We start from the raw sequence: 57,671 nt of genomic DNA on the forward strand, positions 1-57,671 counted from the left end.
ACCCTCGCTACCGACCAGAATTTCATTCCGATTACAGATGACAATGGCCACTTCATCGGTATCATAAGACGTAGGGATATCATTAAATATTGTGCAAGTGTGATTTGGGATCGAAACAACACGAATTCGAAATGAAAAGAAGCTGATCTGATTAAATTCAGGTCAGCTTTTTAACATGCAAAATCTGTGATTGAAACAGTTGAAACCTTCTTTAGATCCAGGAAGTCGGCCCCTACTTTAAGAAGTGGACGGTGTGGTTCATCATATGGGATGAACGTAATCGTCCCCCTCTCACCATTATTCAAAACCACATTCCTTCCGACGTATTGTTTCATAAGGTATCCTACAAAACTTTTAACAACAGCTGTGTTCAGCTTACCGGCTTTGGCATCCTGGACAAGCTGTTCAATGGCGATGAATGAAGACCGCCCTTTCTGATAAGCTCGCTCCGTACAGATAGCGTCATAAATGTCCGCAACGGCTAATATCTGAGCCAGATAAGGAATGTTTTTTTCTGTCCTGCCATCAGGATAACCTGAGCCATCCAATCGTTCATGATGTGTCAAAGCTCCAATCGAAATCATGAGATCAAGTCCTTCTACACCTCTCAGGATCTCAAAACCATATTTCGTATGTAATTTGATGGTTTTATATTCCCCATCGGTAAGTCGACCTGGCTTTTTCAGAATCTCATTCGGAATTTTCATTTTCCCGATATCATGGAGAAGCCCCATCTTTCCAAGAAGAAAGACCTGGTCAGAGGGTAACTTCAGGATTTTACCAATCAAACCGGCAATCAAGCCAACATTCAAACTATGCCTGAAAGTCGTTTCATCGTAATCCTTGACCTCATAAATCAACGTCACCGCATGATCTTCATTATTCATGACTTCTTCCAACACGGTAGAAAATTGTTGGAATACGGATTCTGCATTCGTATCTAACCGAGAGAGAATCCCTTTAAAGAACCCTTTGATATGATCAATCGTTTGTTCGTAAGCTTCCTGAATATATGGAGCCTCAGTTTCTTCTAGTTCCATAGGAGATATCGCTGCTTTTTCCAATTGAATAGGTTGTTGATTCAACAGCTCCCCCTCAAAAAGCCAATCGTATTTATCCAGCATATCAATGTGTCCTTGCTTCAAAGGCGTCCCCTCCTTTAAAAGGAGCACGCCCTTCCGCGTGTATATGTTCGACATGAGACGTATACCCGATACTAATCCACTTCGATCCATTAGACAATCCCCCGTGTCCAAATTCTAAATTTGACGGATCCTTATGTTAGTAAAATTATGGCTGAAATAGTTTCTATCAATATTTTTAAATGGAAAACTTGTCTTTATTATACAGGTATTTACATTCTTCTGCTATTGAATTTTTACGATGTTCGTTTTGTTTTTATCCTTTGAAGATAGGGTATTTTAAAAGATATCGTCTCTTTAGATGGAGGAATAGTTGATGAAACGTACCAGACAATTTTTCTTTACACTAATCCTGATTTTTTGTTCTGGAATTATCCTATCAAAAGAACAACCATTTGACATGAAGGTGACGGCCGGAATCGTTTATGGCGTCATCATTTTTTCCGTTATATATGCATTGATGCTTGAAAATCGATCTCCATATAAAACATTGCTTTGGATGTATGTCATTCTTTTCATCCCGATTCTAGGTTACATCTCCTTCATCTACTCAGGGCAATTAGAGGTTAAAGGACACTTATTTAAACAGAAGCGGCTTGATAACTTCAAACAATCCTTGGAAATGCAGCATAAGCATAAGTCATCTGAAAAATGGACCCATTTAAGTGAAACAGAACGGGAATTTTCTAAACTGATTTCTTCTTTAAGCGGACAGACCATCAGCTTCTACTCCCATACAGAGGTCCTTCGAAATGGAGAGGAGAAGTTCCCGCTTCTGTTGAAGGAGCTTGAACAGGCAAAGCATTTCATCCATATACAGTATTATATCTTCAGATCAGATGAGACAGGTCAAGCGATCATCGATGTCCTGTGTGAAAAAGCGAAGCAAGGTGTGGAGGTCCGCTTCATCTATGATGGAATCGGCAGTATTTCACTTTCGGACAAGGATATTAAGCGTATGAAGGAAGCTGGTGTACAAGCTTATAATTTCCTTCCGATACGAAAAGGATTTTTCAATCAAAAATTCAACTTCCGCAATCATAGGAAAATTGTAGTCATAGATGGGAAAATCGGATTTGTCGGCGGTTTGAATGTCGGTGATGAATACCTTGGGAAAGATGAACGCTTCGGATATTGGCGGGATACTCACCTGATCCTGCAAGGAGAGGCGTTACGGGATCTCCATCGCGTTTTCCTTCTTGATTGGAGTTACGTTCATGGTGAGTCCCTGTTTGAAGAACGTTACTTAAAGGTAGAGCCATTTGACGAAGGGGGAGGGATTCAGGTCGTTCCTAGCGGGCCTGATACGTCTCAAGGAATCATGAGTTATTTGTATTTCAGTATGATCACATCCGCCAAGAAATCGGTATGGATCACGACACCCTACTTCATCCCGAGTAAAGAAATCCGAACCGCACTGCTGATTGCTGCAGTAAAGGGCATCGATGTAAGATTGATCGTGCCTGAAAAAAGTGATGGCTTCCTGACCCAGTATGCGACACGTTCTTATTTCGGAGAGTTATTGAGAAATGGCGTCAAAGTTTACATGTATCAAAAAGGTTTCCATCATCAGAAGACCATCATTGTAGATGGAAATTATGCCACCTTAGGAACAGCGAATGTCGACTTACGGAGTTTCCATTTGAATTTTGAAGTCAATGTCTTCATGTTCAGGACACCTACAATCCAAACATTGATTCAACATTATGAGGAAGACTTGAAAGAAAGCGTTCAAGTCGATCTTGAAGATCATCAACGCAGAGGGTTGACCTTACGTACGAAGGAATCCTTCTGCCGCTTGTTTTCCCCGGTATTATAGATGAGGGATCATGGTAAAAAGGCTTAGTGTAAACTACAGGAAATGCATAATGAATGAAATAATCCTTTCAATCCGCACATACTAAAAAAAATTGTAGTTGAGGATGTGTTGGAATGATTGGATGGATCTTCCCAGTCGGTTTCTGGTTTGCCGGAACTTTAGTGGCCGCGAGTCCAGGAATCTTATTCAGGATTTTTGAAAAGGAAAAAGAACACTTAAGAAAGGAAGCTTCAGATACAAGGTTTCGTGATCATATGGCTTCCATCTTCTTCAGTGTAGAAGAAAAGATTTTAAGTTCGATTCCTTGGTGGAGCTTCACATTGATGTGCTCCATACTGGCCATTCTTCTATTCACTTTCGGCTTCATTGCCTTAACCTTTGTTTTAGCTGGTTGAATCCTCTAACGATTGGAGGAAGGCATCAATGTTCACATGCCACCGGCCGCTCAACTCTGATCGTTCTAATCTGAGAAGGGATTTATATTTCATCCGCCCTTCTCTTTTGCTTTCAATGACGGTCACAGGGTACTCCACGACTTGTAAGGAGAAGGGTTGTTCACGATAAGTGGACTGTTTACGGAACATAATGAAAAATCTGTCCAACTCTTTACCCTTATCTATATTGTTGATTGTTCTGTTGATGATTGACAAGTCTTCTTGGTTTACCGCTTGGATAAAAACATGCAACAGCTCTTCACTTGAAGCATCCTGGATATAATCATCGAGCATCCCAGCAGCCTTCATGATCATGAGTTGATGTGAAGGATCTTGTTTACTAGAGCGATGAGTCGTACTTCCAGGCAAGTGGATGCAGAAATGGCCGGGGAAGTTGTTCGCCAACGCACCTGCACCGTGTGGCATGCCATGCATGGAAGCCGGTATGAGGTGGGCTCCTTTTCGAATGAAGATCGCTCTTCTCTTCCAGCTCCACTTTCCGTCATAAATTTCTTTCATGATTGCTGTGTCAATTTTGGAAAGGGGTTGGACGTCCGCATGTTTTGCTCCTGCTCTTCTTTGGACTTTGAAATATAAGCCCGTTTCAAAATCAACCACTTCAAACTTGCTCCATCTCGGAATGATTTCATTCGCTTCCTCCCAGGTCATCCATTGAATATGCTCGGGTACCTGTGTTCCATCATCGAAAATGGTCGGGAGATTTTCCACTTTGACTCCTCCCCTGGCATTTGCCTGCTGTTCGTCCCCTATTCCATATATCGATACAAGCATACCCAGTACAATAAGTAGCTTTCGTTTCATCTGCATGTCTCCGTTCACAAAAGATTCTTCTCCTTATATTGTTGCTATGCGGAATAAGTGTATGTGAGGTAAATTTGTACCAAGCTGGTTTCATTTTCTAGTATCGTTTAGGTCCACTTTAAGGGAAAGATAGGACCAAGGAGGGTGGAAAACCGATGAATGAAAACAAGAGAAAGCAACAGATTGAAATCGAGCATCCACGTATCCGAGAGATTGACGAACGTACCGTACACCCTGGAGTGGAAATTGAAAGGGAGCAAGAATTCTTGCAGAATACGTACGATGAATACGAAGTCAATCAAGCCCAGGGCTAAAAAAAGAGGGTGACAACAGCGTCACCCTCTTTTGTGCTTTATTTAAGAAGCTTTTTCATGATTTTCAATCCGTTTTTATAGGAAGGATATCGAAACTTGATATCAAAACGGTTCGTTTGTTTCACGATACTTTTCTTATGGGAAAAGGCATCGAAGCTTGCTTTCCCATGGTAACTTCCTGTTCCACTTTGACCAACGCCCCCGAAAGGTAGATAAGGCGATGCGACGTGAATGAGGGTATCGTTGATGCATCCTCCTCCAAAGGACAAGGAATCAATAATGTGGTCCTGTTGTCTTTTTGATTCTGAGAATAAGTAGAGAGCTAACGGTTTGGGATGCTTCCGTACATTGTTGACAACTTCATCAATGTGCTCAAAAGAGAGAACGGGAAGGATTGGACCGAAAATCTCTTCTTCCATGATCGGATCCTTCCAATCAATATCATCGAGCACTGTCGGTTCAATCTGTAATAATGATCGATCTGAATCACCACCGATAATTGTCCGACCGTTATTCAAATATTTTTTCAACCGATTAAAATGATTTTCGTTTACAATCTGTGCCATATCCTCATTTTCAAGAGGCTCAACACCATACATTTCCGTAATGGATTCTGCGATTTTCTTAAGAAGCTCTTTTTTTACATTTTGTTGAACATATAGATAATCCGGTGCAATACATGTCTGTCCAGAATTTGTGAATTTCCCCCACGCAATCCGTTTTGCCGCAAGCTGAAGATCGGCAGTCTCGTCTACGATTGCCGGGCTCTTTCCACCAAGCTCTAACGTGACAGGGATCAGATGTTTCGACGCAGCTTCCATCACAATCTTCCCGACATTCACACTTCCCGTGAAAAAGATCTTATCGAAAGCTTGCTGGAGTAATTCCTGGCTGACTTCAACACCACCCTGTATAACAGCTACATACTTCTCTTCATAGATTTCCTGTATGATGTCCGCTATCACTCCGGATACTGAAGGTGTGAGTTCAGATGGTTTGAGCACTGCACAATTCCCGGCGGCAATCGCTCCAATCAGCGGGGATAACTGGAGTGAGAAGGGATAATTCCATGGTGCTATGATTAAACTGACTCCGTAAGGTTCGGAGTAAAGGTAACTTTTTGTTCCCAAGTGGGTCAGTGGTGTTTTCACCCTTTCAGGCCTCATCCATTTCTCCAAATGCTTCATCGCAAAATTGATTTCTTTATATAGGATTCCAATTTCAGTGGAATAAGCTTCAAACTCAGACTTATTAAGGTCTTGCTTCAGAGCTTGAATAATCTCGCGTTCATGGTTTTTTATCGCTGTTTTCAGTTTCTGAAGTTGTTCTCGTCGGAAGGATGCAGGCTTCGTTTCCCCAGAGTAATAGTACAACCTTTGATTTTCCACGATTTCATGTATTGTAGGCATAACAACGAACTCCTCTGTCAATTGGTTCAAACTCTTAAACATAATGTATCCTAGATCTTTTGTTCAGTCAATTCTTAAGGTAACCGTTCAAGCATTTTGGTATGATAGAGGCAGGTAGTTTGTCGAAAGGAGGATTTCAGTGCACCCATTATTAAAGAAAATGAATTATAAAAACCAGCCTGAAATTTGGATTATTAAAGCACCTGAAGAATTCGAGCCAATCATGAAGGAAATGGCTGAAGAGGTTACCATTATGGAAGACATGAAGGCAGGGAATAAGATCAACTTTATTCTGGTCTTCTCGTATGAAAAAGCAGATGTAGACCCATTCGTTCAAGAAATGCTTCCTCAGCTGGAGGAAGAGGCGATTGTATGGTTTGCCTACCCGAAAAAATCCTCAAAGCGGTATCAATCGGATTTGACCCGTGATAACGGTTGGCAGCCTTTAGGTGATGCTGGGTTTGAAGCGGTTCGCCAGGTGGCAATCAATGACGATTGGTCTGCACTCCGGTTCAGACATGTGGATCATATCAAAACGTTAAGCCGAGAAAAGAAACGGGCGATGAGTGTGGAAGGTAAAAACCGGTCATCGTAAAGTGAACCGCATGAAAACGAGCTGGCCCAATAGGGTCAGCTCCTTTTTCACGCAGGTGGTTTTTAGGGGAACTATTTCTCCGTTTTGACCAGCTCTTGCGAATCCTTTTCTCCTCTGGTTGGAACCCCTTCACGAGTCCGGGTGATTTCACGCGTTAGATCATCCACACTTGAGCGGATGTTCCCTTTTCCTGAGAAGTTTTCTATGAGCTCCTTCACATCAAGTCCTGATGATGCCTTCAACGATTCTTGAAGAGTAGACATCAAGTTCGTTGCATATCCGGTCACTTTATTCGCCCCTCCGGCTGCTCCGCTTCCTGTGTCAACGACTGTAATCTTATCAATATTTGAGAGAGGACTTGCTACTTCTTTCGCATACGAAGGAAGCATGTTGATGATCATATCGAGGATCGCAGCCTGACCATATTGTTCAAATGCTTCTGCAATCTTTTGTTTCGCTTCTGCTTCTGCTAAACCTTTCAGACGAATGACCTCAGCAGCCGATTCCCCTTGAGCTCGTTCTGCATCCGCTTTCGCAATACCGTCGATCCGTACTTTTTCAGCTTCAGCTCTCGCCATCGATTCCACACGGTACTGTTCAGCATCTGCTGAAGCAATCTGTTTTCGCTTTTCGGCCTCTGCCGATTGCTCCACTGCATAACGGTCCGCATCCGCTTTCTTCTTGACTTCGGAATCGTATTGTTTCTCACGACGGGCAATTTCCTTCTCTTCAAGTTCAATCTGCTTTTGTCGCTCGATAATTTTGATCTGCATTTGTTGCTCTGTAACTTCCTGCATGGCACGTGCTTCTTCCAAGTGGTATGCCTGATCTGCTTTAGCTCTCGCATGATCCTGCTCTTGACGATATTCAGCAATCTTCAATTTGTTGATTTTCTCTGCTTCTGCAACTTCCGTGGCACGTTCCAACTCGGACTTCTTCGCTTCTTTATCCGCCTCAGCACGCTTGATCCGGGTTTCTTTTTCAGCCTCAGCAGTCGCAATGTCGGCATCCCGCTTTACTTGGGCGATCCGCGGTTTACCGAGTGATTCCAAGTATCCGTTCTTATCGCGAACATCTTTGATCGTGAAGGAAACTATGCACAGTCCCATTTTCGCAAGGTCTTGAGTAGCGACTCGTTGAACTTCCTGGGAGAACTTTTCACGGTTTTTATAAATCTCCTCAACCGTCATCGAGCCTAATATCGAACGAAGATGACCTTCCAACACTTCTCTCGCTTCGTTTTCACGGTCTTCTTTCGTTTTACCTAGAAATTGTTCTGCAGCCGTGGCAATCTCCCCAATCGATCCACCAATCTTAATGATCGCCGTGCCGTCCGCCATGACGGGTACGCCCTGTTCTGTGTACACCTCAGGCGTCTGGACATCGATTTTGCTTGAGAGAAGACTTAGTGACTCAGCTTGTTGGAAGACTGGCAGTACAAATGTACCCCCGCCTCGAACAATTTTAATGCGGTTTCCTGACTCGTCAATATTGACGTTTTTTGCGCCTAAATAACTTCCTGTTACGATGAGTGCTTCATCTGGTCCAGCTGTACGGTATTTGGATACAAAAACACCGATCAGCGCCAGAAGTAAAATACCGATAATTCCACCAACAATTAAAATGATGTTCATGAGAACCTCCTATTAAATTAACGTTTTTTCATTACATGTGAATCGAAGCACCTTCATAAGGGGCTACATGGAGGACCCCATTGTCAATGTCGATTACAAGGATTTCGGTCCCTTCTTTTATTAACGTGTTATCCAGGCTTTTGGCGGCCTTCGCAATGTTTCCGCCGTTTCCTGAGATAAGTACCTCGCCATAACCATCAACTGGGATGGTTATGATGACTTTACCGATCCGGCCTTGTAAATCCTCAACAGCATAGGTATTTGACTCTTCAGCTGAGGACAATGGAACAAGCACGAATATATTCAGTAACGTGACAAGCACCAAAGCTGTTACAGTCGAACCGGCCAATATTAAAAGACTGTTGAGTGATGTCAATTTCTCCATAACAAAACCTGTACCGCTTAATAGGGTTATAAAGGAGAGGACAAGGGTAGGATTGAATAACGAATCAGACAGTACTTCAAAGATCCCTTCTAAAATATCGCTTAACAGGATGTATAGGAATGTTAGAATTCCTCCGATGATGAGACCATAGAGATAAAGCGTTTCCATGGTATTTCCGAACAGTTCCATTCAATCCCCTACTTGTTTGTGACGTTTGCTTTGTTAGCAAGTTTCTTTTTTAGGAGATTCAACTCTTCATCGAGTTTTGTTTTTTGAGTCATTTGCTTCAGCTCATCATCCAATGAACGGCTTTCTGCATTTAGATCTTCACTTGTTTCCGCTTCCGCTTCATAACGGAGGACCTTTTCCTCCATCCGTTTGAATCCTTGTTTTGATCCTTCACTATTGTGGATTGACATGGATCGGTTGATATTCGCTCTTGCTTTCGCTGATTGTGCACGTGATTTTAGAGAAGCTTTCTTCATTTCCATATCACGGTATTCGGCTTTCATTTCAGTCAGCTTCCCCTTCAAATCAGCTGCTGTTTTAGACGCTTCAACATAAAGATGCTGAAGCTGCTCCGCTTCTTGCTGCAAACGGAGCTTATCCTCCAATGCTCGTTTCGCAAGATCCTCGTTCCCATCCTGCAGGGATTGCAATGCTTGCTCCTCTCTTTTCTTAACCATGTTCTCTGCTTCTTCCCACTTCAGTTTCTGAAGCTTTTCTTCCGCCATCATCTTGGCAGTCGCTTTTTCAGCCTCATGAATGTCAGATCCCATCTCGCGTAAATATTGATCAACCATGTTAATTGGATCCTCAGCCTTATCAATCAGGCTGTTCAGCTCTGAATGAACAACTGTCTTTACTCTTTTGAAAAGCTCGAACAAATCCATCCCCTCCATTTTTTCATTGAATACGACTGATTTTAATTTCATTCTTTATAACGGATAAAAATGTAAAAAGTTTCATATTTTTTCAAAATATTTCATAATAAATCAAGTTGGTAGTAAAAACAAAAAAACTGCCGAAAATTTCTCGACAGCCTTGCATCCCTATGTTTATGACGTTGTGCCAACCTCTAGGATTTTCATTTTTAAATCAACTTTAATTGGCATTTCGGGATACTGCTCTTCCTTCCATTTTTTAAAATCTAGATTACGGACTCGATTATCGATGATACTGCCGAGCCCGAGAGGATCAATTTTATGTTCTTGGAATTTCTTTATCATTTCTTCGGCTTCTTTTTCATTGTATTTTTCAATCGTCTTTTCCATCTTCTTTATTACAGGTGGAGTAAGCTCCAAGGCGAGTGTAGGCGCATCATTGATGATACCTGTCATCGTAATTTTTATCGTGAAAGCTGGGTTGTCTTTGTCCCCATTGAAGATATATTTTACATTCGATCCGATACTCTCTACGACAATATAACGTTTCTCAAATTCAATTTCTTGGGTTGCCTCTTTAAAGTTTTCCTTCAATAACGTAAAGGTGTAGCTTTTCTCATAAGGCGCTTTATAGACGAATTTTCCATCATTAAAAAATGCGATTCCATCCAAGGCCAATTCATCCCGGTCGTTCAACTTTAAATAAGGGAGGTAGCCGTCCATGCCTTTTCCAAAATGGGTATATAAAAATTCATGTAAGTTTGTTCTTGGAAAATTTGTGGCCGCATTCTGTTCAATGAGACCCGAAATGAATTTTCCAGTTGTTTCATTTTTTGAAATCCCTGCATCTAAAATCTCTTTCGTATTACCCTCCGTGATGGCAAGATAAATATTTCGTCCTATTCGAGGATCTCTTGCCATACTATCGATCACTGAACCGATGCCTTTTTCAGCTAATTCTGCACTGTAAAGGGCGACTTTTAGTGTTCCAATCGTAATCGGCCTTGCTGCTTTCGACTGTAATTTCGTATGAATTTGTTTGGTCGAATGTGCGGTTGACGTCAATGTTTCTTCCTCAACACCTTTTCCCTGCTCCATCCTTGAAAAATGTGGAACAACAACAGTCCCTCTGATCTCGTCATCCTTCGCAACATCATAGCCGACAATTTGAATTAAGGACACGTCTTCGATACTGTCTCGTGGCAAACATCCTGTAACAAGTGACACTGCAAACATCGACATGAGTAACGGTGAAAATTTCTTTCGATTCAACTTTTTCCCCTCACTTTATTAACAATGGTTTGAATAACCAGAAGAAATGGCAGGTATGCAGAGGTGAAATAAAATCCTACCTCCCCAAGAATGGAATTCAAGAAATCAATTTGCGTTCGATCCTGGACTACTCCACAGGTAATGACAATAATCAACATATATCCCCATAAAACGTAGGTCTGGCGGATGTGAAACGTCCTTTTAAACGTTCGAGTAGCGCTCCAGAGACTCACACAAATATTCGGAATGATGACGAAGACGTAGATGGCGATTCCTATATATTCAAATCGTGAGATGAAGGGGAATTCGACGATCTTCCAAAGTGTAATCGTAGACCAAATGACCTGTTTGAGCTGTCCTTCACTGTAATAAATGAAAGAAGTGATTGCAGTGCCCAGGTAAATGAATATGGCGAACATGATTCCGAATTGAGCCCATTTAATGGATTCTGCCGGCCTCTTGATGAAAGGATAATAGATAATGAGCAGTTCAAAGCCGATATAGCTGAGAGACATGGTTTTCGCAGCCTTCAGTAAGTCCATGATGGAAGCATCCACTACCGGAAATACGTTTTGAACATGAGAATATTGCAGAGGATAGAACTTTAGTAATATTAATGGGATTCCGAGAACCACACTAAAGAAGCAAATTCCCGTTACTGTACGTAACCCGCCCGTTACAAAGTAGCTGGCCAGGAGAACAAACAGTGCAGAAAAGACCCACACGTTCAATTGTGGGAACATCCATAGTTGAATTAACTCAGTGAAGGTACGTAATACGGTTATACATAGCACCAAAAAATACAAGCTGACTAAAAAGCTCAAAAAACGTCCAATAATCCCTCCAAAAAGGGATTGATGAATCGCGACGATATCTCCTCCACCATTTTTCAACAGTTGATAAATGATCCAAACCAAAAAATGAACCCATACTCCTCCAAGCAATATTGAGATCCATGAATCATATCCAGCATCCTTTACAATATATCGCTCAAAACCGAGTACACCGATACCAATTATCATGGTATGAACTAAGAAGAAGGCCATCTGAGGCGGAACCTTCAGATGATCAGGTACGGATTGCTGTAGGCTGATTTTATTCATCAATATCCCTCTTCTCATTCATTCGATCCGAGTTGTAACGTTGAGGAACACCTGGGCGAGTCTGTAAAGGTCTGACGTTTTGTTTATTAAAAGGTAATCGGAAAAGGGCATCCTTCATATCACTGATTCGCATTGGGTAAATAGGTGCTAAGAATGGTCTTCCTAGAGACTGAAGTCGCAGCAGGTGTCCAATCAATACACAGACCATCATCGTGACCCCAATTAAACCAAACCATTGAGCCGCCAATAAAAAAGGAAAACGGATCAATCGAACAGTATTCGCAATTTGATAGATAGGTGTCGTAAAGGAAGCCAAAGCAGCCAGCGCTACGATAATCAAGAGTACGTTGCTCGTCAGCCCTGCTTCTACTGCTGCTGTTCCAATAACAATACCTCCAACGATACCGATTGTTTGTCCAACTTTCGTTGGTAGCCGGGCTCCTGCTTCCCTCAACAATTCAATCGCAAGTTCTAGAATGATCACTTCCAATACCGGTGGAAATGGAATATCAGCTCGGGAAGTGATGATCGTCGCCATCAAATCTTCAGGGATCATATCATGATGATACGTCAAAATCGCTACGTAAAGCGGTGTAGCGATGATGGAGAAGGCGACGGAAAATAATCTTAATAAACGTATTAGCGATGCCAAATGCCATGTTGTAAAGTAATCATCGGCTGATGAAAAGAATTCGATAAGGGTTGTCGGACACGTCAAAGCATGAGGTGATCCGTCAACGACGATGGCGATTTTCCCTTCTGCTAATGACTCAACGACCCGGTCAGGTCGTTCCGTATCCACGAATTGGGGAAATGGAGAATTCGAATTATCCGATAACATTTGAGAAATATAAGTACTATCGATAATTTCATCAAATTCAATGTCGCCAAGCCGCTGGCGAACCGTGTTGATGTTGTCGTCATCGGCGATACCGTCGATATATAAAACGCATACTCTTGATTTTGTGAGTTTTCCAACGACTATTTCATCGACTGTCAGTTCAGGAATGGGTAAGCGTTGACGAATTAAATTCAAGTTCGTATCAAGGGATTCTACAAAAGCTTCCTTCGGCCCCACTACACTGAATTCAACTTCAGGAATGCTGACTTTCCGAGTCTCAGTCGTATCGGCAGGTATGAACAAGACTTGTTCGTCTTCTTCTTCCATTTGGATCATGACATGCCCTCGTAATAAGCTTTGTTGAATCATGTCTTGATCTTCTGTGATAAAAAGGTTTTGAACTGTTATATGATCCTTAATCTCCTTGAGCGAGGTCAAGGAGCGATTTTTTATGTCATTGAGAATATTTTCAGAAAGTATTTTAGGTTCAACTAATGTTTTTATATAAGAAATGACACACTCAGTTTGTCCAGTATGATGATACTGCACAAAATCCTTGGATTTTTTGAAGGTAGAAAGAAGATCCGTAATGGATTGACGTTCTTCTTCTTTATTGGATTCTTCTCTTACTCTTCTCCGCTTATTCAACCATTTTGACCTCATTACAATATCCTCTCACGATTAGTGAAATGCTCTATACGTACCATTTTTAACTACCGAATGATAATGTATACCACATGTTTACAGGAAAGTGGACATGGAAAAAATAGTTCGAGGAGGTGTCTGGAACATGATTTGGCTTATGTTGAGCCCTTATGTTTTAATCGTTGTGTTTTTTGCATTCGTCTATTTTTTATTGGATTTTTTCGCTATGCTGTCTTTGTCCATCTATTTGATATGGATCATCCTTCTACCATTGGTCGTTTTTGTGGTAGACGAAAAGAATCGGGTAAAAGAGGAACAAGAAAGTGAGGAGCGAAAGAAAGTTTGAAGAGAATAAAAAAACAGCACTTCTATCAAGTGCTGTGTTCATTCGTTTTCAAATTGGCTCGGAAGGGCAATTCTAAATTTAGTACCAACATTCACCATGCTTTCAACCTCGATGGTGCCTTTATGATTTTGAATGATCTTGTAGCTCATCATGAGACCTAGGCCAGTACCTTTTTCCTTCGTAGTATAGAATGGTTCCCCCAGTCGGTCTAGAAGGTCAGGAGGTATACCGCACCCTTCATCCTCAATCTCAATTCGAATTGTCGACGCCTCTCCTTTGGTCATGCGGATATACAAGTTACCGCCACTTTCCATAGACTCAATCCCATTTTTAATGAAATTGATGAATACTTGTTTCATTTGATTTTTCTCGCATAAAATAGGGGGAAGATCTTCTTCAATATCAAGGTGGATCCTGATATTTTTCATACTGGCCTGACTATCTAGCAAAATAAGGGTTTTCTTCATGATTTCCCGGATATCTTCCTTTGTCATTTGGATCGCTTGAGGCTTTGAAAGCACCATGAATTCAGAAATGATGGTTTCAATTCGTTGAAATTCACTTAAAATGACATCGAAATAATCACGATTTGTCGAGTCTTCCTTTAAAAGTTGGATAAATCCCTTGATTGCTGTCATCGGGTTCCTGATTTCATGTCCGATTCCTGCGGCAAGCTCACCGACCACCTGTAAGGTTTCTGATTTCCTTAGTGATTCCTCGAGCTTTTTCCTTTCCGTCACATCTCTTAAAATTGTGAGATGCATGTTCGGCAGGATATTGGCTCTGGTTACATTTTCAACGAATCTACGGGTGCCGTCTTTACGTGTAATTTCAGTTTCGCTTTTTACAACGCCGTCTTCATTTAACTTTTTAAAGAATTGAGGGATTTTTTCTTGTACCTTTTTATCGAAAAGAGTAATGTGTTTTCGTTGTTTTAGTTCATCAAAAGTGAGGCCGAAAAGCTCAAGGGCTGCAGGATTCGCCTCCAAAAGGCCTTTATCATTGAATAAAATGATCGCATCATGGGCTTCATTAAAAATTGTCGCGAATTTACTTTGACTGGACGCCACTTCTCCTTGCATTTCTTTCAACTCTGTTATATCAATTGCTGTTCCTACAACCTCGAGGGTTTGACCAAATTGTTGGAACGGAGTAAGAATGACAAAATAACTGAAATTCTTGAATGTCAATTCATAATTGACGGAGTCACCTCTATAGGCGCGTTCATATTTCTCTCTCAAGTATGCCGTCGTTTCTTCATCAAACAAATCCTCAAGTGTTTTGCCGATGATGAAATCAGATTTAAAATTAGTGTGTTGGAGAGGCTTCCCATTCATATAGGTGAACCGGAATTTTCCATCCGCTTCACGGATGAACTTGAAATGGATACAATTCACAAGATCAAATACCTGTTTTACGTGTCTTAGCTCGTTCTCCAATTTGAAGTTTTCAACACTGAGCTTTTTTAAGCTTTTTAACCCTTTTTCCAGTTCTGATATTCTATAGTCAATCTTATCCAATGCAACCCCGCCTTATGTCTTAAGATACATAGAATAGCCACACCTAATCAAATGGGTTCGAAATGTGTAATATAAATATTTCTTTAAATCAACACCAAATTCCTTTTTATGAACACCCTAATTTATTTGAAAACACGCAAAACAACAAAGAAGATGAAACCAACAACCATTCATTATATAATAGGTGTCAGGCACCTTCGGAGAAGCGTTGGGAGAGTAGGCGCAAGAATTGGTGTCAGACACCAATCGAAACTGCTTGTGAGAGTAAGCGCAGTGATTGGTGTCTGACACTGATTGAGATGCTCTGGGAGAGTAAGCGCCATTTTCAGTGCCTGACACTGTCTAATCTATAAAGGATGATGTATTATGAAGCGTATTCTATTAACAGGTGGGGGGTCTACTGGGCACGTTGCTGTAAACCTTGCCTTGATTCCGCACTTGAAGCGTAACAATTGGGAGGTCCATTATATTGGATCCCATAATGGTATAGAACGAGAATTGATTGAACCGATCACTGGTGTGACCTATTATCCGATTTCCACAGGAAAACTACGCCGGTATTTTGATTTGAACAACTTCAAGGATCCTTTCCGGGTTGTAAAAGGTGTCACTCAAGCCTATCGCATCCTTCGGAAAGTAAAGCCGAATATCGTTTTTTCAAAAGGCGGCTTTGTATCGGTTCCGGTTATTCTTGCTGCGAGAATGAACAGGACCCCTGTCATTTCGCATGAGTCAGACATGAGTCCTGGTCTTGCCAACAAAATTTCGATGCCTTTTGCTTCCAAGGTATGTGTCACATTCCCTGAGACATTGAAGCATTTACCTGAAGATAAAGGGATCCTCCTTGGTTCAATTGTGAGAGAAGAGCTGCATCAAGGCTCAAAAAGAAAAGGTCTTCATCTCTGTGATTTCACAGAATCAAAGCCTGTCATTCTCGTAATGGGAGGTAGCCAGGGGGCTAAAAAAATAAATGAAACCATTCGCAGTCTTGTTCCAACATTGACGAAAAACTATCAGATCGTCCATCTTTGTGGGAAAGGGAAAGTTGATGAAACGATAAATGTTCATGGATATAAACAATTTGAATATGTGAAGGATGAATTGCCGGATATCCTAGCGATGACAGACCTTGTCGTAACACGAGCTGGTTCAAATTCCATATACGAGTTTCTTGATTTGGAAATTCCGATGATTTTGATCCCTCTCCCTCTCAGCCAGAGCCGAGGCGACCAGATACAGAATGCGGAATCATTTGAAAAACAAGGGTTTGCAGAAGTGCTTCAGGAAGAAGAACTGACTGAGGAATCATTACAATCCTACATTCATAAAACATTCGAGAATCGTGCCCAGTATCAGCGTAATATGCAACGCAGCGAGCAAAGCAATCCTTTGGAAAAGCTTTATGGGTTACTAGAAGAATACAGTAGGAAGTAGTACGATAAAAAAGAGGGTGTACCAACATTTGTTTTGGTCACCCTCTTCTTGTTTATCTTCTTATTTTTTCTGACTTTTCCTCTTTTTACGATTAAAGTACCAGCCGATGAAAAAGACAGCCACAAGTCCTAATCCAACGTAAATGACGGTTGAATAAAGGCTTACATACTGAATGATATCCTTCCAATTCTCCCCTAAAGCAGCGCCGATACTGATCAATAAAATATTCCAAAGGAGCGTCCCTAACGTGGTGAAAACGATGAAAAGGACGAAGCCCATATTTGCCATACCCGCTGGAATTGAAATGACACTTCTCAAAAAGGGCATCATCCGCCCAAAGAAAACCGTCCATTTCCCATAACGATCAAACCAAGCATCAGCACGATAAATATCTTTTTTCTTAATCCGTAATATGTGTCCCCAACGATCCACGATCTTCTCTAGGTTCTCAACATCCAACAGCAATCCCACACCGTAAAGGACAATGGCACCGAAAACCGCTCCACCAGTCGATGCCAGAACGACCCCAAATATGTTCAGATCGGTCGATGTCGTAATAAATCCACTGAAGGGCAGGACGACCTCAGAAGGGATAGGTGGAAAGAGATTTTCTAACGCCATGACGAGGAAAATTCCGAAATAACCATATTGCTCAATGAAATCCGTATACCAGCTCTCCATCTCAGGCTCCTTTATCTCATCTAACTTCTCTCTATATAATCCCCTTCTATCGTGCTCGCAAAACAGGAAATGGAAGTGATCATTTTCAAAGTGCCTGACACCATTTTCAACCCTATGCTGCCGTAAGGAGAAGAAAAAGTGTCAGACACCATAGGTGTCTGACACTTCCCTGGAATTATTCCTTTACTAATGTGAAGGTGATGTTCTTTGTATTCTTTCCTATTGCGCCTCCGTCGTTTTTGAAGATATCGGTTTTGTTCTGTTCAGAAGGTTCAATATGGAGATCGAATCGGTTTTCACCGTTGTCCAGCTTAACCTCATGGCTCCATGTCATATCATCATTGATCGTTACACGCTCACCATTGATCGTAAGGACACCTTGCTTGATGGCATTCCCTTTCAATGTGACCACATCGCCAGAAACGGATTGTCCGTTCGCATGGGAGGTAATCACAACAGGCTGATCGATCCAACGGAGTATCTTGTCTTCTACAACCATCTTGTTGTTACCCTCGTTTTCAACAACTACCTTTAAGTCTGTGCCGATTGCACCGTACCCATAATAACTGACATCATCATCGGTCGGATCATCCGGGGTATGATCGGCGAGACCTTCCTGATCCCACGAATTACCTTTTACATACTTATACGTCAACACTTCTCCCACTTGCATTTCGACTGTATATTCCCAATCAGGTGTAACTGCTCCATTACGGCTCATTTCCCATGCATTTGTATTCCAGCCGTTCAAGCTGTTTGGCATATTCAGCTTTGCATCCAGAGGGGTGTAGTCTGGTGCACTGACCTTGAACGTCACTTCCACCATGACAATATCTGGGGTCACTGACACCGCATTGGAGTCCACTTTGTTCCCGTATTGGTCATAAACACGTACGATATATTTGTATGTCTTACCATTTTCCACACTTAAATCCTTATATTGCGTTTCGCCTGCATCCCAAAGCATATCGATGACTTGTCCATCACGGACGATTGTAATCATGTAGGGATCTTTCGGATTCTTCAAACTCCAGTTCAGGTTCACTTGACCTGATTCTTGGGCTGGTTCTTCTAACGAAACGGCCTCAACCGGAAGTGTCTCATCTTTAGCCTTGTGTACCGTCAAATCCTTTTCTACAGAATAAACCCATTTCCTACCAAGATCTGTAGTGAATGCATATCGGTACTTATATTCCCCAGCTTCCAATGGCAAAAATTCCGCAGAGAAAACATTCGTCCCTGCTTCACCTTGTCCACTATAAGCAGCTTGGATGCTCTCCCACTGCTCTTCACCAGGGTGTTTCACATGGAGTTCAGCTTGCAGACCTTCAGCAAGATCCTCAGCCGTATATGTGCCAATTCCAATACTAACATTTACAATTTTAGGGGCTGATAAATCAAGTTCTGAATCATTTAATTCAGACAGGTCCGCTATTTCATATGTGCCTTCCGTTAAAGGTAGATGAGGAATGACTTCACCAGTCGCTACTTTTAATGATTCGTTACCGTACTCATCGAGAGCTGTTACAGCAAAATAATACTTGCGCCCATTGTCCAAGCCGGTAACTTCTATTGAAGTGTCTTTTGTTGTTTGAACCTTCTTATAAAGCGCTCCTTCAATGTTAGTGATATACACATTGTATGATTGTGATTTTCCTCTCCAAGAAAGTGTTACTTCATTGATTCCTTCCTTGGCGGACAGTTTTTTAACACCTTTTGGTGCTTTCACATTTTTATTCTTTGCAAAAAGCATCTTCCCGCTCATCGCAGGGATGGTTAATGTCACTGTTCCGTTTTCGACTTTAACAGCTTTATATTCCATGAGTTGTTCGTTGAATGCTACGCCATTCAATGCAAAGCCTTTTACATCGACTTGTACAGTTTTTGCTCTGTCACCACGGTTGATGGCAACAATCGCTGATTTTTTATTCAAGCTTCGTCCGTAGACGAATACGTCACCTTCCATATGGAGGTTTTTCAAATCCCCATGAGATAGCAACTCTTGATGTTTCTCGCGGATCTTTCCAAGCTTCTGATAATGTGCAATCAGTTCCTTGTTTTCATTACCCCAAGGATACGTTCTTCGGTCATCTGGATCTTTAGAGCCTGTTACACCAGCTTCATCTCCATAATAAATCGTCGGAGCACCTGGATAACCGAATTGGAAGATCGCTGCAAGTTTCAAACGTTTCAATCCGAGTTCATGGTCATAGTTTTGATCGAACTCAGCACGTTCAGCATTTTCGTTACCGTTCCCTAGCAAGTATACTGCACGGGCTGTATCGTGTGAGCCCATCAAGTTCATCAGGTTATAAAATGCTTCATCCGGATAATCCTCTTCTATCGCAGTCAACTGTTCAGCTGCCCTCTCAGCTTTCCCATTCTTCAAGTAATCAAGCATTGCTCCACGGAATCGATAGTTCATAACCGAATCGTACAGATCCCCGAGGAAGTATTTTGAAGCATCGTCCCAGATTTCACCAAGAATCAACGGATCATCATTTGTTTTCGTTTCCGTCGCTTTGATTTCGTCACGGAATTGTCTCCAGAATTCCGTATCAACCTCATTGGCAACGTCCAAACGCCAACCAGATCCCCCGCGTTCAAGCCAGGATTTTGCCACAGAATCTTGATTATACATAATGTAATTTGCGAACTGTTCATTGTTCAGCTCAGAATCATACGGTACAGCTTTCCCCGGTACTGACGCAATTTCTGGTAAACTGTCGAATCCCCACCAAGCTTGGTAGTCATACCGTTCGTTCGGTGTCCCTACATCTACTTTTCTATTTTCGATGTTGAACCAATTGTGGAACCCATAATCACTGAACACTTGGCCTTGTTGTAAAAACTCTTTCTCTACTCTTTCCTTTGCAGCCTCCTCAGACAAGCCTTCTTGATTCATATAATCATAGATACTTGCCCAATATTCATAAGCTCCGACAGTTTCATATTTTCCATAACGGTCAAAATAGATGGAATCATCTCCCACGTGATTGAACACGCCATCGAGAATGAGGTGCATATCGCGTTTCTTCAACTCATCTGTGAATTGCTTGAATTCCTCTGGTGAGCCGAACATTGGGTCGACCGCTTTAAAATCTGTAGCATCATACTTATGGTTTGATGCTGCATGGGCAACTGGATTCAAGTAAATCGTGTTTACACCGAGAGATTCGATATAGTCTAATTTATCCTGAACCCCTTTAATGTCGCCACCAAAGAAATCGTTACTCCAAATCCCATCGCCTTCATAGTTCGAATCGTCTGCTAGACGTGGATTATCAGGGAGTTCTGTCCAGTCCTGATGCTCGATTGGCTCAAGGCCACGTGCATATTTCTTTGCATCATCGTTTTTCTTATTCCCATTGTAAAAACGATCTGGGAAAATTTGATACACGACAGCTTCCTTCATCCAGTCCGGTGTTGTGTAGCCAGGTTCATACACAGTCAGTTGGAAGAAGTCGAGCACGTTATCGCCAGCTCGGCCAGTCTTCCCTTGAGCGGTATCTTCTCCATATTCTTTGATGGTCTCGCCGTCTTTCGCAATAAACTTATATCCGTATACACCCTTTTCAGTCGGGGTAAACACGGCTTCCCAATAATCCCGCTCACCTTTACCTTCAACTTCTGTCCAACCGACCTTCTCCATTTTGATGAGTTCGGAATTTCCGGATGTATAATTTTTCATGAGGACATTGGCTCCAGTCAAGTCACCTTTTGCTGCCTCAAGTCGTAATTTGACCTCTTTTCCCGTTTCGAGGGCGCCAAAGGGGCTACGGTATAGCTCGTCCCATGTATTGTGGTAAAGCTGCTCCGTACTAATAAGCCCATCTGGTCCTGAGCCTTCGTAGTCGGTGTACACTTCCTTCGTTTCATGGTTGTAGAAGAATGTAACTTCACGATCTTTCGTCACATTCAATTTGACGTTATCTTTAGGGTATTCTACTCCCCAACCATTTCCGAGAACCACCTTGAATTCATAGATCCCTTTCGGTACATTCGCTTTAAACTCATAGACATTGTCATGGTTTTCATCGGATAATAGTGCGGTTGATGTACCTGGAGACCATTCATCTCCAGCCCCAATCACCGGTTGGATGGTCCCGGCGAGACGCGGCATTTGATCATCGGTCATAATGGTCGTCACATGCGTTTTATCGTTATAGACAAAGAGCACTTCCTTCTGCTCACTTAAGCTGAAGGTCATATTCTGACCCCCTGCCTCGCCATTTTCACCGTAGTTTTCATCCCATGTACCATTGATAGCTACCTTATACTCGTATGTACCTGCATTCAGCACCTTCTTCAAATAGTACATATCATTTTCAGAAGACGCCATTTTAAACTCATCAGAAGCAGGGTTCCAGAATGTTGGATCCCCATCCGTTCCAAAGCTTCCGACAATCCGTACTGTACGGTCGGCAGCTTCAGCATTTTGTGACATATAGCTACTTAAGCTCTGAATGATGAGCAATAGCACCATAAGTGACATAAAAACCTTTGAACGCTTTATTTTCATAAAGATCTCCCCTCCATATCGTTTCGAAATAGGTTGTGAAAACGTTTGCACAAACCTTAAAAAAAGAGGGTTGCAAACCTTGATCTGCAACCGCTTTCATTTAAGTATACTGAATTTTCGATTGACTTTAAATAGGACAAAGTGCATATATTACCAAATTAAAAGAGGGGACCGTAATGGTCCCCTCTAAAAGTTTTAGCAACATGTTTCGTTTTGTTCCTCAGTGTTATCCTGGTACTGAAGTTGTTCATCCTTTTCTAGAGTAGAAGTCTCTTCTAGAGGTACTTCTTTGAATTCAATTCCACAGCATCTTTTACTCATTGTAATCATCTCCTTTTTTCATCAATTATTTTTGATTAATATTACAAAAGATTTCAGCATGCACAGTGGCACTCACAATCATCAACTGACTTGTTTAAATTCAATTTCAATACCGAAGTCAGCCGAGATTGTAATTTACTCCAATACGTTTCTTTCTTACCAGTGTGAATTTGTTTTGCGTTTGAAATACGTTCAAGTTGTTTTTTTCGCTCATTCATTTCGGTTTCCAAGGAATAAAAATCCAACATATGGTTCATCTCCTTATATCAAATTTTATTGATTAATTTGATTATATGCCCCTTTGATCCGGAATGCAACTATTAAATCAATTTTTTTTGATTATTTTTATTGCGATTTAAGCAAACACATATTATACTTACCTTAATCAAATAAATTTGATCGAGGTGAATGAATTGAAGGATATCGAATTGACGGATCAATCCCTTCCCAAAGTGTTTGAAAAATACGAAGGCAAATTCAAAGCACTGGCAGATGATAAACGGCTGAAAATCATGTATTTGCTCACCCAAAAAGGTGAGATTTGCGTATGCGACCTTGTTGATATGATGGAAATGCCTCAATCTAAACTTTCCTATCATCTGAAGATTCTGCTTGATGCAGGAATCATCAAACGAGAAACACGAGGCACCTGGAGTTATTACCAGTTGAATCAGGAGGAAGTGAATCACTTATTATCAGAGGAGCTTTGTTGTCTATTCAGACCTTCTTGATGAGAGAAGGTCTTTTTAGAAATTTATTAATCAATTTTTTTTGATTTAAAAAGAAGGGATCGATGATTATGTGGATTGAAACAATGAAAAGCTTTCTATGGATTGCGTTAGAATTGACGATTTTATTTGTAGTCATTTCCTTTGTCATCAGTCTTCTGCAAGGATACATTCCTTATAAGAAGATTGAAAAGATGATGGTGGGGCGTCATAAATTAACTGCAGCCTTTGTAGCCGTATTTTTTGCTTTCATAACACCATTCTGTTCCTGTTCCACCATTCCTGTCGTGGTCAACATGCTGAAGAAGAAACTTCCCTTCAACATTGTCATGGTTTTCCTATTCGCATCACCTGTCCTTGATCCGACGATTTTGACCATCATGGGTGTTATCCTGGGTTGGAAGGTGACCATCCTCTACGTAATCGTGACGACTACACTATCCATCCTAATCGGGTTTTCACTCGGAGCACTCGGGTTTGAGAGAGCAGTGAAAAATGTCGTGATATCAGGTTATGAGGAGAAAAATCAGAAATTCAACTTCCGCTATGCGTTACGAGAAACGTGGAATTTGATGAAAAGTGTGTATCCTTACTTGATCATTGGTGCTGGAATTGGAGCCATCATTCATGGCACTGTCCCTTCTGAATGGATCTCCGGCTTGTTCGGCAAGGATGCCTGGTGGCTCATACCGGTAGCAGCCATCGTCGGGATTCCACTCTACATCCGATTATCAAGTATGATCCCGATCTCTCAGGTATTGATTGCAAAGGGGATGGCGCTCGGACCCGTCATGGCCATGATGATCAGTTCAGCCGGAGCAAGTCTTCCTGAGGTGATTTTACTGAAATCCATCTTCCGAAAAGAGCTTGTTATCACCTTCGTCATTTCCGTCATCGCCATGTCCACCATATCCGGATTCATCTTCTACCTCGTGTAGGTCTATTTACCTATAGTGTCAGGCACCATCTCTGAACGCACGTCTCGCAAGGGAACTGAGATGGTGCCTGACACCACCTCAGAACCCGCTCCCCATAAGGCTTCTCTGTGAGTGCCTGACACTCTAAAAATGACACTAAAAAATGCCCGGCTTCACACAGTTGTGAAGCCGGGCATTATCATTTCTTTCGTTTTAGCAGCAGTCTTCCTGTCCGAGGAACACGAGGCCTGCTCCTTGTTCAGTTTGCTGGAAGTCTACGGTTAAATCCTCGGTATATGAAACGATACGTTCATCGATTGATACACGGATTCCATTCAGTTCTTCAACTTTGTCATTCTCTTGAGGCTCATCCAGAGCCATTCCCATTTTGGGACCGCCTCAGCCCATGCCTGCAAAATAAATCCGAATGCCGTTTGCACCGTGCTGATGAAGGATCCCTTCAATCGCTTGCTTTGCGTTATCTGTAATTTGCACTATTCTTCCCCCTGACTTACAAAAATATAGCCCCTCTTAGTGTAGAGTATTCCGATACATTCCTCAACGTTAATCGACTTATTTTTTTGGGGAAGTCATTTCTATCGTTATCGGCTGAGGCTTTGGTGGTGCACAACAGAGCGACATGTCACGCGCCTCCCCAGCAGATTCGAATTCAGAATCCTCTTTTGTATAAAAGATCTCCCATGCGTTCCCGTCAGGATCGTAAACCCACACTTTGTCTTGGACAGCATAGCAGCAGGTCGTATCCATTTCATCAATCAAGAGAAGACCTGATTCCCTCAATCGCTCGCCCATTTTCAAGACATCTTCTGTATTGTCCACTTGGAAACCTAAGTGGTTTAAGACACCTTCTTTATTGAAATCACGAACATTCAAAGAAAAATGAAGAGCAGGTTGCTCAAGCTCGAATTTCGCATAGTTCTCTTTCACTTTCGTCGGCTCAGCGCCAAAGAAACTTTTATAAAAGGCTAGTGACTTTTCAAGGTCACTGCAATTAACTGCAACGTGCATCCGGTTAATCATACGATCCTCTCCCTTTGTAAGATTGACGTTTTACTTTCCTTCCTTTGCAAACTTCTGGATACGTTCTTCGATTTCACCACGGACACGTTGGAAAAAGGCCCATTTTTCTTCCTCTGTACCTTCTGCTTTTGCCGGATCGTCAAAGCCCCAGTGATCTCTTTTCACATGTTTTGGTGTAGTCGGACATTTATCCGCTGCATCGCCACAAAGTGTTACGACCAAATCTGCTTTATTTAATATCTCAGGATCAATGATATCTGAGGTTTGATCGGTGATGTCGATTTCGACTTCTTTCATTGCTTTCACGGCATTCGGATTCAGACCGTGTGCTTCAATTCCTGCAGAATAGACGTCGTACTTGTCACCTAGATATTTTTTTCCGAACCCTTCTGCCATTTGACTGCGGCAAGAATTTCCTGTGCATAAGAAGTAGATGATCGGTTTAGACATTTATAAAAACTCCTTTAATTGTTAGTTTATGTGATGATCAATAGCCAGATATACAGGCCAGTTAATGTAATGAACAAGGTCGGAACAGTCAGAATGATTCCAATTTTGAAGTAATAGCCCCAGGAGATTTTCACTCCTTTCAACGATAAAACGTGAAGCCAGAGCAATGTTGCAAGCGACCCGATCGGTGTAATTTTCGGACCTAAATCTGAACCGATGACATTGGCATAAATCAACGCTTCTCTCACAGCACCACTCGTTTCGGTATCCTGGATGGCCAACGCATCGATCATGACAGTCGGCATATTGTTCATAACCGATGATAAGATCGCAGCAATGAATCCCATTGATAGGGTGGCAACATATAACCCCTGATCCGCAGCTGCCTCAATGACAGAAGCTAATACGTCAGTCAGTCCTTCGTTACGTAGACCGTAAACGACGACATACATCCCGATTGAGAAAAAGACGATCGCCCACGGAGCTCCTTTAACGACTTTTTTCGTTTCAACAGCAGGACTTCTCCTTGCCATGAACAAAAAGAAAATCGCAATGATCCCCGCAATTATGGACACTGGTATAGCTAGGAATTCACTTGCAAAATAACCTGCTAACAAAATCCCAAGCACCAGCCATGATAGTTTAAACATTTTTCGATCTCGGATCGCTTCTGCCGGCTTTTTCAATTGGGTTGCATCATAGTGCATTGGAATGTCTTTTCTGAAAAACAGGTAAAGGACTGCGATGCTCGCAATAATCGAGAAAAAGTTCGGTACGACCATTCGTGACGCATATTCGACAAATCCAATATCGAAGACGTCTGCAGAAACAATGTTCACCAGGTTACTGACGATGAGTGGTAACGAAGTCGTATCAGCAATGAAACCGCTCGCCATGATGAAAGGAAGGATCATCCTCTCCTTGAAGTTCAGCGCCCGGACCATTGCTAGTACAATCGGCGTTAAAATGAGTGCCGCACCGTCGTTTGCAAAGAAAGCAGCAACAACCGCACCGAGAATCGTGACATAAACAAACATCTTCACGCCGTTTCCTTTAGCGACACGAGCCATATGTAGTGCGGACCATTCAAAAAATCCGATCTCATCTAAAATAAGTGAAATGATAATGATGGCTATGAATGCAAGTGTCGCATTCCAGACGATTTCGGTCACCGCTACGACATCGCCAAAATCAACAACGCCTACGAGCAGGGCCAATAACGCTCCCCCGCATGCGGACCAGCCGATCCCTAAACCCTTCGGCTGCCAGATCACAAGTATTAAGGTAAGAATAAAAATCAATATTGAGAAGATGACTGATAACAAATTGTAAACCTCCAATTAATCACAACAAACACGAAGTCCCGCTTCATCTAATTCCTTTAATTGAATCCTGGAATCCGGGACGTATTCTAGAATGTCTTTCACTAATGGATAACCACTATACTCTTCATTAATCGAATAAAAAATCCATTGTCCTTTTCTTTTTTCCTTCACAAGGTCTGCGTCTCTCAGCTTTCTCAAGTGTTGGCTGATTGCTGGTTGGCTCATTTTTATGATTTCAACGAATTCACAAACGCAACATTCGCGCACATTCAAAAGCCCCATAATTGTCAGGCGTGTTTTGTCCCCTAACAATTTCAGAGTGTGAGCCATGTCACTGGTAGGAATCCCCTTGTTGTTCATCCTGTATTCACCTCACTCCCCATTATCATATAAGCATATACTTATATACGCAAGTGGAAAGTATTTCACTCTTGATTATGGTACATTAAGAAAAACGTGAAGGTAAACGAGGTGCAACATGAATTTATTATGGGTGATGCTTGGTGGATTTTTCGGTGCGATTGCACGTTATACGCTTGGGGAATGGATGCCAGCCGCGAATGGTTTTCCAGTTGGAACAATGAGTGTAAATTTAATCGGTTGTTTGTTCCTCGGATGGTTCACAGCCTTTATCAGCTATCGTAAAAATACATCCAGCGTGATTCCTTTACTTGTTGGCACTGGTTTCACAGGCTCTTTCACAACATTTTCTACGTTCTCTGTAGAGACATTCCAATTACTTGAACAGCAGTTTTATTTTATGGCTTTTCTTTATGTTCTAGGAAGCCTTACAATCGGAATCCTTCTCGCATTCGCTGGTTACAGGCTCGGGTTCCAATCAGAGCGAGGTGAACACCATTGATGATTTTAATCGGACTTGGAGGTATGTTGGGCGCAGCAGGCAGATACATGGTCGGGAATTATTTCAAGAGGGAAAATCCAGATGCCACCACAGGAACTTGGCTTGTGAATATTGCAGGATCTTACATACTCGGTGTTCTTGCCGCGGCACATGTTTCCGGAAACCTATCTGAATGGATATGGTACTTCATGGGTATCGGATTTTGTGGAGCTTTTACGACCTTTTCAACCTTCAGTGTGGAAGTTATGAAAATGCTTCAAAGCGAACATTGGAGGAAAGCCGTCCACTATATCACTTCCTCTGTCCTACTTGGACTCGTTGCTGCAACGGCCGGTTTCTTTCTCTTGAAATGAATGGAACAAGAAAAGTTTAATGCATTCAACACAAAAAAGACATCCTGTTGGATGTCATTTTGATAAGCGCAATGAACGGAATGGTATGATGATTTTTTTATAGAGAAAAGCGACTGTATCAATTAACGGCTTGGGGATTCGCTTGAAAATAAAATATTTCCTCTGATAAATACGCTGGTGCGCCTCTCTTAGATCATCCCACTGGTGACAAACTTTATCCTGTGTAAAGCGGACCACATCTATGACTTTGACTGTTCCATCTTTCGTATACAGAAGGTTTTGCAGATGGATATCTGATGGGTTCAATCCTTGTTGTCGTGCAAAAGATAGTGCCTCTTCCACTTTCTCGACCATTTCATCCGTAATCGGAATCCCTTTCTGCAGGCACTGGTAAAAGGTCATGCCTTCAATATAATCCATCACGAGATAGTTCGGTCCGACTTCGTATACGTTTGGAAAGTAAGGACACCCCTTCAATCGTTTATAGATGTCTCCCTCTTGCTTTGCCAAATGCTCGAACTCCTCAAAGAAAATCTTGATGGCACAACCATTTCCTTCATCCAGGAAGACGAAAGCACTTCGGCCTTTACCAATCAATGTATACTGTGAAGGTTTTTGTATCAACTGATTCGATTGTATGATCACTTGATCCACGAGATTATGAGGTGTGGGCTGCATCGCAATACCCCTCTATCGTTTTGAAATTTGGTATAGACAGGCTGAATCTATCTATATGCTTAAAACGATTCGAAAATGAACTCGGGATTTGTTCGGTTAAGAAGAAAATTGCAAGAAATGGAACCGATTGTGAGGTGAATTATTTTACAATCATGACCGGGCACTGGACACGCTTTGCCACCTTGTGACTCACACTACCAAGCACCATCTCCTGGAAGGTATTCAATCCTCTGCTACCGATGACAACCAAGTCATAGGCTTGATCATTCGCATGCTTAACGATCGTAGGACCCGGTTCACCTCTCAACACTTTCACTTCGTAGTTGATTTTATGAGTACGAAGGATGTCCTCCGTTGTTTGCAGACGTTGCTTTCGTTTCTCTTCAATCGCTTCCTTACTTCCTTCAGATAGAACATCTGATTTAGAGGTCGCACCATCGATGACATATACAATCGTCACTTTTGCTTGTTGATTGGCATTTGCAATAATACTGGCTTTCTCAGCGGCTCTCATAGCATGTTCGGAACCATCTGTTGCTAATAAGATCTGGGTAAACATAACGACCTCCTCCTAACCACAACTACTCTCCTTGAAGTAATTTAATTTTCTCACTTTTTAAATAACTTTACAATCTTTTTACAATATACCAGTTATCTCCTAAATGCAAATTTATCAAGTTGCCCCCTCTGGAAGAGCATGCTGTCGAAAACAGAAGAAAAAAGGATAAGTACGCGCTTTCCTGCGATTATCCTTCATTATGAATCGATGTTATAATCCGTATGTTCACAACGGCCCCGACTTTCATGAGAGTTGAAAGTCACATTTAAAAGAACAGCCTAAGCACGATAAGTGCTGAAGCAAATCAAAGCAACAAAATAAAAGAGAGGTGCAAAATTCTTTTGAACGTACAAAAATTACAACAAGAATGGTTTGGCAACATTCGTGGTGATATCCTAGCGGGTATCGTCGTTGCATTAGCCTTGATTCCCGAAGCCATTGCCTTTTCAATCATTGCTGGGGTCGATCCGATGGTAGGACTTTACGCATCGTTTTGTATCGCAGTTGTGATTGCATTTGTAGGTGGTCGACCTGGAATGATTTCTGCAGCGACCGGTGCAATGGCACTCCTGATGACGACGCTCGTTGCCGACCATGGTTTACAATATCTTTTAGCCGCTACGATTTTGACTGGCGTCATCCAACTGTTGATGGGTGTCTTAAAGCTGGGTAAAGTGATGAAGTTCATCCCGAAATCCGTCATGGTCGGATTTGTGAACGCGCTAGCGATTTTGATCTTTATGGCTCAGCTTCCTCACTTTGTTGGTGAGACATGGATCATGTATGTAATGGTAGCTGGAGCTTTAGCAATCATTTATCTTTTACCTCGATTTACCAAGGCTGTCCCTTCACCGCTCATCGCAATCATTGTAATGACAATCATTGCCGTTACAACTGGAGCAGGTGTGCGAACAGTCGGCGATATGGGTAACTTGACAAGTGAATTACCGATATTCCTATTGCCCGATATACCTTTGAATTTTGAAACTTTGAAGATCATCTTCCCATATTCTTTCGCATTAGCGATTGTGGGACTGCTTGAGTCTCTTCTTACGGCTCAAATCGTAGATGATATGACAGATACAGAAAGTGACAAGAACAGAGAAGCGAAGGGTCAAGGAACTGCAAACATCGTAGCTGGATTTTTCGGAGGAATGGCTGGTTGTGCCATGATTGGACAATCTGTCATCAACGTAAAATCAGGTGGCCGAGGTCGCCTATCAACGTTGGTAGCTGGTGTCGTCTTGATGCTCTTGATCATCGTATTCCAAAATGTACTTGTACAAATTCCAATGGCCGCGTTAGTTGGCGTCATGATCATGGTATCCATTGGAACATTTGATTGGTCTTCACTTACGAAACTGCATGTTATGCCGAAGACAGACGCAGCTGTTATGGTCGTTACGGTTGTAACCGTCGTCTTTACACACGACCTATCCAAAGGAGTTTTGGCCGGTGTCATCTTGAGCGCCATCTTCTTTGCTGCTAAAATTTCAAAGGTCCATGTGGATACGAAAATTGACGACCACATCAATTCGAAAACGTACCATGTACGTGGGCAACTCTTCTTCGCCTCCGTTACAGATTTCGTTGCGAAGTTCGACTTCAAGGATAATGTCGACACGGTCATCATCGATTTCACCCATGCACATTGCTGGGATGATTCAGCAGTCGGTGCCGTCGATAAAATCGTCCTGAAATACAAACAAAACGGTATCCCAGTTAAAATTATCGGACTTAATGCCGACAGCCACCAGCTGATTGACAAGCTTGCGGTATATAACAAAACTGGCGCTAACATCGCAAACCATTAAAACACTGAAGTAGAAAAGGTGCGGAACCTAACAAATAGGCTCCGCACCTTTATTTTTTTCTGGTTGCAAACGCATAGAGGTACGATAGTGCGGACTTCGCAACCCAATTCTCTCCGAGAAGATCAATGATTTTTGGGTAGGGGCTGTGTGCACCTGTGTACACCCCGAAGTTTTCCTTATGTTCGAACTCGTGGTCATCAAGGAGCTGATGAAGTTCCCATGGCATCATCATATTATGAACGACAAAGTTACCATAAAGTCGATCATAACCGTGTGATCGAGGATTTGCATAGGGACCCAAGGTGACCGCTACAAAGTCTCCTGCTGGCTTCAAAACACGATGGGTTTCTTTGATCAGTTGGTGAGGTTCATCGGTCCATTCAAGGGAAGTACATGCAAATACCACATTAAATACTTCATCCTGGAATGGCAGACGATTATCGTTGCTTTTGAATACTTCCACTCCACGTTCAGTCGCTTTTTGAATCATATTAGGTGAATGGTCCGTCCCTACTGCATGATGCCCTTTCTCTATCATCAGGCTCGTGCTGATCCCAGGACCACACCCTAAATCCAAAATACATTTCGGCTCATCTCCAATAAAGTGGAAAAAGAACTCCAAAATGGTCGCCCTTGGACCATCTTTCCATAAGGTCTCCATTTCATCCCACCAGATCGCATGTTCATCCCACCGGTCGACACTCCTTTTTGCCCAATTCAAATCTGCCGCCCCCTCTCCGATCGATAGAAAACTACTCTAAAATAACGATATGCAAGGAACGAGCATCCTATTAGTGTCTGACACTTTTCAAAGACCTTGCGACGCAAAGGTCCTTTGACAGTGTCAGACACCAATCCAAACCTCTTCTCCTGCAACGCTTCCGTGAAAGTGCCTGACACTCAAAAAAAGAGACTGGATAATTATCCAGTCTCTTCCTTTATTGAGAAGTTGTTATTTCTCGATGAACATTTGGGTCCAGTAGGAACCTTGGTTTCCACCTGTCGAGTAACCGACCCCGATATGAGTCAGCTCGCCATTCATGATGTTACGTCGGTGTCCAGGACTGTTCATCCAGTCTTTCACAACCTGTTCAGCGGATCGCTGCCCTGCTGCGATGTTTTCAGCAGCGGATTGATAAGATACCCCGAACTCCTGCATCATCTGGAATGGTGATCCATAGTTCGGTGAGTTATGTGAGAAGTAACCATTCTCTAACATATCGTCGGATTTCGCTTGGGCTACCTGAGAAAGCTTCGTATGGGCTTTCAACTTCGGAAGTCCCTTTTTCGCTCTTTCCTGGTTCGTCAGATCAATGACTTCTCGTTCCACTTGGCTGATGGTTTGCCCATCACCATTTGGTAGGTTCTGTTGCTGTCTATCCCCTTGTTGGGGAGCAGCTTGTTGATTGTTACCACGATCTGCAGGCATACCTCCACCGTATTGACCACGGTACTGCGGACCATTTCCTCGCATTTCCCCAGAAAACGGAATTTCTAATCGATAACGTTCTTGCCCTCCATACCAAATCGGACGGAAACGGTCATTATTTAACCGTGTACGAAGGTCATCATTGTTGTTACGATTATAATCGACCGTTTGTAATTGCATACCTTCTTCTGTGTTATTGTTCTCTGTATTACACCCTGCCAATACACCGATTGACATAAGTGCAGTCAGACTCAGGGTTACGATCTGTTTCTTCATGCATCGATCTCCTTTATTTGAAGGTTTTATGCCTTATTAATGTTTGCATGAACAACAGAAAACAAACGGAGAAACACTTGGGGTAAGGGGAAAATAACGGAAAATATATAGAGCATGATTTACCTCGATCGGAGAAAAAATAACGAATAACCCTTACATCCAAATTGATTTGATTTGAAAAAAAAACAAAAAAATCCGCAAAACTGCGGATTCCTTAAAATGCAAACTACGATTTACGCTTGATTTGATAATCGATTCCTCGTTCAATCTGGGTGAGAAGAGGTACATCTTTCGGAGCGATGAATGTAATTGCGACACCGCTTTCTCCTGCTCGGCCTGTACGTCCGATCCTGTGGATGTAACTGTCTGAGTCAAGCGGGACATCGTAATTAAAAACATGGGTCACCCCTTCAACATCAAGACCACGTGCAGCAACATCCGTCGCAATCAGCAAATGGATGTGTCCCTCACGGAAACGGTGCATCACATCTTCACGTTGGGCTTGAGTCATACCCCCATGCAGCTTTTCCGTCAAATAGCCTTTCTCTTGAAGTGCAAAGTGCAGTTTATCCACTCTACGCTTCGTCCTGCAAAAGATAATCGCAAGTAAGGGCTTCTCTGCCTTCATTGATTGGAGAAGAGACTGTTGCTTTTTACGGTCTGTCGTTTCAATGACGAATTGCTCAATGTCCTGGACATGCATCTCTTCAGCTTCTACGGATATCCACTCAGGATCTTTTGAATACCGGTTAACGATTTGAAGAACCTCTTCCGGCATCGTCGCTGAAAAAAGTGCGGTTTGTCGGGTCTTAGGGGTAACATTGATTATGGATTCGATGTCATCCAGAAAACCGATCTGCAGCATTTGATCAGCTTCATCAATGACCAGCATTTCAAGCTTTGACAGGTCAATCGTGCCTCTTTTTAGATGATCGAGCAATCTACCCGGAGTGGCGACAACAATATCGACTTTTCCATCCAATACTCTAAGCTGCCGATTGATGTCCTGGCCCCCATAAACAGCCAGAACACGAATATCCAGTCCATATACAAGCTTCTCCAACTCCATCGTAACTTGTAAGGCCAACTCCCTGGTTGGTGTAATGATCAACGATTGAACATCGTTCGTCTCTTTTTCCATTCTTTCAAGCATCGGCAATAAATAAGCGAATGTCTTACCCGACCCTGTCTTTGCCTTCGCAACCAGATCCTTATTGGCCAACAACAGAGGAATGGTTCTTAGTTGAATAGGTGTAGGATTCGTTATGCCTTGTTCAGTCAACTTTTCTCTATATGCAGATGAAATCCCTAGCGTCTTGAATGTCTTCATTTCTTCACCGTTTCTATATAAGTCATAACCTTAGGGTACTCCACTTTTTCGTAAAAGTAAAAAGCCCCTTCAATGAAGGGACTTCCAGGTCGTTAAGCTTTTACCCAATTCGGTACCATTTCCACATCTGCCGCAACCATCGTTGTGTAAATCGGGCAGCGGCGATCGACAATTTTTTGGAGCTCGTCGATCCGTTCTTGCGACTCACTTGTTTGCACTTTTGCATTGACGGTAATCTTTTGGAAGTATGGGCGGACACTTTCATCCCCCATCATTCCTTTCGGATCAATATCGCCATTGATTTCAAATTCAATGCCTTGTAGGTCGAAGTCAATCTCCTTTGCAACAAAGTTAGCAATTGCATTCTCACATCCAGCAAGAGAAATGAGCAATGTCGCAAGCGGATTTCCACCTTCGTCTGTTCCACCCATGTTCGCTGGTTCATCAATCACAACAGTGTGTTGGTGGGATTGTCCTTTTGTATTCATTCCTTTAGATACAGCAGTAATTTGTTCAATCATCGGTCATTCTCCTTTCAAACCTTCAAATATTGTGCTCGGATATTTTCAATCACATTCTTCAAAACCGATTGATCCTGGAAGTTCTTCATCAGCAGGATTCCCCCTTCGATCTGGGCAACAATGCCTTGCGCATGACGCTTCGCATCCTTCTCTCCAACTTGATCTCTCAGGATTTCCTCCAAACGTTGAATCCATTGTTCAAACAGCTCATTCACCTTTGTGCGGAAAGTCTCGTCATGCTCACTCATTTCAAGTGCCAGGTTTCCGAACGGGCACCCATGGAAGCATGCAACATTTTCATGGTAAGAGACCGCCCAGTCAAGCATACAAGAGAGCTTCTCATCCGATGTCTTCTCTGACTCAAGAATCCCCTTGATGAGGTTTTGTTCCCAATCGTGGACGATATGGTCGATAACAGCAATACCAAGATCCCTCTTCGAAGAGAAATAATGATAAAACTGTCCTTTACCAATACCTGCAGCTTTTAAAATGTCACTCAGCTTCGTATTTTCATATCCTTTTGAATGGATCAATTCAGAAGCTGCTCTTATGATTTGCTCTTTTTTATTTATCATCATTCATCACCTGTATCATCGATCATTTCCCAACTGTCAAAACCGACCAGTCGGTACAATCAACGATAGCACACTGAAATTGGTCTATTCAAGGACATTCCTGCCTTCCACTTCCTTCTTTCCATAACGAATGAAATTGAATATATGATTTAATGACAAAAAACCAACCGGTTGGTACAGAGCGAATGTAACACAGGATTTTCACCTGTGCAAAGTCATTTGACTTAATTGTAAGATAGCTTACAAAAGTCACCCGAGGCTCCTCCATAAATAAAAGACGGCATAAGCTTCCCAACCTTGCCATGGAGCAAAGATCTTACGTATTTCATCATATGTAGGTTTCTTTTCTCTGCCTAAGATGTGTTTCAATGCGTTATGGAGTCCAGCGTCTCCAATCGGAAACGCGGATGGATCCCGTAAACAGCGCATAAGGACATAATGAGCCGACCATGGTCCGATTCCTCTTATCGCCAATAGCTTCTTTTCTGACTGATCACCTTCAAGCTCAAGTAGATCAGACTTCGAGAGGCTTCCGTCAGCCATCATATTTGCAATTGAAATGATGTATTCCGCCTTTCGCTGTGTTAGTTGCAGCTCCCTCAAATCCTCTGCTTCAAGCATGGCTACACGTTCTGGTTTCGGAAAAAGCCAGTATCGACGGTCTTTCCGATCCAGATGTTCTCCGTATGCTTCTACGAACCGCTTTTTCACCGTATAAGCAAACGGGAGATTCACTTGTTGACCTATGACAGCCCAGCATAACGCCTCAAATAGATCAGGAACGCCGATTACGCGTAAACCGTTATGCTTCTCAATCAACGGAGCCAATATTGAATTACAGCTGACCGACTCGTAAAAAGCGTTCAGATCTCGTCTCAGGTCGAACCATTCGGCAAGATAATCCGCAACAACGGCAGGATCTGCTGGAAATTGATCAAGAAACCTGACAAAGAGCTCCTCCCCGTTTTGACAGGCTGATACTTCAATCAATCGTTTCTCCCCATCAACCTCAAGCAATTTATACACGCTCTCGCCCTCCACCTGATGAAGGATCTCTAAAGGAGATCGTCTCAAATAATGCAGGGTTTCTGTAAAGCTGAAGGGGTCCGGAAGGGAAAGGGTGATAACGTCATTACGGCTGACCTTAAAATTGAAACCGCTTGTGGCCGACGGATGTAAAGCCATGAAACCCCTCCAACGTAAGTAATCGTTCCTTTGCTTTCAACCCTCCTCTGAAGCCTGTCAACGCCTTGCTTTTTCCAATGACCCTGTGACACGGGACGATGATTGGAATCGGATTTGCCCCATTTGCTGTACCGACTGCTCTAACGGCCTTCGGATTATCGATCCTTTCAGCAATATCGGAATAGCTTTTCGTAACGCCAAAGGGAATTTCCTGCAAAGCCTTCCATACTGATGTTTGAAATGATGTACCACGCATATCAATGGGCAGAGTAAAAGCTGTCCTCTCTCCATTACAATATTCCTCAAGCTCTTGGATATATGGAAGAAGCCGGCTTTGATCTTCAACAAGTTCGGCTTCTGGAAAATGCTTCGCTACCCAATTTTTCAGCGTTTCAAAGGTTTCTGTCGGCCATGTAATCCGACATAACCCCACCTCTGTTCGAGCCAGATAAAGGGGACGTTCCTGGAATATTGGATGCGTGAACGTCCCCCAAGTGATTGTCAAATCTGATCGATTCATACTCCCAACCTCCTTACGACTTTTTGTCGGTACTCATTTGGGGAACAGCCTTTCATTTTCTTAAATACTGCTGAGAAATGTGATGGACTTTTGAACCCTACTTTTCCGGATATCTTCGCAATGGTTTGTTGACTGTCATAAAAAAGTTCAACTGCTTTTTCCAGCCTCTTCCGGACTAATAGAGCTGAGGGTGTTTCACCGGTCGACCGCTTCACCACCCTGTGTAGATGATAGGGGCTCACATTCAAATGCTGTGCAATATCCTTCAATGTCAACGGCTCCCGATATTGTCGATTAATGATATTCTGAACGGCTGCCACCATTTCAGCATCCGGTCCTAGATGTCCAGGGTTTTCGGGCTTACACCTTTTGCAAGGTCGAAAGCCGGCTTGAAGTGCCTCTTCCACACTCGTATAAAGGGATACATTTTCCCTCTTCGGCAAGCGTGATCGACATGAAGGTCTGCATACGATACCTGTTGAACGGATTCCGACGTAATAGATTCCATCAAAACGTGTGTCCCGTTCCATCATCGTTTCATAAACACTTTGGAAAACATCCTCGTTCATAGCCGTCACCCCTTTCGTTTTACAACATTATAAACCAACTCGGTGAAGCTGATAATACTTCAGAAACAGGACAGCAATAATTGGATAGGGCATTCCTGGCAGTTCGACTTCCTAATGTTGTTGATTTTGAACAGCTTCAGGCGGACGCTTTCCGCGGGCAACGCTTCAGCCTCCTCGACCTCGTTCCTCACTCTGCGGGGTCTTCAGCTGTTGCTTTTCCCGCTGGAGTCGCCGCCTTACGCTTCTTTTTCCTTAAGTTTCAACAATAAAAGCTAACAGAGCCTAAAAAAAAAGAGGGAGCCTCCCCCTCTCTTCTTTCAGTCAATCCGTCTTATTTGCTGACAGGCTTTCCATCGCTCTAGGGAAATGGTCATCATTCTCCCTTAATACCTGCACAGCTTGGTCATATGTAATCTGGAATGTAATCATTAAAATCGCTGCGCGTGCATCTCCTTTCGATGTAACACTGTACCTCTGAGCTGTTTCATCGTCCACACCAGTCGCTTCTCTGATGATATGGACGACTCTGCGCCTCAATTTTTCATTCGTCGCCTGAACGTTGACCATCAAATTGCCATACACTTTTCCAAGTCCGATCATGGCAGCTGTGGAAATCATGTTCAGTACCATCTTCTGGGCTGTGCCAGCCTTCAGTCGAGTGCTACCTGTTACAACTTCCGGTCCCACAAGAATTTCAATCGGGTAATCGACGCATTCACTTAACTCAGCAGATGGATTACAGGATAAACCTACGGTCAAGGCTCCGATGCTCTTCGCTTTTTCAATCCCGCCGATGACATAAGGTGTTCTGCCGCTGGAAGTAATACCGACGACAGCATCGCGAGGCGTGACGACTTCAGCAATATCCCTCTTCCCAGCTTCGTGATCGTCCTCAGCATTTTCAATCGCTGTTTTCATCGCCCTGTCACCACCGGCGATGATGCCATTGACAAGACCAGGTTCAACACCGAAAGTAGGTGGACATTCGGACGCATCCAAGATCCCTAGGCGTCCGCTCGTTCCTGCACCGAGGTAGTAGAGCTTACCACCATTTTTCATCACACCCGTAATCGCTTCAATCGCTGCTGTGACTTCCGGAAGGCTCTTTTCAACAGATTCTGCAACTGTTTTATCTTCTTGATTCATGACTTCTATGATTTCTTTTACGGAAAACGTATCAAGTCTTTCCGATTCGTGATTCCGTTGTTCGGTGATCATTTTTTTGTTATCCATTAAAGTCCTCCTGGTCCTATGGCTCCTTTTCCATATGTAGTCATCCAACCCTGTGAAGCTCTATGCCTTATTTGACTGCACCTGCTGTCAATCCATCCATGAACTGCTTGGATGCAATGAAGAACAGAACAATCATCGGTAACGAAGACAATGTAAGTCCCGCAAAGAGTGAGCCCCAGTCAGCCGAGTATTCCCCGAATAACGACAACATGCCTACAGGGATGGTTTTCTTCATCTCATCGGTAATGAACACGAGCGGGAAGAAGAAATCATTCCAGGATTGAATGAAATTGATGATCATGACCGTACCAAGGGCAGGTCGCATAATCGGAAGCAATACATGCCAGAAAACGTTAAGATCCGTTGCACCATCCATTCTGGCAGCCTCCTCGAGCTCTTTTGGCATCGTACGGAAAAATCCGGTCAATATCAGAATGGAAAGTGGAATTCCTGTGGCAGTGTAAACGAACACGAGAGACCAGAGAGAATTGATTAAACTCAAGTCCTTCATGAGTATGAACAACGGAACGATCCCTAGCTTGATCGGGATCATCATTCCGATCAGAAAGAAAAAGAAAAGGGCGTTGTTCCACCAAAAGGTATACCGTGCAATGTAGAAGGCAGCCAGAGATCCAAACAATAAAATCATCAGGACAGAAACTGCACTGACGAAGACGCTATTCCAAAAGAAAGTGAAAAACGGGATCTGGTCAAGAAGCTTTTGATACGTTTCCAAGCTGAACGATTTTGGAATGGATAACGGATTCATGAAAATCTCTGAGCTGGTTTTGAAGGAAGAATAAATCATCAGAAGGATCGGATATAGGCTGATGACTGCAAATAGGAATGCAATCAAATAGTACAAAGATCGAGATGCGATATGGTCTCTCATTCATTCTTCCCTCCCTACATCTGGACTTCCCGTCTACGTAATATATATAGGAAAACCGCTGATATGACCGCAATGATCATGAACAGGACGACAGCCAAAGACGAGCCGAGGCCGATCGCTGCTGAGCTTGCACCACCTGATCCGCCAAAAGCCAATCGATAAAAGTAGACCGCTAATGTATCCGTTGAATAATACGGTTCCCCCATCGAGCCTTGCATGGCATAAATCAATTCAAACGCTTCAAAAGCATGGATGAAGGTCAACACTGTCATGATCGTAATCGATGGGATCATCAAAGGTAAAATGATTTTCCTGACCATCGTGAATCCCTTTGCTCCATCCAAACGCGCCGCCTCAATCAAATCATGAGGAATGCCCTGGAGACCAGCAAGGAAAATCAACACTGCAAAGCCGAGACCGAACCATGAGTTCACCAAGATTATGGAAATTAAAGCTGTGTCAGGATCACCAAGCCAAGCCTTCGTCAAGCTTTCCAATCCAATCTTCTCCAAAAAGACGTTCAATGCACCGAAGTTCGGATTCAGGATCAACTTCCACAGGAAGCCGACAATGATGACCGAAAGCAGCCTGGGTAAGAAGTAAGCGATCTTGAAGAACTCGGCAAATCTGATTTTCTTGTAAATGATATAAGCCAGCACGAAAGCAATCCCATTTTGGACGATCATCTCGAGAACAAAGTAAATAATGTTATTCTGGAAAGCATTCCAAAACATATCGTTAAAAGGCTGTTTCGTAAAAAGAGCAATGAAGTTCTCTAAACCGATGTACGCCCCTTTCTTGATCCCCTGCCAATCAAACAGACTGTAGGAAAAGGCAGCAAAAAGGGGGTAAATGATGAATGTTACATATATGGCGAGGGCGGGAATTGGAAACAGGTGGATGACCAGCCTCTTCCAGTCCCGCTTCTTTCTCGGTATTGTTTGTGGATTGGTCTTCGTTTCAAGTTCCATAACTTCCTCGCCACCCTTACACAATCATCGTTTATTGAAATGGGTCATAGTACGTTTCAGCATTTTCCTGAAGCTTAGTAGCAACATCCTGCTCCGACAGTTTATCCAAGTACATACCTTGAAGCTCGGTTTCAAGGGTTGATTTCGTCGTCGGATTCCCTTTATTGAAATGTACAAGCATCAAGTATGGAGTCGAATAGTCGTTGGAGGCTTCCGCCATGGCTGTCACAAGTTCATCATCCGTTTGAACGCCAGGTACAGCAGGTATACGTGACAATTCGTTTGAAAACAGCTTCGCAAACTTTTCTGTTGTCATGAATTGCAGGAACTTTTTCGCATTCTCCTTTTGGTCCGAATTAACATTCAAACCATAGGAACCGTCCACCCACGTGGTCATTGTCGGTTTTTTACCTGTCGCTGAAGGCATCGGGAAGAAGCCGAAATCCAGATCTGGATTCATTTCACGTAACACTTCAATTTCCCAGCTTCCTAACGGGAACATGGCAGCTTGTTCTGTAAAGAACAGGGTTCGGATATCTTCCATACCCAAACCTTCATAATTGTCAGGGAAGAATTGCTTCAGCTCATCCATTGCCTCAACCGACGAGATGAATTCATCACTTTTGAAGGTCTTCTCACCCGACGTGATCGCGTCTACGAATTCATTGCCTCCATAATGCGCAGGACCGACGATGGAGTGGGTCAAGGACAATAGCCAGCCTTCCTTTGTACCAAGTGCAATCGGTGTTACACCTTCCTCTTTCAACTTTTCATTCAAGCTGATGAACTCTTCCCACGTTTTCGGTTCTTCCAATCCATGCTTTTCAAAGATTTTCTTGTTGTAATACATTTGGGCAGAGTTCAATGACAACGGAACACCATACACCTTGCCATCATCAGATGTGGCAGCCTTCATCGTCTCTTCGCTGAAAACATCAATGCCTTCCAGGTCATCAAGGGGCTCTAAGTAACCCGCTTTTGCTAATTCCATACCTGGGGCATAAGGACGAAGCTGGATGATGTCAGGTCCTTCTCCACTTTGTAACCCTGTGTTCAAAATCGTGTCATACTCTGTGTTTTTAGATGGCTTAAACTCGACCTTGATATCGGGATATTCTTCGTTGAATGCTTCAATGATTTTTTCATAAGCTGCTTTGTCTTCTGTCCTCCAGCTTCCGATCGTTAATGGATCTCCGTTACCATTACTTCCATCCGAATCTGAGCTGGAACTGCTACAGCCTGAGAGTGCAAGCGAAAGGACGAATAGTGCACCTAGAATAGAAATCAACAACCGTTTCATACCGTCAAATCCCTCCTAAACGTTTTATTTGGTTATGTCGAAATCTTTGGATGTTCGAGTTCCTATCAGTCTGTTTGTTTCGATACCTGCACAGCTTTCCGAGTTCTTTCCAGCGCTTCGATGCTCTCCTCATAATGCTGACTTGTCATACCGAGGTATAGCACATCAATGACGTTCAATTGTGAGATACGTGAACTCATCGCACCGCTACGAATGCTCTTTTCCAATGAACTTGTAAATAGATTGATATCCGAAAGGTCTGCTACTGGATTACTTCCGAATTTCGTCAGGGAAATCGTACAAGCTCCGTTTTCCTTTGCAATTTGCATCGAATGAATGACATCCTTCGTCCGCCCGGAATATGAAATGCCGAATGCAACATCTTCTGCTGTTAAATTTGCACTGATTGTCCCTTGTGTATCAAAGTCAAATCCAGCTTCACACCAACGATTGATTCTCGTCAGCTTTTGCTTGAAGTCCTGTGCAATGACAGCTGAAGCTCCGATTCCGAACACAGCGATTTTTCTAGCTCCACTTAAGACAGCAACTGCTTTTTCAACTTCTTCAGGTGATAAGACAGACAATGTATCGTTTATGGATTGGACATTGTTATGGGATACCGTGGTGATAAGTGAGGAAATCGAACCATTTGTCTGGATCTCTTGATAGGAATGAGTATTGTTGTTGAATTGAGCAAGATCTCCAGCTATGCGAAGCTTCAATTCTTGGAATCCCTTAAAACTGAGCGTTCTTGATAGTCTGATGATCGTAGCTTCGCTTACCTGTGTCCTTTTCGCCAATTTCTGGACAGATAGATTCACAACCTCTGAAGGATGGGTCAGTATGTATTCGGCAACCTTACGTTCAGAAGGCTTCAAGGACGGCATCGTTTCCTGGATGCTGATTAAACCACCTTTTAACATCATTCATTCTCCTACTCTTTCATTTCATGTTTACCTTTAGTTTAAAAAATAATGTTACATAAATCAATACAATTTATGAAATATTGTTACTTATCTGAAAATTATAGAGGGTGACTTCATCCGTATCCAGTCACCCTCGTTCTTTGTTCAGCGGTTAGTAGAGTAAGTACATTTCTCTTGTTTCCTTGAATTCTTCCAGCTCATCCATCCACTGTGACTTGATCTGTTGAACAGACTGCCCTTCTTCTATGGCATCTCGGATCCATCCATTTCCTACAAGGTAGTCGAAGAATGAAATACCGGCACTGTTTTCAGCCCTGAAAGCGAAGTCTTCCGGGTATAGGTCATGGATGGTTTTAACGAGATGAAGGCCCGTATCAATCGGACTGAACTTCTTCTGATCAGTTACATGAATTTGAACGCCATGTGTCAACTCACCTCGGTGTTTCGAGAAAGTAGGGGTGAAGGACGCCGCTCGGAATTGGACACCTTTCAACCGATGATTGTTCATTTCGGCTGTAAGCTCTGTACTGTTAATGAATGGTGCGCCGATCAACTCAAACGGTTTGGTCGTGCCTCTACCTTCTGACACGTTTGTCCCTTCAATAAGAGCAGCTCCTGGATAAACGAGTGCTGTGTCGACTGTCGGCATGTTCGGAGACGGCAGGACGAATTCCAGAGGGGTTTCCTCAAAGTACATGTTCCGTTTCCAGCCTTCCATCTCAACAACCGTCAAGTCAGCTCCGATCCCGAATTCTTGATTGAACATTTTTGCCAGTTCTCCGACCGTCATCCCATGGCGGAGAGGGATCGGATATTTACCGACAAATGAAGCGTATTCCGGATTAAGCACAGGTCCTTCGACTTTTGTTCCACCGATCGGATTCGGACGATCCAGAACAATGAATGAAACATCATTTTCTGCAGCTGCTTCCATCGCATAAGCCATCGTGTAGATATACGTATAGAATCGGGTACCAACATCTTGGATATCAAACATCAATACATCTACGTTCTCTAGCATTTCTGGTGTCGGTTTTCTCGTCGGACCATAAAGGCTATACACAGGGAGCCCCGTTTTCTCGTCCTCGTAAAATTCAACATACTCCCCGGCTTGAGCACTTCCTCTTACACCATGCTCCGGACCGTATAAGGCTGTCAGTTCAACATCTGGGTCCTCATGAAGCAAGTCTACGACACTATTAAGCTCTTGATCGACTCCAGTCGGGTTTGTAATCAAGCCGACCTTCTTGCCGCTGATCAAGCTTTTTTGGTCATCAAGCAGCACTTCTACACCAAGTTTAAATTTCTTAGCCTTTTGATTTCGATTATCATCCCGCTCATCGTCATCATCTGCAAGAACGCCTGATAGGGAAGATAAAACAAGGACAAGGGTCACAAGCATAATGAACCACTTTTTCATAAGAAATCCCCTCCTATTCAGATTCAAAGGTTAATCCATGGCCATATTCATAAAGAATCCCACCGTCTTGACCAGGAATGGTCACAGGAAGTTTACCAACAGGTTTGTTCATTCCGAACAACGTTTTCGCTGTCGCTTCAAAGCTTGCCGTACGGAAACCATATTGTGCTATATAGGCCTCGACCTCTGGGTAAGCCATGAAATCGTATGGGTTCCGTATACCGATTCCAACCACGTCTCCCTCTGTGATCTCCATAATTTTTTGGACCATTTTCATTTGGGGATGCTCTGGGCTGCGGGTCCACACACTGTAACTATACGTTCCAACAATGACGTGTTCAGCCCCTTTAATCTTTTCCAGTTGTTCCTCTGTTAGTTCATAATTGGAAGGCGCATGGATGACTGTTGTATTGTGATGCATTTGAGAAATCGCTTCTCCAAGTGATTGGATGAAACTCCTCCCAACCACAACAACCTCATCCCCTTCATCTGTATCAACCGGTAGAGCTTCATCATTTTTCAAAAGGGTAATGGATTGTTCAGCCGCTTGCCTCTCTACTTCTTTATGGGCTTCAGAACCTACAATTTCCATAGCACGTGCGACTTTCTCTTCCAAGGTTAGGGGCTGCTCTTTTTTGATAATACCTCTTTGGAATTTCAACGTAAGGATCCGTTCAACGGATTGGTCTAATCTTTCCTCAGTGATCTCACCTTTTTCAATGGCATCCAATAGCCCGGCTGCCACATCTTCAAGACCGACAGGCATCAGGACAATATCTGTCCCCGCTTTTACTGCGAGAATGGCAGCATCTACAGTTCCAAAATGATCCTTGATTGCCCCCATATTCATTGCATCCGTTATTATGACACCGTCAAAGCCCATTTCTTCTCTCATCAGTCCAGTCAGGACTTTATGCGATAGGGTGGCAGGAAGCGTGACCTCTGTGCCGTCCTTTTTAGAAGTGACCTTCGTATCGTCGATTTTCGGGAATGTGACATGAGCAGTCATGACAGCATCGATCCCTGCATCCATCGCTTTTTGGAAAGGATACAACTCGACTTGCTTCAATCGTTCTTTATCATGCGGCACTTCAGGTAATCCGAGGTGTGAATCGACAGCTGTATCACCATGTCCTGGGAAGTGCTTCGCTGTCGCGGCCACTCCTGCTTCCTGAAGACCGTTTATATAAGAAACCCCCAGTTCAGAAACAAGCTTTGGATCCTCACCGAATGACCGGACACCGATAACCGGATTATCAGGATTATTGTTTACATCAAGTACAGGGGCAAGATTCATGTTGATTCCTAATGCATCAATTTCTTCACCGATGACTCTTCCAACATCCTTGGCGAGTACTGGAGAACGGGTTGCTCCAAGCGCCATGTTCCCAGGCATATCTGTACCTGATTGAAGACGCGTGACAATTCCACCCTCCTGATCGATGGTCAGTAAAGGGGCGAACTTGTCTGTTGCCTGTTGATACTCGTGAACAAGCTTCGTAGTTTGTTCGGTTGTCACGACATTCTCACGGAACAAGATGACGCCGCCTAAATGATACTCATCAATCAGCCTAAGGATTTCCGGCTTCATTTCAGTGACGTCTTCCCCATTCCATTTCCGGAAATCAGGCATGAGCATCTGACCAAGCTTTTCTTTTATCGTCATTTGGCTGATCGCATGCTTCAAGATGTCATATCTCTTGCCGGTCTGTTTTTTCACATATGCTTCGCCCTTTTTATAACCGACTTTTATGTGATCCTTCCGTGTACCATCAGAGACGAAGATGACGGATTGTCCCTCTTTTCCTGTAAGGTGGACCGTACCATCCTCGTATACATGTGCCACCTCTTCATTGCTTGATTTCCACTCTAAACCTTGGCTCGTATAGGCGAAGTGTCCTTCATTGTAAACGTGAAGTGCTTCAAGCTGGATGGTATCGTTCGTAATTTGTTCAGTAGCCTGGGGGACATTTTCATACAAAATTAAATCTTTGACCGCCTCTTTACCTTTAGCCGCTGCTGAGAAAGGTTGTCCGAACATAAGCTGACTTACGACGAGCAGAAGCACCAGTATAGGGATCAATAAACGTTTATTTAACCGTTCCATCTTGCTTCGACCTCCTTGCTTTCGTTAAAAACGCTAATATGTTCTTCGTTCCCATCCTTCACCTGAGAATTCAGGGACGACATCGGTTCCGTCCTGAAGGGTTACACTTAAATTATCCAAATACCATCCTCTTCCATTCGTATATGAATCCGTTACATAGACAAATCGGATGTACTTCGTGTCAGCTGAGATAGGGACGCTTCGTTCCATCCAGTTCCCTTCACCCGTTAAAGGAGAAGCAATCGCTGTCCAATTTTCACCATCTGGAGACGTTTCCACGATCCCGTAGTCTTCATTTTCTTCAATCCTGTACCATGTCTGAAATGAAAGATTGGCAGGTTGATCCAGATCGACTTTTGCCGTAAGTTTCCGTTGAAGATTGTCTCCATATCCTGAAAACCAGGCAAGACCACTGTCAAACATAGGAACCGGGATGGCATCTGCAATCTTTCTAGCAAATGCTCGTCTTGCCGGATTCGTCGACACTGTATTTCTCGTCGGGTGTACGCGGTTCGTTAAAAGGATCGCGATTGTTTTGTTCTTCAAATCCACGGCAATCGAGGTTCCAGTATATCCTGTATGCCCGACAGTCGAGCTTGAAGATAACGCATCCATGAACCAGCCTTGATTGATTTCCCAGCCTAATCCATGATCATCTCCAGGAAATGATGGAATCTGGTTTTCTACAAGGAGCTTGATCGTTTCCGGCTTTAAAATCTGCTTATTACCGTAGCGGCCTTCGTTCACATACATGTGTGCCAGCTTAGCCAAATCCATAGCTGTTGAAAAAACACCTGCGTGACCAGCCACGCCGCCCAACGACCATGCATTTTCATCATGAACTTCTCCCCAAACGAGTCCTCGATTCGTCCAAGGCTGGTATTCGGTCGCTGCAATCCGATCCTTCAATGACTCAGGTGGATTGTACATCGTATTTTCCATCTTAAGAGGATCCGTGATATGTTCCTTGACGAACTGATCAAGACGTTGACCTGAAAGACGTTCCACCAATGCTCCGAGTGTGATCATGTTCAAATCGCTGTATGTATACGTCGTACCCGGCTCATTTTTTAGTGGATAATCATAGACGATCTTCAAGCGTTCTTTTCTGCTGTTGCCTTTCTTGTATAACGGAATCCAAGCTGTAAACCCTGACGTATGCGTCATCAGCTGTTTGATCGTTACCCTTTCCTTACCGTTTGCTGCAAATTCCGGAATGTGTTCAGCAACTGGATCGTCAAGATCAAATCGCCCTTCTTCATAGAGCTTCATCGCGGCGGTCGTAGTGAAAATTTTACTGATGGATGCCAGATCGAAAATCGTATCTTCTTCCATTTCAATCGGGTCTTCCATTTCTGTCTTCTTATCATCAACATATCGTGCTGCATGACCGTAGGACTCGTGTTGGACGATGGTGCCTTTTCTTGCAACCAAGGTTACCGCACCAGGCATAACGTCCTTTTCAATCATGGATTCCATGACTCCCTCAATTTCATCCAAGGGCTCCTCACTCATGCCAACACTTTGTGCTGCTCCGGGGTGAAGGACAGGAGTGGAGTGTCCAGGTTCTCCCCAACGGTACTTTCCATTTTTCACAGCATACTCATTTTGGGAGTCATCTTCTGCTTGGAACACAGCACCATCTGCAAACATGCTCGTCCCTCCCAATATAACAGCCAATCCGATTGCCAACGTTTTCTTTTTCATAATGCCTCCTTTATCCGTGAAGGTGACAACGAGAAACAGAGAAACCTCCTTTCGTTTTTTAATGTAAGGGCTTACAAAAATTAGGTTTGAGTTTAGCGTACCGAAGCTCAAAACGAGTTGTCTATACCACTTAAGTCCCTCACAACGGATATTGGGCATTTAATCAGGACGATTGGATTGGGTCGTTTTCATTATTTTTGAAATATTGTGACATTAATCTGGTTCATGGGTGAAATTTTATTACGCTATTAGAACAATGACTCTGTTGAAGAATATTGTTGAGTTTGAAAAGCTTCCGACGGACGCTTTCCGCGGGCAACGCTTCAGCCTCCTCACTTCCACAGGATGTGGTGGCTTCGACGTTCACCACAGGACGTGGTGTTTGTTAGTCGAAGATCATTAATTCCTCACTCTGCGGGGTCTTCAGCTGTTGCTTTTCCCGCTGGAGTCGCCGTCTTACGCTTCTATATTCTGTATCAACAATACTAGCTAAAACAAAAAAAGCGGCCATTAGGACCGCTTTTTCATGAAATTGCTATTCGATTTTAAAAATCCCAGTATCCCCTTGTCGTACTGTTCCTGTTTTCTGGAGAACGACCTTTTCATTTTCACCCAAGTTTGTGAAAACGATAGGTGTTATGAGGGAACGAGCATGCTCTTGGAGATAGTTCAGGTCGATTTCAATTAGCTTCTGCCCTTTACTGATTCGATCTCCTGTATCAACAAAAGAACGGAATCCCTCACCTTTAAGTTCGACAGTATCCAGTCCGATGTGGATCAGGATCTCATACCCTTCTTCAGATTCGATTCCAATCGCGTGTTTGGTCGGAAAGACGTTGACCACTTTACCATCGACCGGGGATGAAACGATGTTACTCGTCGGATGAATCGCAAATCCATCTCCCATCATTTTTTCAGAGAAAGTCGGATCATCCACCTCAGCAATCGGAACAACTTCACCGTGCATCGGAGCCTGGAAACTGTCTTCTTTAAAGCTGGAGTTTGTCGGCTCAGAGGAGTGGATCGGCTGCTGTTGTTCAGGATTAGTAGAATCTTCTCCAGCCAGTCTACGTTTCATGGCAGAGGCAACGAATTCCACATTCGTTCCGACAACGACCTGGACATTCGTTCGATCTATTTTCATGACACCTTTTCCACCACTTTGCTTCAACGCTTTTTCATCAACTTGGTTCATATCAGTTACGGTCAATCGAAGACGCGTCGCACAGCTATCGACTGTACGGATATTTGATTTTCCACCAAGTCCATGGATGAATCCATCAGCCATTCGATCGTATTTGCTTCCTTTGACTTGATTCGTGCCTTGATCATCAGTGGCAGTCGGCAGCTCAGCCTCGTCTTCACGTCCTGGCGTTTTCAAGTCCAAAGCCTTAATCAGGAAGAAGAACACAATAAAGTAAATGACCCCATATCCAAGACCAACTCCAAACAACAACCATTCTCTTGTGGCAAGTCCGAGATTCAAGAAGAAGTCGATTGCACCAGCTGAAAAACCGAAGCCATGATGAATATCCAACAAATAGGCGACAACAAGCGAGCTTCCCGTCAATAACGCATGGACCCCATATAAAATCGGTGATAAGAACATGAAGCTGAATTCAATCGGTTCTGTGATACCCGTCAGGAACGAAGTGAAGGCGAGTCCGATGAGCATTCCCGTTACAGCCTTCTTTTGCTCCTTTTTAGCAGCTGCAATCATTGCGAAACACGCTGCCGGCAATCCGAACATCATGATCGGGAAGAAACCAGCCATGAATATGCCCGCTTCAGGATCCCCTGCAAAGAAACGATGGAGGTCACCTGTTGCGCCGTTATACTCTCCAAATACGAACCAAACGAGACTGTTAATAACATGATGCAGGCCGATCGGGATGAGAAGACGGTTAAGGACCCCATATACTCCGACTCCAGCCGCACCGGCATCAATGATCCACTCACCGACTGCGTTGATTCCCTCTTGTACTGGCGGCCAAATAAAGCCGAATATACCAGCAAGCCCTACCATTACAGTAGCCGTTATGATCGGTACGAATCTCCTGCCACCAAAGAAAGCAAGATAATCCGGCAGTTCGATTTCATGAAAGCGATTATACAACAATCCTGCAACAACGCCTGATAAGATCCCTCCAAGGAACGCCATATTGATTTCTTCGTTAATGGCTTGTGTTCCCTGTGTCAAAACAAAAAAGCCGATCGCACCCGCTAAGCCTGCGGCACCGTTGGAGTCTTTCGAAAGACCGATGGCAACACCGATGGCAAACAGCAGTGGCAGATGTTCAAAGATTGCTGCCCCTGCAGCGGCGACAAATGGAATTCCGAGTAGATCATCCTGTCCGAGGCGCAATAACAGTGCAGCAGCAGGCATGATGGCAATTGGCAGCATGAGTGCCCTACCGATTCGTTGTAAAAATCCTAACATCATTTCTCCTCCTTATGTTTCTTAATTTTCTGAAAATATAATAACATAGTTGTCCGAAGAAAAATATGTATTTTTGTAATAAAACTTCACGATATGAATAAAATTACGGAGTAAAATTTTCAGATATAAAAAAAGGTGCTGACATCGAGTCAGTCACCTTTAAGGTATTATCTGCGCCAAATCCTTTTAATGCTCATAGATCATTTTTCTTGTCATACCACCATCAATGACTAGATTGGCCCCTGTAACGAAATCGTTTTGCTCATCCGTCAAATACAAGCATGCCCGCGCAATATCTTCCGGCTTCCCAACCCGATTCGACAAATGCTGCTCATGATCGATATCTCTTAATTTCTCATAATCCCCAGTTTCAATCCAGCCTGGGGAAATGGCGTTGACCGTAATACAATCCTCAGAAAAAGAGCGGGCTAAAGCATGAGTGATGGAGATGATTCCTCCCTTTGATGCCGCATAAGCTTCCGAATCAGGTTCAGACATCTCAGCACGTGTTGAAGCAATGTTGACAATGGATCCTCCCGATTGATTTTGACGCATCTGTTTAGCTGCTTCACGTGAACAGAGGAATACACTTCTTAAGTTTGTGTTAAGCACATTATCCCATTCCTCAACTGTGAGCTCATACGGTGATTTAAAGATGACGATTCCAGCATTATTAATGAGTATGTTGATTCCCCCGAATCGCTGGCAGGTTTGTCCCATCAAGCGATTCACCTCTGCTTCTACACGCACATCCGACTTTATAAAAAGAACCTCTCCTGTTGCTGTATCGGCCAGCTCTTCTGCCAACGCTTGGCCTTTTTCGGCATCTATATCAGCTAGAACGACGTTTGCCCCTTTCGTCGCATACATTTTTGCAATTCCTCTTCCAATTCCATTAGAAGCACCAGTCACAATAACTGTCTTTCCTTCAAATGACATCGTCGATCACTCCTTCTTCTCTACATTCCTCATTCTACATTTCGTTATGCATAACGTAGTTTGTTTTTCCGGGTGATACGGATTTATGAGTGCATGAAATCGTGAAAAACTAAAAATCGTGCACTCATGAAGGCTCTATGAGTGCATGAAAACATGAAATACCGATAATGGTGCACTCATAAAGGCTCTTTAAATACCCAAAATCACCAAAAACTGAAAATGGGGGACAGTAAGAGACGTTATGAACAATTCGAACTCCACAAAAAGAAAAAAGACTGACAGGGTCAGCCTTTTTGTCGGTCAGATACGGATTCCCGTTCAACCAATTCTGTTGATAATTTATAGTAGCGATCGACTTCTTCTTCTGACAGCTGTTGAAATATCAAATGGACAGCCAATGCGCCAACCTCGTATTTCGGCTGCCGGATCGTCGTCAGTGGTGGTGAAACGAATTCAGAAAGCTGAATGTCGTCAAAACCGACGATTGAAACATCCTCTGGAACCTGAATTCCTTTTTCGTTAAAAGCTTGAAGGCCACCAATGGCCATTTCATCATTTCCATAGAAAATGGCTTCCGGCAGGTTATTTTGAGCAATCAACATTTTTGTCGCTTTATATCCGCTCTCACGCGTAAAATCACCTGAAACCTTCCATTTCGGTGAATACGACAACCCGTATTTCTCCAATGCATCCTGGTATCCTTTGAACCGTTTTTCATTATCTTGCGAATTATTCGGTCCGCTTACATAGGCGATTTCCTTGTGACCTTTTTGAATAAGGTGCTCAGTCGCCAAATACGCTCCCTGCCAGTTGTCAACCTCAACCTGTAACACGAGTTCATGCTCAAGGTGCCGATCCAATACGACGATCGGAAACTCTTCTCGTGCAGAATCCAAGATTGTTTCATCGCTTATATTCGTCGCTAAGACAATCACTCCATCAACACGTTTTTCCTTCAAGAATTTGATTGCCGTAGATCGCGTGTCACCTAATGAATTACACGCGATAAGATCATAACCGTTAGACATTGCCACGGTTTGGACCCCTTTTATCAATTCGGAATAATAGGGTCCGGACAAGTCCTTCAATATAAGTGCAATCGTATTGGTCTTTGTCCTCTTCAAGTCTGAAGCGATTCCATTCTTTTGATAATTTAATTCTTTGGCTGCTTCCATCACTTTTCTCTTGGTTGCTGGACTGATCTTGTTGATGTTGTTCAATGCATAGGAAGCGGTGGATACTGCCACCCCAGCACGTTTTGCCACATCTTTAATCGTTGCCATTCACTCACATCCCACTACTGTTTAAGAATTTATCTATTTTCTTTAAAAAAGTATTCCAATACCTTTTGGATTTGTTCATCCCAGTAGCTCCACTCGTGAGCTCCTGGGTATTCTTCATATGTTACATCAAGCGAGATATTTTCACAGTGTTTTCGGAATCGCCTGTTGGATTCCACGAGATAATCTTCTGTTCCGCAATTCAAGTAGATGGACGGTCTTGGTGAGTCGCCTTCCGCCAACGCTTGTGCAAGATGGAAAAGGTCATCTTCACTGTCCTGGACCTTACGATCACCGAAAATCAATCTGAAGTCATCATATAGGTCCTCGGTACGGTCGAGTAGATCCACTGCACCAGAAAGGCTTGCAGCTGCCCGATAGTTTTCGGGGCATCGCAGCGCCGCCTTCAACGCACCATAACCTCCCATCGATAGACCAGCAACATACGTGTCTTCTCGTTTATCTGAGAGAGGGAACATCTCTTGACAGATTGCAGGAAGCTCCTCGGTTATATAGGTAAAATAATCGGGACCATACTCCATGTCCGTGTAGAAGCTTCTACCCACTGCCGGCATGACGACGGCGATGCCCAAGGATGAGACATATCGTTCAATGGACGTCTGACGGGTCCAGACCGTATGATCATCCCACAATCCATGCAGCAGATAAAGTGTAGGGTAGACTGGTTTCTCTCTATTATCCGCTTTCCTTACTCCGACAGGCTGAGGCAGGATGACATTTACAGAGGTCGAAACCTTTAAAACTTCTGATACGAAATCACACTGGATCATCGGCATAGTCAATTAACCTCACGTTTCAATAAATAGGCAAATGCTTCATAAGGTCGAAGCTCGTATTCTTCCAACGTTGATGGAGCATTATCATAGTTACTAATGAGTAATTCCGCATTAGAGAGCGAATACCCTTCTGGTAATTGAAACTTAGGGTTGCCCATTCCGAAGTTCCCTATGAAAAGAACAACTTCATTATCAAGCTTCCGTGTATAGGCAAAGATTTCTTCTGCTGTAGGGAGGAGTTCATACTTCCCATAAACAATCACATCATGTTCTTTTCTTAATTGGATCAGCTTTTTATAATGATGGAATATCGAGTCTTGATCCTTCAAAGCGGCTTCAACGTTAATCGTCTCTTTATTTTCGTTGACGGGAATCCACGGATCACCGGTCGTGAACCCGCCATGTTCCATCGAGTTCCATTGAATCGGCGTTCTTGCATTATCTCTTCCTTTGGCAAGAATCGACTCCATGATATCATCATGACTGTCACCATTAGCTTTTCGTTCATTGTAAATGTTGATCGTTTCGATATCCTTGTAGTCGCTAATGTCATCGAAGGAAATATTCGTCATCCCGATTTCTTCACCTTGATAAATATAAGGGGTCCCTTGCATCAAATGTAAGAGTGTTGCTAACATTTTAGCCGACTTCACCCGATAGTCCCCATCATCTCCCCAGCGGGATACGATACGTGGCTGATCATGATTATTCCAATAAAGGCTATTCCATCCTGCCCCGTGAAGTTCGGTTTGCCACTTGCTTAGGACTGTCTTCAGCTGATCGAGATCGAGAGGCTTCAATGCCCATTTCCCTTGTCCTGGCTGCTCATCTAAAGACATATGTTGAAACGTAAAGACCATGTCCAATTCTTTGCGATCCGGGTGGGTGTAAAGTTTGGCTGTTTCAGTCGTTGCCGATGGTGTCTCACCCACCGTCAACAGATCATAGTGGCTTAACACTTCATCATACATTTCCTTCAAATATGGGTGGAGGTTTGGACCGTCTGTGAGAACGCCTTGATCCACTTCTTTTCCAATCAGGTCGATTACATCCATCCGGAACCCGCTGATTCCCTTATTTAACCAGAACCTCATCATCTCATATAACGCTTGACGTACTTCAGGATTATGCAAATTCAAGTCGGGGTGTTTACGACTGAAAAGATGGAAATAATATTGCCCGGTGTTTTCATCGTATTCCCATGCTGGTCCGCTGAAAACAGAACGGAGATCACTAGGCGGCTCTGCACCGCGACCGTCACGCCATATATAATAGTCCCGATAGCGATTATGTTTCGATTTCTTTGATTCTTGGAACCAAGGATGCTCATCCGATGTATGGTTGATGACGAGATCCATGATAATTTTGATTCCTTTATTATTCGCAATCGATATCAAATTTTCCATGTCTTTCATCGTACCAAAATCGTCCATTATGCTGTAATAATCACTGATATCGTACCCATTATCATCATTAGGTGATTGATAGACAGGACTCAGCCAAATGATATCAATTCCGAGTTCTACGAGATAGTCAAGCTTCTCTATGATTCCTTTTATATCTCCGATCCCATCACCGTTGCTGTCTTTGAAACTTCTTGGATAGATTTGATAGACCGTAGAGGTATGCCACCATTTTTTATCCATGATACCCTCCTAGCATTCTCCGATTAGAATTTGAATGAGTCTACACTATTTCAGTCCCGACATCGTAAAGCCTTCCACAATATATTTTTGGAAGAAAGAGAAGATGATGATGATTGGAATCACCATAAATGCAGCCCCAGCCATCTGGAGTCCATAGTTGCTCGCGTATTGTCCCTGAAGTAAGGATAAACCGACAGACAACGTGTACAGACTTTCATCATTGGCGATGATCAACGGCCATAAAAAACTGTTCCATGCACCGATGAAGGTCAGTATACCCTGTACGGCGAAAATGGGCTTTGCAATCGGGATGATGAGCTTGAAGAAAATATAAAACTCACCAGCGCCATCCAATCTTGCTGCTTCAATCAAATCCATCGGAATTGTCGTCATGAATTGCCTGAATAGGAAAATACTGAAGGCTGCCGCCAAACCTGGCAGGACGATACCTGTCATCGTGTTTGTAAGTCCGAGCTCATTCAGGATCAGATAAACCGGAATCATCGTTACTTGAGCTGGAATCATCATCGTAGCGAGTACCAGATAGAAAATCGGCTCTCTTCCTTTGAAGTTGAACTTAGCGAATCCATACCCCGCCATGGCATTCAACAATAGTCCTCCGAACGATAGTACAACGATAATGATTGTATTCTTTAAATAGACGGCGAAATTCAAACGCTCAAACAATTGGACAAAGTTCTCAACCGTCGGATTCTCCGGAAATAGGGTTGGCGGAAATTGAAGCACTTCGCTCGATGGCTTGAATGCGCTCGCAACCATCCAAAGAAACGGAATGGAAACCAAAATACCGCCGATGATAAGCAGGAGACTGACAATCGTTTTTTCAATTTTCATGGAAACTGTACGCTGTTTCATTCAATCCACCTCTAATCAATACTCCGTATCCGACTTCCGAATCTTAAACTGGACGAGCGTTACAACAATAATGAAAATGAACAGGACAAAGGAGCCTGCCGCTGCGTATCCGAATTGACTGAATTGAAAGCCTTTCTGATAAATGAACAAGGCCATCGAGATCGTTCCATTCAAAGGTCCTCCCTGCGTCATGACAAACGGTTCCTCAAAGAATTGCAGCCACCCGATCAAGGTCGTAATCGTGACGAAGAACGTCGCATAGCGCAAAAGCGGAATCGTAATTCGGAAAAGCATCTGGAACCGATTCGCACCATCAATCTTTGCTGCTTCATAATACGATTTCGGAATACCTTGTAAAGCTGCCAGGAAGATGATCATGTTGATGCCGACCCCTTTCCAGACTGCCAGAAGGATCAACGATAGCTTTGCAATGGTGGGCTCTTCCAGCCATGGAATTTTGTCTGCATCCAACAACGAAAGGAGATAATTGAATAAGCCATATTCGGTGTTGTACAAATACCCCCAAATAACCGCAATGGCTATGATATTCGTGATCGATGGCATATAATACACACCACGGAACACCTTGAAAAGAAGGTTCGACCCATAATTCAACAAGAGCGCGATACTCAACGAGCAAATGATGACAAGCGGGACACCAATCCCTGCATAAAAAACGGTATTGAATATCGACTTATGAAACACGTCATCTCTAAAAAGCTCATGATAGTTTTCAAGACCGATGAACGAAATGTTCGACCAATTCGCAAGCCCCTTCAAATCCAAGTCTGTAAAACTTATGAAGAAGGCGACGAATATGGGAACAATGCTGAAGACAAGTAAAATCAGAACTGCGGGCCCGATAAATAGATATGGATGCCTTTTATGATAGATTCGCTTTACACCACTGCCCATCAAACCCCACCTAACTTAACGTGTATAACTAAGATCAACTATATCGCAATCTATTCTCTCGCTTCCTTTACCTCTGAACGATATTTTTCCAACTGCTTTTCAACGTCTGCTCCGCCAACCGTAATTTGTTCGATCGCGTTAAGCAGCTCTTGCCCAACGACCTCCCAGTTCTCGATTTGTGGAGTGGATTTAGCCGTTTTCAACTGTTCACCGAACGTGGCTAGCATTTCATTGTCCTTCAATTCAGGCTCTTCCCACGCTTCGACTCTTGAAGGTAATGTATTGGACATTTCAAACCACTCGATTTGCGTATCAACCTCGTTCATGAATGAAATGAATTCAATCGATTTTTCTACTTTTTCTGAACTACTGAAAATGGAGAAATTTGATCCTCCGATGCTTGATGCGACTTGCTCCTTTTTCGGAAGGATGGCAATCGACCATTTATCCTTCAGGTCAGGTGCCTGTTCGTTAAGGATATTGACCATCCACGGTCCACTGACGAACATCGGCTTCACACCATCTTTAAATGCTTGTACGATGTCGATCCCTTCTGATGTCGAACTGAGTCCCTCCTCGAAAAAGCTCGTGTAATACTGGATTGCTTCCGTGAAGGCAGGACTGTCCAGATTCAAGTTCTGTTTTTCCTCATCAAACTCAAAATCATTTTGCCATGCGAAAATGAATGGCATGATCTGATCGTTCCGGTCAATGTCAAATCCATAATAGTTATCTCCACGGTCTGCAAGCTTTTGAGAAGCATCCTTCAGCTCGACCCATGTAGACGGAGCATTTGTATAACCAACTTGTTCTAGAAGGTCTTTGCGATAAAAGAGCACTCTCGTTTCAACATACCATGGAATCCCGACGATCTTACCGTCATATTCCATTGTTTTCGCCGCACCTTCGAAATAATTTTCCTTAGCGAATTCCGGATGATCCTTCACATGTTCAGATAGATCCACAA

57 protein-coding genes (2 of these 57 running past the window's edge) are annotated in these 57,671 nt (G+C 43.1%); 12 read left to right on the plus strand and 45 right to left on the minus strand.

Going from position 1 to position 57,671, the window contains the following annotated elements:
• Positions 1-135, plus strand: partial view of a CBS domain-containing protein gene (locus tag V1497_RS15565; protein ID WP_349408433.1) — the end only. The gene continues 300 nt to the left of window position 1, outside the view; only the last 135 of its 435 coding nucleotides appear in the window; its start codon lies off the left edge, out of view; its stop codon occupies positions 133-135.
• Positions 136-170: 35 nt separating this feature from the next.
• Here the strand turns inward: V1497_RS15565 and V1497_RS15570 are convergent, their stop codons facing one another.
• Positions 171-1,145 (minus strand): HD-GYP domain-containing protein, encoded by a 975-nt coding sequence (locus V1497_RS15570; RefSeq protein ID WP_349408434.1) that lies wholly within the window; start codon positions 1,143-1,145, stop codon positions 171-173.
• Between the two features lie 313 nt (positions 1,146-1,458).
• On the opposite strand from V1497_RS15570, the gene cls reads away from it, so the two are divergent.
• A complete protein-coding gene (gene cls, locus V1497_RS15575; protein WP_349408435.1) occupies positions 1,459-2,961 on the plus strand; it encodes a cardiolipin synthase in 1,503 nt (500 codons plus the stop codon).
• A 113-nt stretch (positions 2,962-3,074) separates the two neighbouring features.
• Entirely contained in the window at positions 3,075-3,356 is a 282-nt protein-coding gene (locus V1497_RS15580; protein ID WP_349408436.1) for a hypothetical protein, read from the plus strand.
• Here the strand turns inward: V1497_RS15580 and V1497_RS15585 are convergent.
• Complete coding sequence (locus V1497_RS15585) at positions 3,345-4,217, minus strand: hypothetical protein (RefSeq protein WP_349408437.1); 873 nt, start codon at positions 4,215-4,217, stop codon at positions 3,345-3,347. The two genes, V1497_RS15580 and V1497_RS15585, sit on opposite strands and share 12 nt — an antisense overlap.
• Positions 4,218-4,372: 155 nt before the next feature.
• Here V1497_RS15585 and V1497_RS15590 point away from each other — a divergent pair, with 155 nt between their 5' ends.
• Positions 4,373-4,531, plus strand: a complete 159-nt coding sequence (locus V1497_RS15590) for a hypothetical protein (protein WP_349408438.1) — start codon at positions 4,373-4,375, stop codon at positions 4,529-4,531.
• A 38-nt stretch (positions 4,532-4,569) separates the two neighbouring features.
• On the opposite strand, the gene V1497_RS15595 is transcribed toward V1497_RS15590, so the two are convergent.
• The gene (locus tag V1497_RS15595; RefSeq protein ID WP_349408439.1) at positions 4,570-5,940 is read right to left on the minus strand and encodes an aldehyde dehydrogenase; all 1,371 of its coding nucleotides are present in this window, start codon (positions 5,938-5,940) and stop codon (positions 4,570-4,572) included.
• Positions 5,941-6,079: 139 nt separating this feature from the next.
• On the opposite strand from V1497_RS15595, the gene V1497_RS15600 reads away from it, so the two are divergent.
• Positions 6,080-6,535 (plus strand): DUF3052 domain-containing protein, encoded by a 456-nt coding sequence (locus V1497_RS15600; protein WP_349408440.1) that lies wholly within the window; start codon positions 6,080-6,082, stop codon positions 6,533-6,535.
• Positions 6,536-6,606: 71 nt separating this feature from the next.
• Here the strand turns inward: V1497_RS15600 and V1497_RS15605 are convergent, their stop codons facing one another.
• The 6 genes from V1497_RS15605 to V1497_RS15630 form a co-directional block, all read right to left on the minus strand.
• Positions 6,607-8,169, minus strand: coding sequence for a flotillin family protein (locus V1497_RS15605; protein ID WP_349408441.1), 1,563 nt, complete (start codon positions 8,167-8,169; stop codon positions 6,607-6,609).
• Between the two features lie 31 nt (positions 8,170-8,200).
• Positions 8,201-8,743, minus strand: coding sequence for an NfeD family protein (locus tag V1497_RS15610; protein WP_349408442.1), 543 nt, complete (start codon positions 8,741-8,743; stop codon positions 8,201-8,203).
• 8 nt (positions 8,744-8,751) lie between these two features.
• On the minus strand, positions 8,752-9,441 hold the full coding sequence (locus V1497_RS15615) for a PspA/IM30 family protein (RefSeq protein ID WP_349408443.1): 690 nt from the start codon (positions 9,439-9,441) through the stop codon (positions 8,752-8,754).
• 171 nt (positions 9,442-9,612) lie between these two features.
• Positions 9,613-10,710 carry a Ger(x)C family spore germination protein gene (locus V1497_RS15620; protein WP_349408444.1) on the minus strand — a complete coding sequence of 366 codons (1,098 nt, stop codon included), beginning with the start codon at positions 10,708-10,710 and terminating at the stop codon, positions 9,613-9,615.
• On the minus strand, positions 10,707-11,813 hold the full coding sequence (locus V1497_RS15625; RefSeq protein ID WP_349408445.1) for a GerAB/ArcD/ProY family transporter: 1,107 nt from the start codon (positions 11,811-11,813) through the stop codon (positions 10,707-10,709). The genes V1497_RS15620 and V1497_RS15625 overlap by 4 nt, the downstream gene beginning before the upstream one ends.
• A complete protein-coding gene (locus V1497_RS15630) occupies positions 11,806-13,317 on the minus strand; it encodes a spore germination protein (protein ID WP_349408446.1) in 1,512 nt (503 codons plus the stop codon). The genes V1497_RS15625 and V1497_RS15630 overlap by 8 nt, the downstream gene beginning before the upstream one ends.
• 127 nt (positions 13,318-13,444) lie before the next feature.
• On the opposite strand from V1497_RS15630, the gene V1497_RS15635 reads away from it, so the two are divergent.
• The gene (locus V1497_RS15635; RefSeq protein WP_349408447.1) at positions 13,445-13,645 is read left to right on the plus strand and encodes a hypothetical protein; all 201 of its coding nucleotides are present in this window, start codon (positions 13,445-13,447) and stop codon (positions 13,643-13,645) included.
• Positions 13,646-13,683: 38 nt separating this feature from the next.
• On the opposite strand, the gene V1497_RS15640 is transcribed toward V1497_RS15635, so the two are convergent.
• Positions 13,684-15,165 (minus strand): PAS domain S-box protein, encoded by a 1,482-nt coding sequence (locus tag V1497_RS15640; protein WP_349408448.1) that lies wholly within the window; start codon positions 15,163-15,165, stop codon positions 13,684-13,686.
• Between the two features lie 363 nt (positions 15,166-15,528).
• Between V1497_RS15640 and V1497_RS15645 the strand changes: the two genes are divergently transcribed.
• Positions 15,529-16,599 carry an undecaprenyldiphospho-muramoylpentapeptide beta-N-acetylglucosaminyltransferase gene (locus V1497_RS15645; protein WP_349410851.1) on the plus strand — a complete coding sequence of 357 codons (1,071 nt, stop codon included), beginning with the start codon at positions 15,529-15,531 and terminating at the stop codon, positions 16,597-16,599.
• A gap of 60 nt (positions 16,600-16,659) precedes the next feature.
• Here V1497_RS15645 and V1497_RS15650 read toward each other — a convergent pair whose 3' ends face one another.
• The 4 genes from V1497_RS15650 to V1497_RS15665 form a co-directional block, all read right to left on the minus strand.
• Positions 16,660-17,280, minus strand: a complete 621-nt coding sequence (locus tag V1497_RS15650; RefSeq protein WP_349408449.1) for a DedA family protein — start codon at positions 17,278-17,280, stop codon at positions 16,660-16,662.
• A gap of 175 nt (positions 17,281-17,455) precedes the next feature.
• Positions 17,456-21,802 (minus strand): alpha-amylase family glycosyl hydrolase, encoded by a 4,347-nt coding sequence (locus V1497_RS15655; RefSeq protein ID WP_349408450.1) that lies wholly within the window; start codon positions 21,800-21,802, stop codon positions 17,456-17,458.
• Between the two features lie 195 nt (positions 21,803-21,997).
• The gene (locus tag V1497_RS15660; protein WP_349408451.1) at positions 21,998-22,123 is read right to left on the minus strand and encodes a hypothetical protein; all 126 of its coding nucleotides are present in this window, start codon (positions 22,121-22,123) and stop codon (positions 21,998-22,000) included.
• 53 nt (positions 22,124-22,176) lie between these two features.
• On the minus strand, positions 22,177-22,371 hold the full coding sequence (locus V1497_RS15665) for a hypothetical protein (protein ID WP_349408452.1): 195 nt from the start codon (positions 22,369-22,371) through the stop codon (positions 22,177-22,179).
• Positions 22,372-22,536: 165 nt separating this feature from the next.
• Here V1497_RS15665 and V1497_RS15670 point away from each other — a divergent pair, with 165 nt between their 5' ends.
• Positions 22,537-22,854: a metalloregulator ArsR/SmtB family transcription factor gene (locus tag V1497_RS15670; protein WP_349408453.1), complete on the plus strand. Its 318-nt coding sequence runs from the start codon at positions 22,537-22,539 to the stop codon at positions 22,852-22,854.
• 68 nt (positions 22,855-22,922) lie between these two features.
• Complete coding sequence (locus V1497_RS15675) at positions 22,923-23,789, plus strand: permease (protein WP_349410852.1); 867 nt, start codon at positions 22,923-22,925, stop codon at positions 23,787-23,789.
• A 192-nt stretch (positions 23,790-23,981) separates the two neighbouring features.
• Here the strand turns inward: V1497_RS15675 and V1497_RS15680 are convergent, their stop codons facing one another.
• The 5 genes from V1497_RS15680 to V1497_RS15700 form a co-directional block, all read right to left on the minus strand.
• Positions 23,982-24,266 carry an iron-sulfur cluster biosynthesis family protein gene (locus V1497_RS15680; protein ID WP_349410853.1) on the minus strand — a complete coding sequence of 95 codons (285 nt, stop codon included), beginning with the start codon at positions 24,264-24,266 and terminating at the stop codon, positions 23,982-23,984.
• A gap of 75 nt (positions 24,267-24,341) precedes the next feature.
• A complete protein-coding gene (locus V1497_RS15685) occupies positions 24,342-24,809 on the minus strand; it encodes an ArsI/CadI family heavy metal resistance metalloenzyme (RefSeq protein ID WP_349408454.1) in 468 nt (155 codons plus the stop codon).
• A 30-nt stretch (positions 24,810-24,839) separates the two neighbouring features.
• Entirely contained in the window at positions 24,840-25,259 is a 420-nt protein-coding gene (gene arsC, locus V1497_RS15690) for an arsenate reductase (thioredoxin) (RefSeq protein ID WP_349408455.1), read from the minus strand.
• A gap of 26 nt (positions 25,260-25,285) precedes the next feature.
• A complete protein-coding gene (locus tag V1497_RS15695) occupies positions 25,286-26,584 on the minus strand; it encodes an arsenic transporter (protein WP_349408456.1) in 1,299 nt (432 codons plus the stop codon).
• Positions 26,585-26,599: 15 nt separating this feature from the next.
• Complete coding sequence (locus V1497_RS15700) at positions 26,600-26,944, minus strand: metalloregulator ArsR/SmtB family transcription factor (protein WP_349408457.1); 345 nt, start codon at positions 26,942-26,944, stop codon at positions 26,600-26,602.
• 118 nt (positions 26,945-27,062) lie between these two features.
• Between V1497_RS15700 and crcB (V1497_RS15705) the strand changes: the two genes are divergently transcribed.
• Both crcB (V1497_RS15705) and crcB (V1497_RS15710) read left to right on the plus strand, forming a co-directional pair.
• Positions 27,063-27,446, plus strand: a complete 384-nt coding sequence (gene crcB / locus V1497_RS15705; RefSeq protein WP_349408458.1) for a fluoride efflux transporter CrcB — start codon at positions 27,063-27,065, stop codon at positions 27,444-27,446.
• Positions 27,446-27,799: a fluoride efflux transporter CrcB gene (crcB, locus tag V1497_RS15710; RefSeq protein ID WP_349410854.1), complete on the plus strand. Its 354-nt coding sequence runs from the start codon at positions 27,446-27,448 to the stop codon at positions 27,797-27,799. The genes crcB (V1497_RS15705) and crcB (V1497_RS15710) overlap by 1 nt, the downstream gene beginning before the upstream one ends.
• A 54-nt stretch (positions 27,800-27,853) precedes the next feature.
• Here crcB (V1497_RS15710) and V1497_RS15715 read toward each other — a convergent pair whose 3' ends face one another.
• Together V1497_RS15715 and V1497_RS15720 are read right to left on the minus strand one after the other, a co-directional pair.
• On the minus strand, positions 27,854-28,477 hold the full coding sequence (locus V1497_RS15715; RefSeq protein ID WP_349408459.1) for a protein kinase family protein: 624 nt from the start codon (positions 28,475-28,477) through the stop codon (positions 27,854-27,856).
• A 139-nt stretch (positions 28,478-28,616) separates the two neighbouring features.
• On the minus strand, positions 28,617-29,036 hold the full coding sequence (locus V1497_RS15720) for a universal stress protein (protein WP_349408460.1): 420 nt from the start codon (positions 29,034-29,036) through the stop codon (positions 28,617-28,619).
• Between the two features lie 341 nt (positions 29,037-29,377).
• Between V1497_RS15720 and V1497_RS15725 the strand changes: the two genes are divergently transcribed.
• A complete protein-coding gene (locus V1497_RS15725; RefSeq protein ID WP_349408461.1) occupies positions 29,378-30,850 on the plus strand; it encodes a SulP family inorganic anion transporter in 1,473 nt (490 codons plus the stop codon).
• Positions 30,851-30,899: 49 nt separating this feature from the next.
• Here the strand turns inward: V1497_RS15725 and V1497_RS15730 are convergent, their stop codons facing one another.
• The 24 genes from V1497_RS15730 to V1497_RS15845 all read right to left on the minus strand — a co-directional run.
• A complete protein-coding gene (locus V1497_RS15730) occupies positions 30,900-31,571 on the minus strand; it encodes a class I SAM-dependent methyltransferase (RefSeq protein WP_349408462.1) in 672 nt (223 codons plus the stop codon).
• A 231-nt stretch (positions 31,572-31,802) separates the two neighbouring features.
• Positions 31,803-32,555, minus strand: coding sequence for a CAP domain-containing protein (locus V1497_RS15735; protein WP_349408463.1), 753 nt, complete (start codon positions 32,553-32,555; stop codon positions 31,803-31,805).
• A gap of 226 nt (positions 32,556-32,781) precedes the next feature.
• Positions 32,782-33,885, minus strand: coding sequence for a DEAD/DEAH box helicase (locus V1497_RS15740; protein WP_349408464.1), 1,104 nt, complete (start codon positions 33,883-33,885; stop codon positions 32,782-32,784).
• A gap of 92 nt (positions 33,886-33,977) precedes the next feature.
• Complete coding sequence (locus V1497_RS15745; protein WP_349408465.1) at positions 33,978-34,406, minus strand: OsmC family protein; 429 nt, start codon at positions 34,404-34,406, stop codon at positions 33,978-33,980.
• 14 nt (positions 34,407-34,420) lie between these two features.
• Positions 34,421-34,984 (minus strand): TetR/AcrR family transcriptional regulator, encoded by a 564-nt coding sequence (locus tag V1497_RS15750; RefSeq protein ID WP_349408466.1) that lies wholly within the window; start codon positions 34,982-34,984, stop codon positions 34,421-34,423.
• Positions 34,985-35,230: 246 nt separating this feature from the next.
• Complete coding sequence (locus V1497_RS15755) at positions 35,231-36,166, minus strand: DNA-3-methyladenine glycosylase (RefSeq protein ID WP_349408467.1); 936 nt, start codon at positions 36,164-36,166, stop codon at positions 35,231-35,233.
• Positions 36,126-36,686, minus strand: coding sequence for a methylated-DNA--[protein]-cysteine S-methyltransferase (locus V1497_RS15760; RefSeq protein ID WP_349408468.1), 561 nt, complete (start codon positions 36,684-36,686; stop codon positions 36,126-36,128). The genes V1497_RS15755 and V1497_RS15760 overlap by 41 nt, the downstream gene beginning before the upstream one ends.
• Positions 36,683-37,255 (minus strand): bifunctional transcriptional activator/DNA repair enzyme AdaA, encoded by a 573-nt coding sequence (locus tag V1497_RS15765; RefSeq protein ID WP_349408469.1) that lies wholly within the window; start codon positions 37,253-37,255, stop codon positions 36,683-36,685. The genes V1497_RS15760 and V1497_RS15765 overlap by 4 nt, the downstream gene beginning before the upstream one ends.
• 321 nt (positions 37,256-37,576) lie before the next feature.
• Entirely contained in the window at positions 37,577-38,488 is a 912-nt protein-coding gene (murQ, locus tag V1497_RS15770; RefSeq protein ID WP_349408470.1) for an N-acetylmuramic acid 6-phosphate etherase, read from the minus strand.
• Positions 38,489-38,555: 67 nt separating this feature from the next.
• A complete protein-coding gene (locus tag V1497_RS15775) occupies positions 38,556-39,380 on the minus strand; it encodes a carbohydrate ABC transporter permease (protein WP_349408471.1) in 825 nt (274 codons plus the stop codon).
• 14 nt (positions 39,381-39,394) lie between these two features.
• Positions 39,395-40,351 carry a sugar ABC transporter permease gene (locus tag V1497_RS15780; RefSeq protein ID WP_349408472.1) on the minus strand — a complete coding sequence of 319 codons (957 nt, stop codon included), beginning with the start codon at positions 40,349-40,351 and terminating at the stop codon, positions 39,395-39,397.
• Between the two features lie 31 nt (positions 40,352-40,382).
• Positions 40,383-41,651 (minus strand): ABC transporter substrate-binding protein, encoded by a 1,269-nt coding sequence (locus V1497_RS15785; protein WP_349408473.1) that lies wholly within the window; start codon positions 41,649-41,651, stop codon positions 40,383-40,385.
• 65 nt (positions 41,652-41,716) lie between these two features.
• Positions 41,717-42,574 (minus strand): MurR/RpiR family transcriptional regulator, encoded by an 858-nt coding sequence (locus V1497_RS15790; RefSeq protein ID WP_414703647.1) that lies wholly within the window; start codon positions 42,572-42,574, stop codon positions 41,717-41,719.
• A 154-nt stretch (positions 42,575-42,728) separates the two neighbouring features.
• The gene (locus V1497_RS15795) at positions 42,729-43,997 is read right to left on the minus strand and encodes a DUF1343 domain-containing protein (protein WP_349408475.1); all 1,269 of its coding nucleotides are present in this window, start codon (positions 43,995-43,997) and stop codon (positions 42,729-42,731) included.
• Positions 43,998-44,010: 13 nt separating this feature from the next.
• Positions 44,011-46,104 carry a glycoside hydrolase family 3 N-terminal domain-containing protein gene (locus tag V1497_RS15800; RefSeq protein WP_414703575.1) on the minus strand — a complete coding sequence of 698 codons (2,094 nt, stop codon included), beginning with the start codon at positions 46,102-46,104 and terminating at the stop codon, positions 44,011-44,013.
• Positions 46,105-46,137: 33 nt separating this feature from the next.
• Complete coding sequence (locus V1497_RS15805) at positions 46,138-47,811, minus strand: serine hydrolase (RefSeq protein WP_349408476.1); 1,674 nt, start codon at positions 47,809-47,811, stop codon at positions 46,138-46,140.
• A gap of 535 nt (positions 47,812-48,346) precedes the next feature.
• Positions 48,347-50,251: an N-acetylglucosamine-specific PTS transporter subunit IIBC gene (gene nagE, locus V1497_RS15810; RefSeq protein WP_349410856.1), complete on the minus strand. Its 1,905-nt coding sequence runs from the start codon at positions 50,249-50,251 to the stop codon at positions 48,347-48,349.
• A gap of 186 nt (positions 50,252-50,437) precedes the next feature.
• Positions 50,438-51,190: a glucose 1-dehydrogenase gene (locus V1497_RS15815; protein ID WP_349408477.1), complete on the minus strand. Its 753-nt coding sequence runs from the start codon at positions 51,188-51,190 to the stop codon at positions 50,438-50,440.
• Between the two features lie 284 nt (positions 51,191-51,474).
• Positions 51,475-52,473, minus strand: a complete 999-nt coding sequence (locus V1497_RS15820; RefSeq protein ID WP_349408478.1) for a LacI family DNA-binding transcriptional regulator — start codon at positions 52,471-52,473, stop codon at positions 51,475-51,477.
• A gap of 29 nt (positions 52,474-52,502) precedes the next feature.
• A complete protein-coding gene (locus tag V1497_RS15825; RefSeq protein WP_349408479.1) occupies positions 52,503-53,267 on the minus strand; it encodes an alpha/beta hydrolase family protein in 765 nt (254 codons plus the stop codon).
• 2 nt (positions 53,268-53,269) lie between these two features.
• Positions 53,270-54,913 carry an alpha-glucosidase gene (locus V1497_RS15830; RefSeq protein ID WP_349408480.1) on the minus strand — a complete coding sequence of 548 codons (1,644 nt, stop codon included), beginning with the start codon at positions 54,911-54,913 and terminating at the stop codon, positions 53,270-53,272.
• A gap of 45 nt (positions 54,914-54,958) precedes the next feature.
• Positions 54,959-55,789 carry a carbohydrate ABC transporter permease gene (locus tag V1497_RS15835; protein WP_349408481.1) on the minus strand — a complete coding sequence of 277 codons (831 nt, stop codon included), beginning with the start codon at positions 55,787-55,789 and terminating at the stop codon, positions 54,959-54,961.
• A 15-nt stretch (positions 55,790-55,804) separates the two neighbouring features.
• Positions 55,805-56,704 carry a sugar ABC transporter permease gene (locus V1497_RS15840; RefSeq protein ID WP_349408482.1) on the minus strand — a complete coding sequence of 300 codons (900 nt, stop codon included), beginning with the start codon at positions 56,702-56,704 and terminating at the stop codon, positions 55,805-55,807.
• A gap of 50 nt (positions 56,705-56,754) precedes the next feature.
• On the minus strand, positions 56,755-57,671 hold the 3' portion of the coding sequence (locus V1497_RS15845) for a sugar ABC transporter substrate-binding protein (protein ID WP_349408483.1). The gene runs 313 nt beyond the window's last position; 917 of the gene's 1,230 nt are visible here — the last part of the coding sequence; the start codon falls outside the window, past its right edge; the stop codon is at positions 56,755-56,757.

It is taken from the genome of Pseudalkalibacillus sp. SCS-8 (assembly GCF_040126055.1).
Classification (GTDB): domain Bacteria; phylum Bacillota; class Bacilli; order Bacillales; family Fictibacillaceae; genus Pseudalkalibacillus; species Pseudalkalibacillus nanhaiensis.

Coding starts and splice junctions, on each gene's coding strand:
- V1497_RS15795 (WP_349408475.1), bottom strand. CDS start 43,997: ATGAAAAAGTGGTTCATTATGCTTGTGACCCTTGTCCTTGTTTTATCT.
- V1497_RS15780 (WP_349408472.1), bottom strand. CDS start 40,351: ATGGAACTTGAAACGAAGACCAATCCACAAACAATACCGAGAAAGAAG.
- V1497_RS15650 (WP_349408449.1), bottom strand. CDS start 17,280: ATGGAGAGCTGGTATACGGATTTCATTGAGCAATATGGTTATTTCGGA.
- V1497_RS15610 (WP_349408442.1), bottom strand. CDS start 8,743: ATGGAACTGTTCGGAAATACCATGGAAACGCTTTATCTCTATGGTCTC.
- V1497_RS15625 (WP_349408445.1), bottom strand. CDS start 11,813: ATGAATAAAATCAGCCTACAGCAATCCGTACCTGATCATCTGAAGGTT.
- arsC (WP_349408455.1), bottom strand. CDS start 25,259: ATGTCTAAACCGATCATCTACTTCTTATGCACAGGAAATTCTTGCCGC.
- V1497_RS15595 (WP_349408439.1), bottom strand. CDS start 5,940: ATGCCTACAATACATGAAATCGTGGAAAATCAAAGGTTGTACTATTAC.
- V1497_RS15745 (WP_349408465.1), bottom strand. CDS start 34,406: ATGATTGAACAAATTACTGCTGTATCTAAAGGAATGAATACAAAAGGA.
- V1497_RS15675 (WP_349410852.1), top strand. CDS start 22,923: ATGTGGATTGAAACAATGAAAAGCTTTCTATGGATTGCGTTAGAATTG.
- V1497_RS15750 (WP_349408466.1), bottom strand. CDS start 34,984: ATGATGATAAATAAAAAAGAGCAAATCATAAGAGCAGCTTCTGAATTG.
- V1497_RS15715 (WP_349408459.1), bottom strand. CDS start 28,477: ATGCAGCCCACACCTCATAATCTCGTGGATCAAGTGATCATACAATCG.
- V1497_RS15820 (WP_349408478.1), bottom strand. CDS start 52,473: ATGGCAACGATTAAAGATGTGGCAAAACGTGCTGGGGTGGCAGTATCC.
- V1497_RS15590 (WP_349408438.1), top strand. CDS start 4,373: ATGAATGAAAACAAGAGAAAGCAACAGATTGAAATCGAGCATCCACGT.
- murQ (WP_349408470.1), bottom strand. CDS start 38,488: ATGGATAACAAAAAAATGATCACCGAACAACGGAATCACGAATCGGAA.
- V1497_RS15805 (WP_349408476.1), bottom strand. CDS start 47,811: ATGAAAAAGAAAACGTTGGCAATCGGATTGGCTGTTATATTGGGAGGG.
- V1497_RS15740 (WP_349408464.1), bottom strand. CDS start 33,885: ATGAAGACATTCAAGACGCTAGGGATTTCATCTGCATATAGAGAAAAG.
- V1497_RS15760 (WP_349408468.1), bottom strand. CDS start 36,686: ATGAATCGATCAGATTTGACAATCACTTGGGGGACGTTCACGCATCCA.
- V1497_RS15800 (WP_414703575.1), bottom strand. CDS start 46,104: ATGGAACGGTTAAATAAACGTTTATTGATCCCTATACTGGTGCTTCTG.
- V1497_RS15580 (WP_349408436.1), top strand. CDS start 3,075: ATGATTGGATGGATCTTCCCAGTCGGTTTCTGGTTTGCCGGAACTTTA.
- V1497_RS15765 (WP_349408469.1), bottom strand. CDS start 37,255: ATGAACGAGGATGTTTTCCAAAGTGTTTATGAAACGATGATGGAACGG.
- V1497_RS15665 (WP_349408452.1), bottom strand. CDS start 22,371: ATGTTGGATTTTTATTCCTTGGAAACCGAAATGAATGAGCGAAAAAAA.
- V1497_RS15585 (WP_349408437.1), bottom strand. CDS start 4,217: ATGAAACGAAAGCTACTTATTGTACTGGGTATGCTTGTATCGATATAT.
- nagE (WP_349410856.1), bottom strand. CDS start 50,251: ATGTTAGGATTTTTACAACGAATCGGTAGGGCACTCATGCTGCCAATT.
- crcB (WP_349408458.1), top strand. CDS start 27,063: ATGAATTTATTATGGGTGATGCTTGGTGGATTTTTCGGTGCGATTGCA.
- V1497_RS15735 (WP_349408463.1), bottom strand. CDS start 32,555: ATGAAGAAACAGATCGTAACCCTGAGTCTGACTGCACTTATGTCAATC.
- V1497_RS15660 (WP_349408451.1), bottom strand. CDS start 22,123: ATGAGTAAAAGATGCTGTGGAATTGAATTCAAAGAAGTACCTCTAGAA.
- V1497_RS15700 (WP_349408457.1), bottom strand. CDS start 26,944: ATGAACAACAAGGGGATTCCTACCAGTGACATGGCTCACACTCTGAAA.
- V1497_RS15815 (WP_349408477.1), bottom strand. CDS start 51,190: ATGTCATTTGAAGGAAAGACAGTTATTGTGACTGGTGCTTCTAATGGA.
- V1497_RS15825 (WP_349408479.1), bottom strand. CDS start 53,267: ATGCCGATGATCCAGTGTGATTTCGTATCAGAAGTTTTAAAGGTTTCG.
- crcB (WP_349410854.1), top strand. CDS start 27,446: ATGATTTTAATCGGACTTGGAGGTATGTTGGGCGCAGCAGGCAGATAC.
- V1497_RS15685 (WP_349408454.1), bottom strand. CDS start 24,809: ATGATTAACCGGATGCACGTTGCAGTTAATTGCAGTGACCTTGAAAAG.
- V1497_RS15630 (WP_349408446.1), bottom strand. CDS start 13,317: ATGAGGTCAAAATGGTTGAATAAGCGGAGAAGAGTAAGAGAAGAATCC.
- V1497_RS15840 (WP_349408482.1), bottom strand. CDS start 56,704: ATGGGCAGTGGTGTAAAGCGAATCTATCATAAAAGGCATCCATATCTA.
- V1497_RS15775 (WP_349408471.1), bottom strand. CDS start 39,380: ATGAGAGACCATATCGCATCTCGATCTTTGTACTATTTGATTGCATTC.
- cls (WP_349408435.1), top strand. CDS start 1,459: ATGAAACGTACCAGACAATTTTTCTTTACACTAATCCTGATTTTTTGT.
- V1497_RS15720 (WP_349408460.1), bottom strand. CDS start 29,036: ATGTTTACCCAGATCTTATTAGCAACAGATGGTTCCGAACATGCTATG.
- V1497_RS15605 (WP_349408441.1), bottom strand. CDS start 8,169: ATGAACATCATTTTAATTGTTGGTGGAATTATCGGTATTTTACTTCTG.
- V1497_RS15785 (WP_349408473.1), bottom strand. CDS start 41,651: ATGAAACGGTTGTTGATTTCTATTCTAGGTGCACTATTCGTCCTTTCG.
- V1497_RS15830 (WP_349408480.1), bottom strand. CDS start 54,913: ATGGATAAAAAATGGTGGCATACCTCTACGGTCTATCAAATCTATCCA.
- V1497_RS15655 (WP_349408450.1), bottom strand. CDS start 21,802: ATGAAAATAAAGCGTTCAAAGGTTTTTATGTCACTTATGGTGCTATTG.
- V1497_RS15755 (WP_349408467.1), bottom strand. CDS start 36,166: ATGGCTTTACATCCGTCGGCCACAAGCGGTTTCAATTTTAAGGTCAGC.
- V1497_RS15790 (WP_414703647.1), bottom strand. CDS start 42,574: ATGTTAAAAGGTGGTTTAATCAGCATCCAGGAAACGATGCCGTCCTTG.
- V1497_RS15635 (WP_349408447.1), top strand. CDS start 13,445: ATGATTTGGCTTATGTTGAGCCCTTATGTTTTAATCGTTGTGTTTTTT.
- V1497_RS15835 (WP_349408481.1), bottom strand. CDS start 55,789: ATGAAACAGCGTACAGTTTCCATGAAAATTGAAAAAACGATTGTCAGT.